This is a genomic window from Micromonospora sp. H61 (genome assembly GCF_018070325.1).
GTDB lineage: Bacteria > Actinomycetota > Actinomycetes > Mycobacteriales > Micromonosporaceae > Micromonospora > Micromonospora salmantinae.
In genome coordinates this window covers 1-57519 of record NZ_JAGPXY010000028.1, presented here as the reverse complement: position 1 = coordinate 57519, position 57519 = coordinate 1, and the positions used below count along the sequence as shown (strand labels likewise).

At 71.0% G+C, this 57519-nt stretch carries 52 protein-coding genes and 1 pseudogene (1 of these 53 only partly in view); 38 read left to right on the top strand and 15 right to left on the bottom strand.

All coding sequences use genetic code 11. From position 1 onward, the window contains the following. Both smc and KBX08_RS16515 read left to right on the top strand, forming a co-directional pair. A protein-coding gene (gene smc, locus KBX08_RS16520) for a chromosome segregation protein SMC (protein WP_210784389.1) crosses the window boundary here: on the top strand, nt 1-3105 show its 3' portion. It extends 510 nt beyond the left edge of the window; 3105 of the gene's 3615 nt are visible here — the last part of the coding sequence; its start codon lies off the left edge, out of view; its stop codon occupies nt 3103-3105. Further along, nucleotides 3105-3725, top strand: a complete 621-nt coding sequence (locus tag KBX08_RS16515; protein ID WP_210784388.1) for an HAD family hydrolase — start codon at nt 3105-3107, stop codon at nt 3723-3725. The genes smc and KBX08_RS16515 overlap by 1 nt, the downstream gene beginning before the upstream one ends. Before the next feature lie 7 nt (nt 3726-3732). Here the strand turns inward: KBX08_RS16515 and KBX08_RS16510 are convergent, their stop codons facing one another. The 5 genes from KBX08_RS16510 to KBX08_RS16490 form a co-directional block, all read right to left on the bottom strand. Further along, on the bottom strand, nt 3733-4254 hold the full coding sequence (locus tag KBX08_RS16510; RefSeq protein WP_210784387.1) for a DinB family protein: 522 nt from the start codon (nt 4252-4254) through the stop codon (nt 3733-3735). Nucleotides 4255-4298: 44 nt separating this feature from the next. Further along, nucleotides 4299-4793, bottom strand: coding sequence for a universal stress protein (locus KBX08_RS16505; protein WP_238684606.1), 495 nt, complete (start codon nt 4791-4793; stop codon nt 4299-4301). A gap of 9 nt (nt 4794-4802) precedes the next feature. Continuing rightward, the gene (locus KBX08_RS16500) at nt 4803-6422 is read right to left on the bottom strand and encodes an MDR family MFS transporter (protein WP_210784386.1); all 1620 of its coding nucleotides are present in this window, start codon (nt 6420-6422) and stop codon (nt 4803-4805) included. Nucleotides 6423-6566: 144 nt separating this feature from the next. Next, on the bottom strand, nt 6567-7007 hold the full coding sequence (locus KBX08_RS16495) for a MarR family winged helix-turn-helix transcriptional regulator (RefSeq protein WP_238681244.1): 441 nt from the start codon (nt 7005-7007) through the stop codon (nt 6567-6569). Nucleotides 7008-7017: 10 nt separating this feature from the next. After that, on the bottom strand, nt 7018-8745 hold the full coding sequence (locus KBX08_RS16490; protein WP_210784385.1) for an alkaline phosphatase D family protein: 1728 nt from the start codon (nt 8743-8745) through the stop codon (nt 7018-7020). A gap of 116 nt (nt 8746-8861) precedes the next feature. Between KBX08_RS16490 and ftsY the strand changes: the two genes are divergently transcribed. The 10 genes from ftsY to KBX08_RS16440 all read left to right on the top strand — a co-directional run bounded on the left by ftsY (nt 8862) and on the right by KBX08_RS16440 (nt 22026). Continuing rightward, nucleotides 8862-10043 (top strand): signal recognition particle-docking protein FtsY, encoded by a 1182-nt coding sequence (gene ftsY / locus KBX08_RS16485; RefSeq protein ID WP_112603473.1) that lies wholly within the window; start codon nt 8862-8864, stop codon nt 10041-10043. Between the two features lie 6 nt (nt 10044-10049). Next, nucleotides 10050-10913 carry an aminoglycoside phosphotransferase family protein gene (locus tag KBX08_RS16480; RefSeq protein ID WP_181518597.1) on the top strand — a complete coding sequence of 288 codons (864 nt, stop codon included), beginning with the start codon at nt 10050-10052 and terminating at the stop codon, nt 10911-10913. 275 nt (nt 10914-11188) lie between these two features. Then, complete coding sequence (locus tag KBX08_RS16475) at nt 11189-12601, top strand: ammonium transporter (RefSeq protein WP_210784384.1); 1413 nt, start codon at nt 11189-11191, stop codon at nt 12599-12601. Nucleotides 12602-12626: 25 nt separating this feature from the next. Continuing rightward, entirely contained in the window at nt 12627-12965 is a 339-nt protein-coding gene (locus tag KBX08_RS16470) for a P-II family nitrogen regulator (protein WP_172862163.1), read from the top strand. Nucleotides 12966-12982: 17 nt separating this feature from the next. Then, nucleotides 12983-15259: a [protein-PII] uridylyltransferase gene (locus KBX08_RS16465; protein WP_210784383.1), complete on the top strand. Its 2277-nt coding sequence runs from the start codon at nt 12983-12985 to the stop codon at nt 15257-15259. A gap of 593 nt (nt 15260-15852) precedes the next feature. After that, nucleotides 15853-18705: a BTAD domain-containing putative transcriptional regulator gene (locus KBX08_RS16460; protein ID WP_210784382.1), complete on the top strand. Its 2853-nt coding sequence runs from the start codon at nt 15853-15855 to the stop codon at nt 18703-18705. Then, nucleotides 18702-19805: a hypothetical protein gene (locus KBX08_RS16455; protein WP_210784381.1), complete on the top strand. Its 1104-nt coding sequence runs from the start codon at nt 18702-18704 to the stop codon at nt 19803-19805. The genes KBX08_RS16460 and KBX08_RS16455 overlap by 4 nt, the downstream gene beginning before the upstream one ends. Continuing rightward, complete coding sequence (locus tag KBX08_RS16450; RefSeq protein ID WP_210784380.1) at nt 19805-20755, top strand: alpha/beta hydrolase; 951 nt, start codon at nt 19805-19807, stop codon at nt 20753-20755. The genes KBX08_RS16455 and KBX08_RS16450 overlap by 1 nt, the downstream gene beginning before the upstream one ends. Further along, on the top strand, nt 20730-21344 hold the full coding sequence (locus KBX08_RS34895; RefSeq protein WP_374101947.1) for a histidine phosphatase family protein: 615 nt from the start codon (nt 20730-20732) through the stop codon (nt 21342-21344). Before KBX08_RS16450 ends, KBX08_RS34895 begins: the two co-directional genes overlap by 26 nt. Next, nucleotides 21310-22026, top strand: coding sequence for a DapH/DapD/GlmU-related protein (locus KBX08_RS16440; protein ID WP_247669497.1), 717 nt, complete (start codon nt 21310-21312; stop codon nt 22024-22026). The genes KBX08_RS34895 and KBX08_RS16440 overlap by 35 nt, the downstream gene beginning before the upstream one ends. 51 nt (nt 22027-22077) lie before the next feature. Here KBX08_RS16440 and KBX08_RS16435 read toward each other — a convergent pair whose 3' ends face one another. Continuing rightward, a complete protein-coding gene (locus KBX08_RS16435; protein WP_210784378.1) occupies nt 22078-22224 on the bottom strand; it encodes a hypothetical protein in 147 nt (48 codons plus the stop codon). A 293-nt stretch (nt 22225-22517) separates the two neighbouring features. On the opposite strand from KBX08_RS16435, the gene KBX08_RS16430 reads away from it, so the two are divergent. From KBX08_RS16430 to KBX08_RS16415, 4 genes are all read left to right on the top strand, one after another. After that, entirely contained in the window at nt 22518-23675 is a 1158-nt protein-coding gene (locus KBX08_RS16430; protein ID WP_238691305.1) for a sensor histidine kinase, read from the top strand. Next, nucleotides 23672-24328, top strand: a complete 657-nt coding sequence (locus tag KBX08_RS16425) for a response regulator transcription factor (protein ID WP_210784376.1) — start codon at nt 23672-23674, stop codon at nt 24326-24328. Before KBX08_RS16430 ends, KBX08_RS16425 begins: the two co-directional genes overlap by 4 nt. Before the next feature lie 114 nt (nt 24329-24442). Then, a complete protein-coding gene (gene ffh / locus KBX08_RS16420; protein WP_210784375.1) occupies nt 24443-26002 on the top strand; it encodes a signal recognition particle protein in 1560 nt (519 codons plus the stop codon). 65 nt (nt 26003-26067) lie between these two features. Next, complete coding sequence (locus KBX08_RS16415) at nt 26068-27147, top strand: amidohydrolase family protein (RefSeq protein ID WP_210784374.1); 1080 nt, start codon at nt 26068-26070, stop codon at nt 27145-27147. A 96-nt stretch (nt 27148-27243) separates the two neighbouring features. On the opposite strand, the gene KBX08_RS16410 is transcribed toward KBX08_RS16415, so the two are convergent. Then, nucleotides 27244-27840 (bottom strand): TetR family transcriptional regulator, encoded by a 597-nt coding sequence (locus KBX08_RS16410; RefSeq protein WP_210784373.1) that lies wholly within the window; start codon nt 27838-27840, stop codon nt 27244-27246. Nucleotides 27841-28077: 237 nt separating this feature from the next. Between KBX08_RS16410 and proS the strand changes: the two genes are divergently transcribed. From proS to KBX08_RS16350, 12 genes are all read left to right on the top strand, one after another. Continuing rightward, the gene (proS, locus tag KBX08_RS16405; RefSeq protein WP_210784372.1) at nt 28078-29484 is read left to right on the top strand and encodes a proline--tRNA ligase; all 1407 of its coding nucleotides are present in this window, start codon (nt 28078-28080) and stop codon (nt 29482-29484) included. A 49-nt stretch (nt 29485-29533) separates the two neighbouring features. Continuing rightward, the gene (locus KBX08_RS16400; protein ID WP_210784371.1) at nt 29534-30154 is read left to right on the top strand and encodes a DUF402 domain-containing protein; all 621 of its coding nucleotides are present in this window, start codon (nt 29534-29536) and stop codon (nt 30152-30154) included. A gap of 229 nt (nt 30155-30383) precedes the next feature. Then, entirely contained in the window at nt 30384-30911 is a 528-nt protein-coding gene (gene rpsP / locus KBX08_RS16395) for a 30S ribosomal protein S16 (protein ID WP_210784370.1), read from the top strand. Next, a complete protein-coding gene (locus tag KBX08_RS16390; protein WP_186718042.1) occupies nt 30886-31146 on the top strand; it encodes an RNA-binding protein in 261 nt (86 codons plus the stop codon). Before rpsP ends, KBX08_RS16390 begins: the two co-directional genes overlap by 26 nt. Continuing rightward, nucleotides 31146-31757: a ribosome maturation factor RimM gene (gene rimM, locus KBX08_RS16385; RefSeq protein ID WP_210784369.1), complete on the top strand. Its 612-nt coding sequence runs from the start codon at nt 31146-31148 to the stop codon at nt 31755-31757. The genes KBX08_RS16390 and rimM overlap by 1 nt, the downstream gene beginning before the upstream one ends. A gap of 11 nt (nt 31758-31768) precedes the next feature. Then, the gene (gene trmD, locus KBX08_RS16380; RefSeq protein WP_112588424.1) at nt 31769-32542 is read left to right on the top strand and encodes a tRNA (guanosine(37)-N1)-methyltransferase TrmD; all 774 of its coding nucleotides are present in this window, start codon (nt 31769-31771) and stop codon (nt 32540-32542) included. A 143-nt stretch (nt 32543-32685) separates the two neighbouring features. After that, nucleotides 32686-33042 carry a 50S ribosomal protein L19 gene (gene rplS, locus KBX08_RS16375; protein ID WP_007456548.1) on the top strand — a complete coding sequence of 119 codons (357 nt, stop codon included), beginning with the start codon at nt 32686-32688 and terminating at the stop codon, nt 33040-33042. Between the two features lie 183 nt (nt 33043-33225). Continuing rightward, nucleotides 33226-34095: a signal peptidase I gene (gene lepB, locus KBX08_RS16370; RefSeq protein WP_210784368.1), complete on the top strand. Its 870-nt coding sequence runs from the start codon at nt 33226-33228 to the stop codon at nt 34093-34095. A 10-nt stretch (nt 34096-34105) separates the two neighbouring features. Continuing rightward, a complete protein-coding gene (lepB, locus tag KBX08_RS16365; protein ID WP_210784367.1) occupies nt 34106-34741 on the top strand; it encodes a signal peptidase I in 636 nt (211 codons plus the stop codon). A 47-nt stretch (nt 34742-34788) separates the two neighbouring features. Beyond that, nucleotides 34789-35274 carry an NUDIX hydrolase gene (locus tag KBX08_RS16360; protein WP_210784366.1) on the top strand — a complete coding sequence of 162 codons (486 nt, stop codon included), beginning with the start codon at nt 34789-34791 and terminating at the stop codon, nt 35272-35274. Beyond that, entirely contained in the window at nt 35268-36080 is an 813-nt protein-coding gene (locus KBX08_RS16355; RefSeq protein ID WP_210784365.1) for a ribonuclease HII, read from the top strand. Before KBX08_RS16360 ends, KBX08_RS16355 begins: the two co-directional genes overlap by 7 nt. Continuing rightward, nucleotides 36077-36400 carry a DUF2469 domain-containing protein gene (locus tag KBX08_RS16350; RefSeq protein ID WP_007075222.1) on the top strand — a complete coding sequence of 108 codons (324 nt, stop codon included), beginning with the start codon at nt 36077-36079 and terminating at the stop codon, nt 36398-36400. The genes KBX08_RS16355 and KBX08_RS16350 overlap by 4 nt, the downstream gene beginning before the upstream one ends. A 63-nt stretch (nt 36401-36463) precedes the next feature. On the opposite strand, the gene KBX08_RS16345 is transcribed toward KBX08_RS16350, so the two are convergent. Further along, nucleotides 36464-37609, bottom strand: coding sequence for a sulfite oxidase (locus tag KBX08_RS16345; protein ID WP_210784364.1), 1146 nt, complete (start codon nt 37607-37609; stop codon nt 36464-36466). 313 nt (nt 37610-37922) lie between these two features. Here KBX08_RS16345 and KBX08_RS16340 point away from each other — a divergent pair, with 313 nt between their 5' ends. Beyond that, nucleotides 37923-38615: a M23 family metallopeptidase gene (locus KBX08_RS16340; RefSeq protein ID WP_247669503.1), complete on the top strand. Its 693-nt coding sequence runs from the start codon at nt 37923-37925 to the stop codon at nt 38613-38615. On the opposite strand, the gene KBX08_RS16335 is transcribed toward KBX08_RS16340, so the two are convergent. The 5 genes from KBX08_RS16335 to KBX08_RS16315 form a co-directional block, all read right to left on the bottom strand. Continuing rightward, nucleotides 38549-39730 carry an aminotransferase class V-fold PLP-dependent enzyme gene (locus KBX08_RS16335; RefSeq protein WP_210784362.1) on the bottom strand — a complete coding sequence of 394 codons (1182 nt, stop codon included), beginning with the start codon at nt 39728-39730 and terminating at the stop codon, nt 38549-38551. The two genes, KBX08_RS16340 and KBX08_RS16335, sit on opposite strands and share 67 nt — an antisense overlap. Before the next feature lie 74 nt (nt 39731-39804). Further along, a complete protein-coding gene (locus tag KBX08_RS16330) occupies nt 39805-40857 on the bottom strand; it encodes a tyrosine recombinase XerC (protein WP_210784361.1) in 1053 nt (350 codons plus the stop codon). A gap of 326 nt (nt 40858-41183) precedes the next feature. Next, nucleotides 41184-42401, bottom strand: a complete 1218-nt coding sequence (locus tag KBX08_RS16325; protein ID WP_210784360.1) for a DNA-processing protein DprA — start codon at nt 42399-42401, stop codon at nt 41184-41186. Further along, nucleotides 42398-43918, bottom strand: coding sequence for a YifB family Mg chelatase-like AAA ATPase (locus tag KBX08_RS16320; RefSeq protein ID WP_210784359.1), 1521 nt, complete (start codon nt 43916-43918; stop codon nt 42398-42400). The genes KBX08_RS16325 and KBX08_RS16320 overlap by 4 nt, the downstream gene beginning before the upstream one ends. Before the next feature lie 30 nt (nt 43919-43948). Further along, nucleotides 43949-44308, bottom strand: coding sequence for a YraN family protein (locus KBX08_RS16315; RefSeq protein WP_210784358.1), 360 nt, complete (start codon nt 44306-44308; stop codon nt 43949-43951). 322 nt (nt 44309-44630) lie between these two features. Here KBX08_RS16315 and KBX08_RS16310 point away from each other — a divergent pair. The 8 genes and pseudogenes from KBX08_RS16310 to KBX08_RS16275 all read left to right on the top strand — a co-directional run bounded on the left by KBX08_RS16310 (nt 44631) and on the right by KBX08_RS16275 (nt 53636). Further along, a pseudogene (locus KBX08_RS16310) lies at nt 44631-45732 on the top strand (hypothetical protein). A 304-nt stretch (nt 45733-46036) separates the two neighbouring features. After that, nucleotides 46037-46945 (top strand): 30S ribosomal protein S2, encoded by a 909-nt coding sequence (gene rpsB, locus KBX08_RS16305; protein WP_210784356.1) that lies wholly within the window; start codon nt 46037-46039, stop codon nt 46943-46945. A gap of 134 nt (nt 46946-47079) precedes the next feature. Then, nucleotides 47080-47907 (top strand): translation elongation factor Ts, encoded by an 828-nt coding sequence (gene tsf, locus KBX08_RS16300; protein ID WP_091400300.1) that lies wholly within the window; start codon nt 47080-47082, stop codon nt 47905-47907. 161 nt (nt 47908-48068) lie between these two features. Next, nucleotides 48069-48836, top strand: coding sequence for a UMP kinase (gene pyrH / locus KBX08_RS16295; protein WP_030487501.1), 768 nt, complete (start codon nt 48069-48071; stop codon nt 48834-48836). An 83-nt stretch (nt 48837-48919) separates the two neighbouring features. Next, complete coding sequence (gene frr, locus KBX08_RS16290) at nt 48920-49477, top strand: ribosome recycling factor (protein ID WP_203149044.1); 558 nt, start codon at nt 48920-48922, stop codon at nt 49475-49477. A gap of 328 nt (nt 49478-49805) precedes the next feature. Further along, nucleotides 49806-51194 (top strand): phosphatidate cytidylyltransferase, encoded by a 1389-nt coding sequence (locus tag KBX08_RS16285; RefSeq protein ID WP_210784355.1) that lies wholly within the window; start codon nt 49806-49808, stop codon nt 51192-51194. 104 nt (nt 51195-51298) lie between these two features. Continuing rightward, nucleotides 51299-52456: a 23S rRNA (adenine(2503)-C(2))-methyltransferase RlmN gene (gene rlmN / locus KBX08_RS16280; RefSeq protein WP_091400305.1), complete on the top strand. Its 1158-nt coding sequence runs from the start codon at nt 51299-51301 to the stop codon at nt 52454-52456. A gap of 31 nt (nt 52457-52487) precedes the next feature. Then, a complete protein-coding gene (locus KBX08_RS16275; protein WP_210784354.1) occupies nt 52488-53636 on the top strand; it encodes a DivIVA domain-containing protein in 1149 nt (382 codons plus the stop codon). Nucleotides 53637-53721: 85 nt separating this feature from the next. Here KBX08_RS16275 and KBX08_RS16270 read toward each other — a convergent pair whose 3' ends face one another. Next, nucleotides 53722-53943, bottom strand: a complete 222-nt coding sequence (locus KBX08_RS16270; protein ID WP_091400308.1) for a DUF2631 domain-containing protein — start codon at nt 53941-53943, stop codon at nt 53722-53724. Between the two features lie 198 nt (nt 53944-54141). Between KBX08_RS16270 and KBX08_RS16265 the strand changes: the two genes are divergently transcribed. Then, the gene (locus tag KBX08_RS16265; protein WP_112731558.1) at nt 54142-55722 is read left to right on the top strand and encodes a Rieske 2Fe-2S domain-containing protein; all 1581 of its coding nucleotides are present in this window, start codon (nt 54142-54144) and stop codon (nt 55720-55722) included. 96 nt (nt 55723-55818) lie between these two features. Here the strand turns inward: KBX08_RS16265 and KBX08_RS16260 are convergent, their stop codons facing one another. Next, nucleotides 55819-57414, bottom strand: coding sequence for an NAD(P)/FAD-dependent oxidoreductase (locus tag KBX08_RS16260; protein ID WP_210784353.1), 1596 nt, complete (start codon nt 57412-57414; stop codon nt 55819-55821). Between the last annotated feature and the right edge of the window lie 105 nt (nt 57415-57519).

Below are 57519 nucleotides of genomic sequence, written 5' to 3'. Positions count from 1 at the left end.
CGCAAGCGCAAGGAAAAGGCGCTGCGCAAGCTCGACGCGATGCAGGTGAATCTCAATCGCCTGACCGACCTGACGGCCGAACTGCGTCGTCAGCTCAAGCCGTTGGGCCGGCAGGCCGAGGTGGCCCGGCGCGCCGCCGCCATCCAGGCCAACCTGCGCGACGCCCGGCTTCGGCTGCTCGCCGACGACCTCGCCACCCTGCGGACCACCCTCGACCGGGAGATCGCCGACGAGACCGCGCTGCGCGAGCGGCGCGAGCAGATCGAGGGTGAGCACGCCGAGGTGCAGGGCCGGCTCGGCGAGTTGGAGGCCGCCCTCGCGGAGGACGCGCCGCTGCTCGCCGCCGCCCAGGACACCTGGTACAAGCTCTCCGCCCTCCAGGAACGCTTCCGCTCGATCGAGCAGTTGGCCCGGGAACGGCTGCGGCACCTCAGCGCCACCGGCGACGACGAGCGGCCCGGCCGCGACCCGGACCAGCTGGAGGCCGAGGCGGAACGCGTCCGCGAGCAGGAGGAGGAGCTACGCGGCGCGCTCACCGACGACCAGATCCGACTCGCCGAGGCGGTCGAGCACCGCCAGGAGTTGGAGCGGCAGTTGGCCGCCGCCGAGCGTGAGCTGGTCGCCGCGGCCAAGGCCATCGCCGACCGGCGCGAGGGGATGGCCCGGCTCACCGGCCAGGTCAACTCCGCCCGGGCCCGGACCACCAGCGCCGGCGAGGAGATCGAACGCCTCGCCATCGCGCACGCCGACGCGCTGGGCCGCGCCGAGCAGGCGCAGGCCGACCTGGACGCGGTCGCCGCCCAGTCCACCGAGGCCGACCGGGACAACGCGGACCTGGACGCCCGGCACGCCGAGGCGGTCGCCGTGCAGGAACGGGCCCAGGCCACCGTCCGATCGCTGTCCGACGCCGAGCGGGCGGCGGAGAAGGACGCGGCCACCTGGAAGGCCCGCGAGGAGGCTCTCGCCCTGGGGCTGCGGCGCAAGGACGGCGCCGGGGCGCTGCTCGCCCGCGCCGGGGACGTGCCCGGTCTGCTCGGCAGCCTCGCCGGGTTGCTCACCGTCGCGCCCGGTCACGAGGCCGCGCTGGCCGCCGCGCTCGGCGGGCTCGCCGACGCGGTCGCCGTCAGCGGGGTGGACGAGGCCGTCGAGGCGATGCGGCTGTTGAAGATCTCCGACGCCGGCCGGGCCGGCCTGCTGGTCGGCAGTCCGGCCGGTCCCGGTATGACCGGCTCCGCCGACGCGCTGCGCCCGAAGCTGCCGGACGACGCCCGGTGGGCGCCCGACCTGGTGGAGTGCAGCGCCGAGCTGCGTCCGGCGGTGCACCGGGCCCTGCGGGACGTGGCGCTCGTCGACGATCTCGCCGCCGCCGCCGAGCTGGTCGCCAGCAACCCCGAGCTGCGGGCGGTCACCCCGGACGGTGACGTGGTCGGGGCGTACGCGGCGGCGGGCGGGTCGGCCAAGGCCCCCAGCTACATCGAGGTGCAGGCAGCCGTCGAGGAGGCCCGCGCCAACCGGGTCACCGCCGAACGCGCTGGCCTGGAGCTGCGTGATCAGTTGGTCGAGGCGCGCGCCGAGGTGGCGGCAGCCAAGGAGGCCGTGCAGCACGCCGCCGCCGAGAAGCGCGAGGCGGAGAGCCACCGCAACGCCGCCGCTCGCCGGCTGGCCGAGCTGGGCGCGGCGGCCCGTTCCGCGAAGGCCGAGACCGACCGGCTCGGCGACTCCCGCTCCCGCGCCGAGGCCGCCCGGCAACGGGACCTCACGGCGCTCGCCGAGCTGGAGGAGCGGCTACGGCTGGCCGAGGAGACCCCGGTCGACGCCGAGCCCTCGACCGAGGAGCGGGATCAGCTGGCGGCCATGGTGCCGCAGGCCCGGCAGAACGAGATGGAGGTCCGGCTCGCCGTGCGTACCGCCGAGGAGCGGGTCTCCTCGATCGCCGGCCGGGCCGACTCGCTCGCGCGGCAGGCCGCCGCGGAGCGGGCCGCCCGGGAACGCGCGGCGGCCCGCCGGGCCGCCCGCGCCCGGGGCGCGGGCATCGCCCGGTCCGTCGCCGGTGGCGCCCGGGAGGCGCTGACCCGGCTGACCACCTCGATCGCGACGGCAGCGGAGCACCGTGACGCGGTCGCCCTCGAGCGCGCCGCACGGGAGGCGGAGCTTCAGGAGGTACGCGGTGCCGCCAAGCGGCTCGGCGCGGAGTTGGAGCGGCTGACCAGCCAGGTGCACCGCGACGAGGTGGCCCGCGCGGAGCAGCGGCTGCGCATCGAGCAGTTGGAGGCGAAGGCCGCCGAGGACTTCGGGCTGGACGTGGAGACGCTGGTCGCCGAGTACGGTCCGACTCAGCCCGTTCCGCCGACCCAGGTGGACGTCGCGGCGGCCGAACGTGACGGTCTGCCGGTGCCCGAACCGGTGCGCTACGAGCGGCCGGTGCAGGAGAAGCGGGCCGCCAAGGCGGAACGCGAACTCGCCCTGCTCGGCAAGGTCAACCCACTCGCGCTGGAGGAGTTCGCCGCGCTGGAGGAGCGTTTCAAGTTCCTCTCCGAGCAGTTGGAGGACCTCAAGGCCACCCGTCGGGACCTGCTCACAGTGGTCAAGGACGTGGACGAGCGGATCCTGGAGGTCTTCGCCAGCGCCTTCGAGGACACCGCCCGGGAGTTCGAGCAGGTGTTCACAGTCCTCTTCCCCGGTGGCGAGGGACGGCTGATCCTCACCGAACCGGACGACCTGCTCACCACCGGCGTCGAGGTGGAGGCCCGCCCGCCGGGCAAGAAGATCAAGCGGCTGTCACTGCTCTCCGGTGGCGAGCGGTCGCTGACCGCGGTGGCCATGTTGGTGGCGATCTTCCGCGCCCGGCCCAGCCCGTTCTACATCATGGACGAGGTGGAGGCGGCCCTGGACGACGTCAACCTGGGCCGGCTGATCACGTTGCTGGCACAGTTGCGCGAGAAGAGTCAGCTGATCGTCATCACGCACCAGAAGCGGACGATGGAGATCGCCGACGCGCTCTACGGCGTGACCATGCGCAGTGGGGTCACTCAGGTGATCAGCCAACGGCTCAACCGGGCCGACGAGGACGACCAGCGGCACGGCCGCGGCGAGGAGAACGGGTAGTGGCTCGGGAACGCGCGACGGCGCTCCTGCTGGACTTCGACGGCGTACTGCGCCGGTGGGACCCGGCGGTGGCTGCCGTTGTCGAGCGGGAGTACGGCCTCTCCGAGGGCGTGCTCGGTGAGATCGCCATGCAGTGGGGGCGGCTCCAGCCGGTGCTCACCGGCCAGGTCAACCACGCCGAGTGGATGAACAGCGTGGCGGACGCCCTCGCCGAGTCGGTGGGCAGCCCGGAACGGGCCCGCGCCGCTGTGGAGCAGTGGCAGAGCTACCGGGGAGAGGTCGACCAGGAGGTGCTGGCGTTCGTTCGGGAGGTCCGTGCGGCGGGCGTCCGGGTCGGGCTGGGCACCAACGCCACCGACCTGCTCGACGCCGACCTGGCCGCGCTCGGCCTGGTCGGCGAGCTGGACGTGGTGGTCAACTCCTCGGTCATCGGCGTGCACAAGCCGGCTCCGGAATACTTCAAGGCCGCCTGCGTGGCCCTGGCCACCCCGCCGGCCCGGGTCCTCTGCGTCGACGACGAGGACTGGGCCGTGCGGGGTGCCCGGGCCGCCGGGCTGTCGGCGCACCGGTGGGGCGGCCACGCCGACCTGCGTTACCTGCGGGCGGCCCTGGACTATTGAGCGTTCGTCACTCGCCGGTGACGCCGTCGATGCGTTCCCGGATCAGGTCGGCGTGGCCGTTGTGCCGGGCGTACTCCTCGATCATGTGCACGTACACCCAGCGCAGGTTGAAGGTGCGCTTCTTCGCGCCGACCTCGGTGAACGTCTGGTCGAGCGAGTGGCCGGCGGCGGCCTCGCGGGCCAGCGCCACCTCGCGGTGGAAGATGGCGAAGTCGGCAGCGGCGTCGGCGGCGCTGACGTCGTGGTCGGCGTCCGGGTTGTCCGGGGTGAAGTACGGGTAGTCGACAGGCTCGCCGGCGAAGTTCTCCCGGAACCACCAGGCCTCCACCTCGGCCAGGTGCCGGACCAGGCCGAGCAGGGTCAGCCCGGACGGTTCCACGCTCGGCGTCCGCAACTGCTCCTCGGTCAGGCCGGCGCACTTGAGTAGCAGCGTCTGTCGGTGGTAGTCGAGCCAGCCGTCGAGCATGGTGCGCTCGTCGCCGACGTACGGTTCGGGGGTCCGGGTGATCTCCGGCGCGATCCAGGTCATGCCGCGCATCCTGCCCGGCACCTCGGACATACCGCGACGGGTTATCAGGGCACCACGACTACCGGCCAGCGGCCGGCGCGGACCAGCCGGGTGGCGACCGAGCCGACCAGCCGGTGTCCGGCCTGCTCGGAGGCGCCGACGACCACCATGTCGGCCTGGAACTCGTCGGCCGCCGCGCACAGCTCGCCGTACGCGTCGCCGCGCCGCACCAGCAGGGTCACCGGAATGCCCCACTGCTCGGCCCCACGCCGGCACTCCCGGCGCAGCTCGTCGGCCAACTCGTCGTGGGTGCGCTGGACCGCGCCGGCGTCCATGCCGGGCACCAGGGCGGTCAGCCCGCTCGGCGAGCTGACGAAGACCACCACCAGCGCGGCGCCCTGCCGACGGGCCAGGCCGGCGGCGTAGGAGCCGGCCCGCTCGGAGGTCCGGGTGCCGTCGATGCCCACCATGATCACCCGAGGGCCGTCCGTCCCGCGCTCGAAGGGCAGCGGTCGGGTCCGGGGCCCGTACTCCTCACGGTCCGGTGCTCCCACGCCCATGGCTCTACCTCACCTCTGCTCGCCGGTACGGATCACGGGTGCGCCAGCGCCGGCGGCGACTGTCGATTCCCGCTCGACCTGGTCGGAAACCGGGTCGCCGTTGTGCTGGCGCAGCGGCACCTCCTTGATGAAGGCCACCGCGATCAGCGCGATCAGCGCGAACGGGGCGGCAGCCAGGAAGATGTCACCGGCACCGTGGCCGTACGCGCTCTCCACCACCGCCCGCAGCGGGCCGGGCAGGGTGTGCACGTCGGGCAGGGCACCGCCGCTGCCCGAGCTGGAGGCGGGGATGCCGAGTTGGGCCAGGCCGTCGGCGGTGTAGTCCTTGACCTTGTGGGCGAGCACCGCGCCGAGGGCGGAGACGCCGATCGCGCCACCCAGGCTGCGGAAGAACGCCACCACCGAGCTGGCCGCGCCGAGTTCGTGCGGGCCGACGGTGTTCTGCACGGCGAGGACCAGGTTCTGCATGGTCATGCCCAGGCCGACGCCGATCAGCAGCATGTAGACGCTGAGCAGTGTGAAGCTGGTGTCGGCGCGCAGGGTGCCCATCAGCGCGAAGCCGACGGTGAGCAACGCCGACCCGATCACCAGGTACCGCTTCCAGCGGCCGGTCTTGCTGATGACCCGCCCGATGACGGTGGAGGCGACCAGCAGGCCGAGGATCATCGGCAGGGTCATCAGGCCGGACATGGTGGGGCTCTGCCCGCGGCTGATCTGGAAGTACTGGCCCAGGAAGATCGACGCGCCGAACATGCCCACACCGACCGCGATGCTGGCGACGACGGCGAGGGTGATGGTGCGGTTGCGGAACAGCCGTGGCGGGATCATCGGCTCGGCGGCCCGGGTCTCGACCCGGATCGCCAACGCGCCGAGGACCAGCGCGCCGACGACCATGACGGCGGTCTGCCAGGAGGCCCAGGCGAACTGGTCGCCGGCGAGCGAGACCCAGATCAGCAGCACCGAGACGGCCGCGGTGATCAGGGTGGCGCCCCACCAGTCGATCTCGGCCTTCCGCTTGACCACCGGCAGGTGCAGGGTCTTCTGGAGCACGATCAGCGCGAGGATGGCGAACGGCACGCCGACGTAGAAGCACCAGCGCCAGCCGAGCCAGGAGGTGTCCACGATCACGCCGCCGATCAGCGGGCCACCGATGGTGCCGACGGCCATCACGGCCCCGAGGTAGCCGCTGTAGCGGCCGCGCTCGCGGGGCGCGATCATCGTGGCCATGATCACCTGGGCCAGCGCGGTGAGACCGCCGGCGCCGACGCCCTGGAGCACCCGGCAGGCGATCAGCTCACCGGTGCCCTGGGCGAGGCCGGCCAGCACCGAGCCCAGCACGTAGATCCCCAGGGCGAGCTGGACCAGTGTCTTCTTACTGGTCAGGTCGGCCATCTTGCCCCAGATGGGGGTGGTCGCTGTGGTCGCGAGCAGGGCCGAGGTCACCACCCAGGTGTACGCGGACTGGCCGCCGTGCAGTTCGGTGATGATCCGCGGCAGCGCGTTCGAGATGACGGTGGAGGACAGGATCGCGACGAACAGGCCCAGCAGTAGGCCGGAGAGTGCTTCCAGGATCTGCCGGTGGGTCATGGTCACGGCGGTCGCCTGGGGAGGCACTGTCGCCTGGCTCATCGTGTGTTGCCTCCGAGCGGAGTCGATGTGGAACGGCGGGGCTGGTACGCACGGGCCGCCTGTGAGTTGCCTGAGGCAACCGTATGCCTTGGTTGCCTGAAGCAACAACTTGTCGGACCGGTGCCCTATTCCCCGCGTTCGGAGCTACTGCCAGGAGTCGTTGAACCGGCCGAGCAGCCGGGCGAACTCCTCGACGTCCCGCTCCGGCCAGCCGTCCAGAGCGCGCAGGAACTCGCCCAGCCGGGCCGCGCGGGCCACGTCGAACCGGCGCTGCCCCTCGTCGGTGAGGCTGATCTGCGCGGCCCGCCGGTCACTCGGATCAGGGTCGCGGTGCACCAGGCCGAGGACTTCCAGGGCGTTGATCTGCCGGCTCAGCGTCCCCTTGCCCACGCCCAGCCGCGCCGCCAACTCGGTCAACCGGATCGACCCGCTACGCCGCAACCAGAGCAGCAACCCGTAGGTGTTCGGCTCCAGGTTCGGGTGCACCTCCCGGGCGATCTCCCAGGAGACCGCCCGGCCGCGGCGCAGCAGAGCGGTCAACTCGTGCTCAACCGCCCGGATCGGCTCCGGCAGGTGCTCGTCCACGGCGTAGAGACTACGGCGCGGCCGGCTCGCCGTCGCCGGAGAGTCGACGCCGCATCACCGGGCGTAGATGCCCGTCCTTGGTGGTGCCCTCGATGACCACGTCGGCCCCGCGCCCGTGATGGGTAAGGGTGGCTACGGCGTTGCCGAAGTACGGGCCGGCCAGCTTGCGCCAGCGCACCCCCGGCCGGCGTACGCCCGCCGAACGGGCCAGCGCCCGGGTGGCCCCGGCCGGACCGGGCGACCAGCCCAGCCGCATCAACGGACGGATGCCCGCCGGGACCTGGTTGTGGATCGGCGAACAGGTGAGCTGGTGCACCGGAGTGACCACCGCCGGATCCGCGAACCGGGCCCGCGCCACGTACGAGTGGTGCACGTCACCGGAGAGCACGCTGATCGACGCCGGTGGGGCGTACGCCGGGCCGGCCCCGATCCGCGCGCCGGACTGTCGCGGCGTGCCGGTGCCGATGCGGGCGAACGTCTCCGCGAGCGCCTCGAAGGACCGCCGGAACGCCGCCCAGTGCTCCAGGTCCAGGGCGCGGCGCAGCTTCTCCGCCCCGCGCGCCACCCACGGTCGGCGTGAGTCCGCCAGTTTCTCGTTCCACGCCTCGATGTGGTGGATGCCCTGCGGCAGCAGCCAGGGCAGCGAGGCGCCCACCACGAGGTGGTCGTAGACCCCGTGCGCCTGGTCCAGGAACCAGGCCCACTCGCCGGGCGGCAGCATCGCCCGGCTGTTGGGCTCGAGCACCCGGCTGCACCGGTTGTCCAGCATGACCAGCCGGGTCCGGCCCAGGTCCAGTACGTAGCTCCACTGATACTGCACCGCGCGCCAGCGCTCGGTGTCGTGCGCCAGGTCGGACTCCTGGTCGACCCGGTGGCCGAACTCGCGCAGCACGCTGGTGGCGTCCTCGGCGGCGGCGACCTTCGCGAAGACCGGATCGGCGACGATCTCGTCGGGGGAGAGGTTGCCCAGGTGCTGGTAGACCCAGTAGGAGGCGAGCCCGCTGCCGATCCGCTCCTGCCACCACGGCTGCTCGCGCACCTCGGCCCGCCACGCCGCCGAGGTGTTCCAGTCGTCGATGATCTCGTGATCGTCGAAGATCATCACGCTGGGCACCGTGGAGAGCAGCCAGCGGATCTCCGGATCACGCCAGGACTCCAGGTAGAGCTTGGTGTACTCGTCGAAGCTCACCACCTGATCGGCCGGAGCGCCCTTCGGCCGCCGCCGCCGTCGCCGCAGCAGCCGGCGCACGGTCGGCGAGGTGACGTCGGCGTAGACCTGGTCACCGAGCAGCACCAGCAGGTCGGGCAGCGGGTTCGACTCCGGGTCGGCCATCAACCGCCGGGCGTACGCGTCCAACGCGTCAGGTGGCAGCTTGCGGGTGGTGGCGTGCTGGGTGGTCTCGCGACACGAGCCGAAGATCAGATTGACCGGCTGGTCCCGATCGTCGGCGGCCCGGGTGCGGATCACGCTCGGCGGGAACCCGCTGCTCGGCACCGGCCAGACGATCTCGTCGTCGACCAGCACCTCGTAGGTGGTCTCGCTGTCCGGGGCAAGACCCTCCACCACCACGAGGGCGTAGTGGTGGTCGTACGCCGAGAAGGTGGGCGCGGTGCCGGTGGCGCCGCTGCCGGTGCGGACGGTGACCACGGCGGGTGCCGCCGTCTCCACCCAGATCGTCGCCCGGGTGTCCACCACTCGCCGCAGAAGTGGGCCGATGAGGAGGTGTGCGGCGGGCATGCGGCCGAGCCTACCGCCGGTCCCCGGCACCGGCCGGGCGCGGTGGCTGAGACTCCGGGCACGGCTCGGGGTGCGGTGGCTGGGACGCCGCCGCCGCCATCTGACAGGATTCCGGCATGGCCGAATATCTCGTCCTCGCTCTGGTCCTGCTCGGTGTGCTGATCGCCGGCACGGTCGGGCTGGTCGTGCCGCGATTGCGGCGGCGGCCTGAGCCCCCGCTGCCACGCACCGAGGTCGACACCAGGGCTGAGGAGGATCTCGCCGGCCCGCCGGTCGAGGCACCGGAGTCCGATCTGTCCACCGGCGTCCTGGTCGAGCCGCCGCCGGTGCTCGAACCGCAGGTCGAGGTCCCCGAGCCGACCGCCGGGCGGCTGGTCCGGCTCCGCTCGCGGCTGTCCCGCTCACAGAACGTGTTCGGCAAGAGCCTGCTCGGCCTGCTCGCCCGTGACCACCTCGACGAGGACGTCTGGGAGGAGATCGAGGACAGCCTGATCACCGCCGACGTCGGCGTCGACGCCACCCGCGACATCGTCGACCGGCTCCGCGAGCGCACCCGGGTGCTCGGCACCCGCTCGGCATCCGAGCTGCGGGCACTGCTCGCCGCCGAGCTGGTCAACGCGCTCGACCCGAGCCTGGACCGCTCCTTGCGGACCGCCCCCAAGGACGGCGTGCCGGCGGTCGTCCTGGTCGTCGGCGTCAACGGCGCCGGCAAGACCACCACCTGCGGCAAGATCGCCCGGGTGCTGGTGGCCGACGGTCGCAGCGTGCTGCTCGGCGCGGCGGACACCTTCCGGGCCGCCGCGGCCGACCAACTGGAGACCTGGGGTTCGCGCGTCGGAGCGGAGACCGTGCGGGGGCCCGAGGCCGCCGACCCGGCCAGCGTCGCGTTCGACGCCGTCAAGCGCGGCATCGACACCGGCGTGGACACAGTTCTCATCGACACCGCCGGCCGCCTGCAGAACAAGGTCGGCCTGATGGACGAGCTGGGCAAGGTCAAGCGCGTGGTGGAGAAGCAGGGCCCGATCGACGAGACACTGCTCATCCTGGACGCCACCACCGGGCAGAACGGCCTGGAGCAGGCCCGGGTCTTCACCGAGGTGGTCAACGTGACAGGGGTGGTGCTGACCAAGCTCGACGGCACCGCCAAGGGCGGCATCGTGATCGCCGTGCAGCGCAAGCTCGGCATCCCCGTGAAGCTGGTCGGCCTCGGCGAAGGCAAGGACGACCTGGCCCCGTTCGACCCGGCGCAGTTCGTCGACGCGTTGCTGGGGACCGAGGCCACCGGCCGGGACGCGTAGTCTCGGGTGACCACTGACGATCGCGCGTACGCGGGCTGGCGCGACCCCGGCCATCCTTCGCAGCGCCTCGGGAGGCCGTACGTGACCTCGCAGGAGATCCCGCTGCACGGCGGCAACGTGAGCACCGTTGTCCGCGTGGGTGACACGGTTCGGCGCAACGCCGGGCCGTGGACCCCGTCCGTGCACGCGCTGCTGCGCCACCTTGAGTACGTGGGGTTCACCGGCGCTCCGCGGGCGCTCGGGATGGACGAGCGCAACCGTGAGGTGCTGTCGTACCTGGAGGGGGAGTGCGGAGAATATCCGCTCGCCCCGCACTGGGTGACCGACGAGGCCCTGGTCACCGTCGCCACCATGCTGCGCATGTTCCACGACGCGCAGTACGGCTTCACTCCTCCGCAGGCGGCGGTCTGGCGCTCGTTCGGGCCCCCACCACCGGACACCGAGGTGATCTGCCACCACGACGCCGCGCCGCACAACGTGATCTGGCGTCCGGACGGCACCCTCGGGCTGATCGACTTCGACCTCGCCTCACCCGGAGCACGGATCTACGACGTGGCGTACGCGGCCTGGACCTGGGTGCCGATCTTCGCGGACCGGGACTCGATCACGCTGGGCTGGAAGCACCCGGACCGGCCCCGCCGCCTCCGGCTCTTCGCCGACGCGTACGGGCTGATCCCCCGGGACCGGCACCGGCTGATCCGGACCATCCGCAAACGGATCGTGGACCACGTCGAGGGGATCCGGCGGATGGCCGCCGCCGGCGAGCCGGCGTTCGTCCGGATCGTGCACAAGGGCCACCTGCGTCGACCGATGCGCGATCTGCGGCTGCTCGACTACGAGCGGCACACCCTGGAGAACGCCCTCCGCTGAGCGCCGGTCGGGCGATGCTCGGCCGGGCCCGTCAAGCGCACCGGTCGATGGCGTTGACCGGTCAGCCATCGACGATCGCCGTCCGGCCGATCCACAGTCGTCCATGCTGATGACTGTGCGGAGTTCGTGACACGTCCGAAACAACCCGTCACGAAACGGAAACCCGCACGGGACCCAAAGTGAAACAGCCGGCCGCGAAGCTTCCGCGCAACCGGCCTACGGGCGACGCTGCCCCGGAAAGCCGCGAAGGAGGACTTCACCTTTAGGAGGCCAGCGTGCCTGAAGCACCGACGATCGACGGCGCCAATACCACGTGGCTGCTGGTTTCGACCGCGCTCGTGCTGCTCATGACCCCCGGACTGGCGCTGTTCTACGGCGGCCTCAACCGGGCCAAGGGCGTACTCAACATGATGATGATGAGCTTCTCGGCTATCGGGCTCATCTCTATTCTGTGGTGGTTCTACGGATTCAGCGTCGCCTTCGGGACCGACGTGAACGGCTTCTGGGGCGACCCGGGCGCGTACCTCGGCACCAAGACCTTCCTCGCCGAAACCGACCTGTGGGGTGCCACGGCGGAGAACCCCAGCGGCATCGGCGTCCCGCTCTACGTGTTCATGGCCTTCCAGATGGTCTTCGCGGTGATCACCGTCGCGCTGATCAGCGGTGCCATCGCCGACCGGGCCAAGTTCGCCGGCTGGCTGCTGTTCGCCTTCGGCTGGGCCACCCTGGTCTACTTCCCGGTCGCCCACTGGGTGTGGGGCGGCGGCATCATCGGCGGCGACATCCACGCACTGGACTTCGCCGGTGGCACCGCGGTGCACATCAACGCCGGTGCGGCGGCCCTGGCCGTGGTCCTGGTCCTCGGTAAGCGGCTCGGTTGGCCGCGTGAGGGCATGAAGCCGCACAACATCCCGCTTGTCGCGCTCGGTGCCGGACTGCTGTGGTTCGGCTGGTTCGGGTTCAACGCCGGCTCCGAGCTGACCGTCGACTCGGTCGCCGGCCTCGCCTTCATCAACACCCAGCTCGCCACGGCGGCGGCGGTGCTCGGCTGGATCGCTGTCGAGTGGGTCAAGACCCGGAAGCCGACGATGGTCGGTGCCTCGTCCGGTGCCATCGCCGGCCTGGTCGCCATCACCCCGGCCTGTGGCTTCATCGCACCGTGGGCGTCCGTGCTGCTCGGCATCGTCGCCGGCGCGGTGTGTGCGCTCGCCGTCAGCCTCAAGTACAAGCTGGGCTACGACGACTCGCTCGACGTGGTCGGCGTGCACTTCGTCGGTGGTTGGATCGGGTCGCTCTGGCTCGGCCTCTTCGCCACCAACTCGGTCAACGCCGCGATCACCGACGTGGTGGGCGCCTCCGACGGCCTCTTCTACGGCGGCGGCGCGACCCAGCTCGGGCGGCAGGCCCTCGCCGGCCTGATCGTCACCGCCTGGTCGTTCGGCATCGCCTGGGTGCTCGCCTTCGTCATCGAGAAGACGATCGGCTTCCGCGTCACTGGCGAGGCGGAGGTCGAGGGCATCGACATCGCCGAGCACGCCGAGAGCAGCTACGACCTGTCCCCGGCCGGCGGCGGCACGGGCAGCGCGTTCGCGATGGCCGGCATCGGCACCCCCGGTGGCGGCGCGACGAGTGGTGCCAAGCCGGAGGCGGAGCCCGCCGAGCCGGTCAGCGAAAAGGTCGCCGGTTAACGTTCCTGGGATGGAGGGGTTGGACATGAAGCTGGTGACCGCAGTCATCAAGCCGTACCAGCTGGACGCGGTGAAGGAGGCCCTGCACGCCCTCGGGGTGGCCGGGCTGACCGTCAGCGAGGTTCAGGGGTACGGGCGGCAGAAGGGGCACACCGAGGTCTACCGGGGTGCCGAGTACACGGTCGAGTTCCTGCCCAAGATCAGGGTCGAGGTGCTCACCGACGAGATCGACGTCGACAAGGTGGTGGACGCCATCGTCGGAGCGGCCCGCACGGGCAAGATCGGTGACGGCAAGGTCTGGGTCACCGGTGTCGAAGAGGTCGTCCGGGTACGTACCGGCGAACGCGGCCTCGACGCACTCTGACCTCGGCCTCGACTGACATGACCTCGTTGATCAAGAAGAACGCGTCAGGACCCGCCGACGACGGCGACGCGAACCTCTTGATCAACGAGGTCGTCGGCGTTCCCGGGGGGATCGGGGAAGCGGCCCGGCGGGGGCGGGCTGCCGTGTACGACTCGTTCTTGCGGGGGTTGCTGCCTGCGCGGGACGGGGTGGCGCTGCTGGCCGTCGGGGGCTTGGGTCGGCGGCAGTGTGCTCCGTACAGCGACCTCGACCTGGTGCTGCTGCACGCCGGGGTGCCCGGCACTGACGAGTTGGCCGCCTCGGTCTGGTACCCGATCTGGGACGCGGGCCTGCGGCTCGACCATTCGGTACGCACCGTCGCCGAGGCGCTCTCGGTGGCCCAGGACGACGTCAAGGTCGCCCTCGGGCTGCTCGACGCCCGGCTGGTCGTGGGGGACCAGGCGCTGGCCGACGGGCTGATCCGCACCGCCGCCGATCACTGGCGGCGTACCGCCGTCCGGCACCTGCCCGGCCTGCGGGAGGTCACCGAAGCCCGTTGGCAGGCCCACGGCGAGCTGGCGTTCCTGCTGGAGGGTGACCTCAAGGAGGCCGCCGGTGGTCTGCGTGACGTGGGGCTGCTGGGGGCGATCGCCGCCGCCGGCATCACCGACGCGCTGCGCCCTGCCGTACGCGCCGCCCACCTGCGCCTGTTGGACACCCGCGACGCGCTGCACCAGCAGGTCGGCCGACGGGTCGACCGGCTGGTCGCCCAGGAGCGCGACGGAGTGGCCACCCTGCTCAATCTGGAAGACGGCGACGCGTTGCTGCGTCGGGTCGCCGGTGACGCCCGCACGGTCAGCCACGCCCTGGACGACGCCTTCCGGGCCGCCGACCGGCTGCGCTCCGGCCGCTCCCGCGGCGGCAACGGCCGCCCGGCCCGCCGCCCGGTCGCCCGCGACGTCGTCGAACACGACGGCGAGTTGGTGCTCGCCCGCACGGCGATCGGGGCACGCCCCGACCCGAGCCTCTCGCTGCGGGTGGCCGCCGCGTCGGCCACGACCCGAATCCCCATCGCGCGGGCCACCTGCGAGTGGCTGGCGGCGTACTGCCCGCCCCTTCCGGCCCCCTGGCCGGCCGAGGCCCGGGCCGCGCTGATCACCCTGCTCGGCGCCGGTGCCGGCCTGGTGCCGGCCTGGGAGACCTGCGACCGGTACGGGCTCGTCGACGGCTGGCTGCCCGAGTGGACCCGGCTGCGCAGCCTGCCCCAGCACAACCCGGTGCACCGCTTCACCCTCGACCGGCACCTCGTGCAGACCGCGCACGAGGCCAGCCGGCACGCCCGCGAGGTGGAGCGCCCCGACCTGCTGCTCCTCGGCGCTCTCCTGCATGACATCGGCAAGGGCCTCCCCGGTGACCACAGCACCGTCGGTGTGCCGGTTGCCCAGGCGGTGGCCACCAGGGTCGGCCTGCCCACCGCAGAGGTCGAGCTGATCGGCAAGCTGGTCAGGTTGCACCTGCTGCTGCCCGACGTGGCCACCCGCCGGGACCTGAGCGACCCGGTCACCATCGCCTCGGTGGCCGAGGCGGTCGGCGATACCGGCACCCTCGACGTGCTGCACGCGTTGGTCCGCGCCGACGCGGCGGCGACCGGGCCGGCGGCCTGGTCGGACTGGAAGGGCCGGCTCGTCGCCGAGCTGGTGGCCCGGGTTCGCACCGCGCTGGACACCGGCGTACTCCCCGAGCCACCCGCACCGGACCCGGAGCTGCTGGCCGGTCCACTGCCGGTCGTCCACCTGACCGGCGACCGGGTGTCGGTCGCGGCGGCCGACCGGCGGGGTCTGCTCGCCACGGTGGCCGGCTGCCTGGCGCTGCACCGGCTGGAGGTGATCTCCGCGGACGCCTCCGCCGTCGACGGCCGGGCCCTGGTCGAGTGCCGGGTGCAGCCTCGCTACGGCCTCCCGCCGGACCCGGTCCCGCTCCGCGCCGACCTGCGCCGGGCGGTCGCCGGCGACGTGTCGGTCACCCAACGGCTGCGCGGCCGTGCGCTCGCCAGCCGTGGCGGTGGCGCGGCTCCACGAGTGGTCTGGCACCGCGAGGCGGCCACCGACGCCGTACTGCTGGAACTGCGCGCCGCCGACGCCGCCGGGCTGCTCTACCGGGTCGCCTGCGCGCTCGACGAGGCCGGCGCCCTGGTTCGCGCGGCCCGCATCTCCACCCTCGGCGCCGACGTGGTCGACGCCTTCTATCTGGTGGGCGGTTGGCCGGACGACGCGACCCGAGCCCGACTGGAGGCTGCGGTCCTGGCCGCCGTCTGATCTCGCCTCATGCTCCGCATCTCCCAGTGCCGCAGGCGTCAACCCCGCTTCAGCCGCAGCCAATCGGTTCCAGGCCGCGAGCAGCCACCGGTGCGCGGCTGCCAAGCGAACGTCCGCAATCCGACTGAAGCCGATGCTGATCAGTCGTCTATAGGAGCATCAACGCAAACTCGGCCGTCAACACGAGGTATGTCCCGGTGACTGTCTGTCCTGGCTGGGCGAAGTGCCCGGCGGGGTGCCTCAGCGAGCCTCTGCCGGCGCACGTGGGCGCCATCGGCGCTGGCCAGGTCGCCTGGCTGGTAGTCAGCACGAACGAAGAGTTGAACGAGTCGTCCACCGGCAATCTGAGTAATAGACCTGTGTCGAATCACGCACCATGCTGGTGCGCTCGACGCGTGTCTCTGTTTCAACGGCGGAGCCGACCCTCAAGAATCTAGCCGTCGTCTCCTCTGAGGCGCCTTCCCGAAGGGCACGTCAGCCAGATGTCAGCAGAAGCTCAGCGTGGGGCGTTAAGAACATCGGCAAGCACCGAGCCATCAGCGGCAGGGCAGCCAGGGGTCGCAAGACCTGGGGAGGGCCGGATCCAACCCGAGGTGCTCTTCTCGGTGCTCGGTCCCGTGGAGGTACACGTCAGCTCGGACAAGGTGGTCCACCTGACCGGCAAGGCCGCAGCCGTGACGGCGGCCCTTGCGTTGGCCGCGCCTCGTCCTTTGGAGAAGGGGCTCCTTCTCGCATTGGCCTGGGGGGAGCGCCCTACTGATGTCAACGTCGTTGAGTCGACGGTCCGAACGATCCGTAAGAAGGTGGAGCTGAGTCCGGGCCAGGGAATTGTTACGCAGGGGGCGAGGTACCGGCTCGATGCGCCGACAGATCTTGCGCAGTTCAACGCGCGCGACAAGCAGGGCGACATGTGGGTCAACGAGGGCCAGGTTGAAGAGGCTGCCGAGGAGTACGCCGCAGCCCTTCGACTGTGGCGCGCCAAGTTCCCGAAAGAGCTGTATGAGTCCGAGGACCTGAGGCCGTACGTCGACGCGTTCGAGCACACGAGGAGGGGGGTCCAGCTGAAGCACCTGCGGGCGCTTCTGGACACCGACCGCTTTGGTGAGCTGCTCGGTCATGCCGAGCAGTTGCTCGCCGAGGATCCCTTCTGGGAGGAGGCCTTGGAGGTGAGGATTGAGGCGCTGTACCACCAACAGGGTGCACGAACCGCCGGCGAGGCATGCCGTGGCGCGATCGAAATGCTCCGTAATGAGGGCATAGAGCCTTCGGCGCATCTCCAGGAGCTCCATCGCCTCGTCCTCAACAACGAGTGGTTGAGGTCTCCCCAGCGCGTGGAGCGGCGTCGCATCGCGGGCAAGCCGACGACGGGGGAAATTCCTCGGCAGGCGAGGTCAGCTCTCAGCGCTGAGCTGGAGGTGGTGGCTGAGCCTGAGGAGGTGGCCGGACCGAACACGCTCGACGCCGCGGCGTACAACTCCCTTCGGCCGGATAGCGTCGCCTTCACTGACAACTTGCCTCCCGCGACCTACTCGCACTTCATCATGCGGCACGGACTGTGGAAGCAGTTGGCGGAAGCCACCGCGCAACGACTGCCGATCATCGCGTTGATCGGGATCGGCGGCACCGGAAAGTCGTCACTCGCTCGTGAATTCGCGGCAGCACAACGGTTCGCCCAGGAGTCGACGTTCGTCGCGGTGGTCTGGGTCTCTGACCGGGAACGGCCGGGCACCACGACTCTGGGCAGAGTGCTGGATCTCATCGCGTACGTCACCGACCATCGTGGAATCGCGGGCCTCGAGCCGCAGCTCAAGGTCTTCGAGGTGACTCGGATGCTGCGGAACATCCGGACGCTCGTCGTCATCGACAACTATGAAACGATCGAAGACCAGGATCTCGCCAGCTGGCTGCGAACCGTCCCGGAGCCGAGCAAAGTGATCATAACGACGATCGCTCGGCCAAAGAATCTCGGATCCTATTGCGAAGACATTGAGGTGCGCGGCCTCACTGCCGTCGAAGCAGCAACGTTCTACACAGAAGCGGTGCGCCGACTCGGTTTGACGGACATGGCTGAGGATGCTGGAGCGCGAGACACGCTCGTGTCGGCGGCGAACAGCAATCCCCGCCTGATCGAGTGGGCGCTGGGGCAGGTGAAGCGCCGTGGACGCAGCGTGCAGAGTTTGGTCGAGCAGATCTCGGGTCTTGACGACGTCGACCACGTGGGGGAGCGGCGACGCGTTGACGTCGTCCTGCAAGATCTGCTTCGCGGCAGTTGGTCCTCCATGTCCGAGTCCGCTCGGCTGGTACTCGCCACCGCAACCTGTTTCCCGTACGGAGTCGATGCGGACACCATCGATGAGATATGTGCTAGGCCGCCCAATTTCGAGGACGCGCTTGAGGAGTTGTGTGACCTCTATTTCCTGTCACGCCTCACCTATCCGGGCCGCAGCGGTTCGTGGTATCGGGTTGAGCCGCTGGCGGCCAGCCGGTCCGATCCCGAGGGTATGTTTCAGCAGGTCCGCGTCGCCTGGCTCGACTGGTGCGAGCGCTTCACGGAGCGGATTGGATTCTGCCCGGGCGAGATCGAGCGGCTGGCTCTGCTAGATACCCCCGGAATGCGCCTGAACATCGAATATGCACTTGCCTGGGCGATGCACCACGGTCGCTTCGACAGTGTGATCGCCATTGCCAGGAACGTTCGCTATTACTACTACGTTCGGGGGTTCTGGTCGAGTAGTCCGAACGTGCATCTGCTTCGGGCGGAGGCGGCCCGTCACGCGAATGACGCGGAGGCAGAGTTTGACGCTCTGGTGTACCAACTCAACATCGCGTCCAAGCAGGAGAATGCCGCTGCCGTTGAGCAGGCGATGCCTCGGTTGCAGGAACTGCTCGCTCAGGCCGAACGGTTCGACGTGAGGGTGTTGGCCGAATATCGGCACGCGTACTCGCTGTACCTGCTCGCAGAGGGGCGGTTGCAAGAGGCGGAAAGCGGCTGGCGGGCGAACTTGCAGGAGTCGGACGTCCTTGGGCCGGAAAATCACAATGCGAACGTGCGTTGGCTGGCGGTCTGTCTGGCCCGGCAGGGCTCGCACCGGTACGACGAGGCGATGGAGTTGTTCGAATGGGCCAGGGAGCACGCCCGGGAGAAGTCCTATCAGCGGGCAGAGATCCTGATAGATCTGCAGATAGCCGAGCTGCGTCTGAATGATGCCGCAACGAAGAATGACCTCGATAGCGTCAGAGCGAGCCTGGACCGGCTGAGGTGGACGGTGGAGAAAGTTTCGGACCGGCGGTACGAGGCTGACCTTCACCGACTCTGTGGACAGTGCGCGCGCCTCCTGGGGGACACTGCGACGGCCACGGCCGAGTTTTCCCTGGCCGCCGACCTTTATGAGCGCCTCGGACTTGGGCGACGCGCCATCACTCTTCGCGCGGAGGTGGACGCATGAGGTCGCTCGGCCCTCTGGACAGCACCCAGCTGCAGTTGCTGCCCGAACTGAAGCGGACCGAGGAGTTGCTGGGCTGGGCATCGAGTGAGGCCTCGGGCCGTTCGTGCGATGCGGAAATCGTGACGATGCCCGATCTGGGTGTGCCCCATAATGTGCGACGTATTCACGGGGGCTTTCTGACTGGCGCGCTCTACCGCTGGGAGTCCTCGGTTCCGTTCGTGCCGGTCGACACCACCGTCAACCTGTGTGGCGTGAGCATGTTTCGCACGAATGCGGAGTTCGCTGACCGGCAAAGCTTCGCCAACGCCGTCGAACGTGCCAAGGCAATTGTTGAACGTGATTCAAGTTTTAGTTGGAACTTTGACACGGGAAACCATTTCGTCATCCTGGCGGAGGTGCGAGAGGATGGTGCGCTGCCGCGCGGCAGATACCTTGTTCTGCATGCTTCCGCAGCCGAGTTCAAGAAACAGTACAACGGGCTGTACCCTGCGCCGGGAAACTGGTACTCGGACAACATCCGTACTTTTCAGGCGAAGGGCGGGCGATACCTGCGATACATCTCTGGCAAATCAGCCGAGAACTTCGGGCGAATCGTCAACATGCTCGAAAGCTACCAGCGGCAGCGACAGCGCATGTGTGCGGAGCTCGTCGTCGGCGGAGCAGGGCTCGGCGAAGAGATACTTTCCGTCCTTCACTACGGCATGCCCGACTCCAACAGCGTGGCGATCGGTTGTCAGTGGTTGCCAGCGATCCAGCCCATCTATCTCCTGCTGACGCGTCCATCCGAGCCAATTTACCTCATTGAGGCATCGAGCGGGGGCGACAATGAGGTCGCTACGCAGCATGGGGCACGGATGCTGACCCCGCATGGTCTCGGCGTGGAAGCCACCGCGCCACTGTCAATTCAGCGAGGTAGGGCCCACCTTGAGATAGCCGGTCGTCGGTACCCCCTCTCGGCCTCTCTTGCGGGTCAGCCATTTTTGTCCATCCGGCAGTTCAACGAAGACCTGACGCTACGCAATGTTCTGCGCGATTGTCCGGGCAGGGTCATCGCGAAGTTGGAGCAAGTGTTCTCGCACCACCGAACAGGAGACATGTGATGGCCGAACTGGATCCGCAGGCCCAAGCCCTGGTTGCTGCCGCCGCATCGAGCGGTCTACCTCCCGTCTACACGCTACCCCCGCAGGAAGCGAGGGAAAGGATGCGGTCCGCCTTCATCAATGGTGAGCCGGAGCCGATCAAACAGATAGTCGATCTGGTGATCCCAGGCCCTCTGGGTGGTCTGCCGGTTCGCGTCTACCGCCCCGACGACCGCGATGACATTCCGGTGGTGCTGTTCTTTCACGGTGGCGGGTGGACGGTCAACGACTTGGACACCCACGATCGGCTCTGTTCCCTCCTCAGCAGGGGCGCCGGAGCCGTCGTCATCTCCGTAGACCACCGTCGCTCGCCGGAGCACAAGTACCCGGCGCCGGTTGAGGACGCCTACGCGGCATTACTCTGGGTCGTTTCCAATTCTGATGAGCTAGGTGTGGATGTAGGAGCGTTGGCAGTCGCGGGGGACAGTTCGGGTGGCACAATTGCGACGGTGCTCGCGATGTTGTCGCGGGATCGTCGTGGACCTGCGATCGCCTGCCAGTTGCTGATGTATCCGGTGACGGATTATCCCGACCCGCTACCTCCCTCGTACATCGAGCGTGGCACCGGCTACTCGCTCAATCACGATTTCATGGACTGGTCCTGGCGGAACTACCTGCCGGCCGAGTGGTCCCGCGACGACGTGTACCTGTGCCCGCTCCGCGGAAACTTGGCCGGCCTGCCGAGAACCTTGCTGCTGACTGCTGAATTTGACCCCTTGCGAGACGAAGGCGCCGCCTACGGTGCGCGCCTTGCCACGTCGGGCGTCAGTGTGGATCACTGGCATTTGGAGGATCAAATGCACGGTTTCGCCATGCAGACTCGCGCTATCACTCGTGCGGCGGCGGTGGTTGGCGAGGCTTCCAGATGGCTGGGTAGAGCACTTGATGGCGCCAAGGCGAAGGTGGTCTGAGGTGGCTGAGTCACGGCAACTCGTATTCTTGAGGCACGCCCCCACGATCAGTAACCATAAACAGGTCTACATGGGCAGTCTGGACGTACCCGCATCGCCGGAAGGGCTACAGCTCGCTGCGGCCAGTGCCGAAGACTGGGATTCGTTCAATTTTACGGTGTGTTACTGCTCGCCTCTGTCCCGGGCCAGTGCGACGGCCGAGATGCTATTTCCGCAGCTGATCCCGGTCCCCGATGTGCGACTGTCGGAGCGCCACCTAGGTGAGTGGCAAGGGATGCCAAAGGGTGAGGTCCGGAGCCGATTCCCGCAGGCTTTCCTCGCGAGTGGTCACCTTGATCCCGGTTTCACACCGCCCGGGGGTGAGAGCCTGGAGGCCTTCTCGGCTCGCATCGAGGGATTCCTTGCCGATGCAGGTTCGCGGGGCGAGTCCGAGGTCCCCGCCGTGGTTTGTCACAATGGCTGGATACGGACCGCGCTTCACCTGATCGGCCAGATTCCCCTGCACGAGATCTACGCTGCCGACGTCGAGTTCCTAGTTCCCACGGTTGTAGACATTGTCAGCCCTCGTGGGGCAGGGGCGACGCGGTGAGCTGGGTGCTTCAAAGGCGGCGTGTGCGGCCGTAATGCGAAAGGAAATTCTGCTCTTCGAGGCGGCGTGGGGGCGTGGGGGTCAGCCGTTCTACGTCCTTCATGAGCTCGTCAATCGAATCCGGTTCCTCTGCCTGCGTGTCCTGACGCGCCGGATGCAGGCCGGATCGCACACGTGGCAGATCATCCAGGCGAAACTAGCCAGGACGTCGTCGGTCGGATCGGACCTGCAGATGCGATCGTGGTTCTATGCCAAGACACTCGGGGCCTGCCAAGGGGACCTGTGCGTGTTTCCGGACGTCACAATCTATTATCCGGCGAACGTGTTGGTGGGTCACAATGTCTTCATTAATCGAGGTGTGTTCATCACCGCGCCCACTACGGTCACTATTGGCAGCGCCGTGCTGATCGGTCCCTACTGCGTGATTAACAGCGGTAACCACCGGTACGCGAGGCCTGACGTTCGGATCCGAAATCAGGGCCATGATCTGGCTCCGATCTCGATCGGCGACGACGTGTGGCTGGGTGCGCACTGCTGTGTCTTGGCGGGGGTGAATATTGGCGCTGGCGCGGTCGTCGGTGCGGGGGCCGTCGTGACCCGGGATGTCGAACCGTTCACAGTGGTGGCCGGCGTCCCGGCGCGAGTGATCGGGAGGCGATCGTCAACGGTGCCAGAACAATAGAGTGGGCGCCGACTGGCCAAGCCGGCGCCCACTGGTCAGTTGGCTCCTCGGCTACCCGAAGATCCGGGAGAGAAGGAACCAGTCAAACATGATGACGGTGATGAGCATCGAGGCGCGAAACGCCTTCGGCCAGCTCTGCAGCGCCTGGGTCAGCACCCGCGCGGTGGTCGTGGACGGGGTGCCCGAATTGTTGGCCATTGGTGTCACCTCCTCTCCTTTGCTCGAGGCCGTAATCAACGTCCACAGTGTTGCGGGCAGCGCTGACGTCGGACCTGCTCGTCGATGGTGCCCCTCTGACGTCTGACTGATCGGCTCGCTGACGTCGGTGGCCACAGGGCAGGACGCTGACCACACGCTGACCGTCCCGGAGCGTGGCAGGCAGGAGTGGTGCTGGGCGGTGAACTGGCCGCGGCGGGTACGTACGAGGACGTAGTGGTGACGCCGCTCGCGAGCGCACGACGGTCCGGCTCGGCGCGGGCAGAATGACGACCATGCGACTCGGCGGGCAGGGGCGGCAGACGGTGAGCGATGCCGCGCTCGCCCTGGTGCTGCTCGGGTTCGGGTTGCTCGCTACCGGTCTGGCCGGGGACAACCAGCCGGGGTCGAGGCCGGTGGACGCCGCCAGTCGGGTGCTGATCGCCGTCGCCGCGCTCGCCCTGCTGGTCCGGCGGCGTGCTCCGGTCGCCGCCCTCGCCGTGGTCACCGTGGCCACCTCGACGTACCTGCTGATCGGCTACCCGTACGGGCCGATTCTGGTCACGTTCCTGGTCGCGGTCTACACCGTGGCCGTGTGGCTGCCGGTGCGACCGGCGGCGCTCGCCACCGGTGGCGCGTTCGCTCTGTTGTTGGCGCACGTCTTCTTCGGGCGGGGGCCGGCACCGGGTTGGACGGGAGTGCTGCCCGCGTCGGCCTGGGTGGTCGTACCGTTCGCGGTGGGGGTGGTGGTGCGGGTGAGCCGTGAGGCGACCGCGCGTACCCGTGCCGAAGAGGCCCGCGGCCGAGTTGAGCAGGCGCGACGGCAGGCCGACGAGGAGCGGCTGCGCATCGCGCAGGAGGTGCACGACGTGGTGGGGCACGGGTTGGCCGCGATCAGCATGCAGGCGGAGATCGCCCTGCACCTGCTGCCGAAGCGGCCGGAACAGGCGGAGGTGGCGCTGACCGCGATCAGCCGGACCAGCCGCGAGGCGCTGGACGAGCTGCGGGTCACCCTGGGCGCGGTGCGGCGGGGTGCCGAGCGCGAACCGGTACCCGGCCTGGCCCGGCTCCCCGCGCTGCGCGACCGGCTTGCCGGGGCGGGGCTCGCCGTCGAGGTGCGCGTGGTCGGCGACCCCCGGGAGGTGCCGGCCGCTGTCGACCTGGCCGCGTACCGGGTGGTGCAGGAGGCGTTGACAAACGTGCTGCGTCACGCGGGGGTGGCGAGCGCGGAGGTGACAGTGGACTACCGCGTCGACGAGGTGACCGTCGAGGTCACCGACCGGGGGGCGGGTGCCGGCCGCGCCGGGACGGCTCCGGCCGACGATCAGGGTGGCCACGGTCTGGCCGGGATGCGCGAGCGGGTCGCGGCGCTGGGCGGGCGGTTGACCACCGGGCCGCGCGCCGGGGGCGGGTTCCGGGTGTACGCCGGGCTGCCCGTGGAGCCGACGACGTGATCCGGGTGCTGATCGCCGACGACCAGGACCTGGTCCGGCTCGGGCTGCGCGCGCTGGTGGAGAGCGAGGACGACCTGGCGCTGGCCGGCGAGGCGTCCGACGGGCTGCGGGCGGTCGAGTTGGCCCGCCGGGAACGGCCGGACGTGGTGCTGATGGACATCCGGATGCCCGGCATCGACGGCATCGAGGCGACCCGCCGTATCGTCGCCGACCCCGATCTGACCGGCACGCGGGTGGTGGTGCTCACCACCTTCGAGCTGGACGAGTACGTCTTCGACGCGCTGCGGCACGGTGCGAGCGGTTTCCTCACCAAGGACACCAGGCCGGCTGAGCTGCTGCGCGCGATCCGGCTCGTCGCCGAGGGGGAGGCGCTGCTGTCGCCGTCGGTGACCCGTCGGGTGGTGCGGGAGTTCGCCATTCGGCCGTCCCGGGTGCTTCGTCCGCATCCTCGGCTGGAGGCGCTGACCGATCGGGAGCGTCAGGTCGTCGGTCTGGTCGGTGAGGGCCTGAACAACGAGGAGATCGCCGCACAGTTGGTGGTCAGCCCGGCGACCGCGCGGACCCACGTCAGCCGGGCGATGGGCAAGCTGGGAGCCCGGGACCGGGCCCAGCTCGTCGTGTTCGCGTACCAGTCGGGGTTGGTGTCGGGGTGAGGCCCAGGCCGGGCGACAGCGGCCCTACGGTCGGGCGGTTACCCTAGCGGTGGCCGGACTCCGCAGTGCCGGCCGCGTTGTGCCCGCCGGAACACTGACAAACGGGATGTTCGCGTGTTTGACACCTTGAGTGACCGCCTGTCCGGGATCTTCACCAAGCTCCGCGGCAAGGGGCGGCTCACCGACGCCGACATCGACGCCACCGCGCGCGAGATCCGCCTCGCGCTGCTGGAGGCGGACGTCGCGCTGCCGGTGGTCAAGGGGTTCATCGCGGCCGTCAAGGAGCGGGCCCGCAGCTCCGAGGTCTCCCAGGCGCTGAACCCGGCCCAGCAGATCATCAAGATCGTCAACGAAGAGCTGATCAAGGTGCTCGGCGGCGAGGGGCGACGGCTCCAGTTCGCCAAGCAGCCGCCGACGGTGATCATGTTGGCCGGCCTGCAGGGTTCCGGTAAGACGACCCTCGCCGGCAAGCTGGCCCGCTGGCTCAAGGGGCAGGGGCACCAGCCGCTGCTCGTCGCCGCCGACCTCCAGCGCCCCAACGCCGTCGGGCAGCTCCAGGTGCTCGGTGGCCGGGCCGGCGTCGAGGTGTACGCCCCGGAGCCCGGCAACGGCACCGGTGACCCGGTGCAGGTGGCCCGCGCGTCGATCGAGCACGCGAAGCGCGCCGCACGCGACATCGTCATCGTCGACACCGCCGGCCGGCTCGGCATCGACGCCGAGATGATGCAGCAGGCCGCCGACATCCGCGACGCCGTCTCGCCGGACGAGGTCATCTTCGTCATCGACGCGATGGTCGGTCAGGACGCCGTCCGCACCGCCGAGGCGTTCCGCGACGGCGTCGGCATCACCGGTGTGGTGCTCTCCAAGCTCGACGGCGACGCCCGTGGTGGTGCCGCGCTGTCGGTCCGCGAGGTCACCGGGCAGCCGATCCTGTTCGCCTCCACCGGTGAGAAGCTGGAGGACTTCGACGTCTTCCACCCCGACCGGATGGCCAGCCGGATCCTCGGCATGGGCGACGTCCTCACTCTGATCGAGCAGGCCGAGCAGGCCTTCGACTCCGATCAGAAGGAGAAGATGACCGCCAAGCTGATGGGCGGTGAACAGTTCACCCTGGACGACTTCCTCGACCAGCTCATCGCGGTGCGGCGGATGGGCCCGATCGCCAACGTGCTGGCCATGATGCCCGGCATGGGGCAGATGAAGGACCAGCTCGCCGACCTGGACGACAGTCACTTCGACCGGGTCACCGCGATCATCCGGTCGATGACCCCGGGCGAGCGGACCAACCCGAAGATCATCAACGGTTCCCGCCGGGCGCGCATCGCCAACGGCTCCGGGGTCACCGTGATGGACGTCAACCAGCTGCTGAACCGCTTCGCCGACGCGCAGAAGATGATGAAGCAGATGGGCGGCATGATGGGCCTGCCCGGCGGTGGCCGCCGTAAGGCGACCAAGTCGCCGAAGAACAAGCGCAAGGGCACCAAGGGCGGCGGTCGTCCGCGTACCGGCGCCGGTGCCGGGCTCCCGGGCGGTTTCCCGGGTGGCATGCCGCAGCTCCCGCCGGGAATGGACCCGAACGACCTTGCTGGCGGCCAGGGTCTGCCGCCCGGCTTCAAGCTCCCGAAGATCGACTTCAACAAGCTCGGCAAGGGTGGCGACAACCGCCCTCGCTGACCTCTGTGCTCGTCGAGGACCACCTGCTCGCCCCCGACGGGGAGTGATCGGGTAGGACTGTGCGCATGGCTCAACATGTGCGCGGCGTGCTGCTCCCCGACGACGAGGTGCGGGATCTCTGGCTGGTCGGCGACCGGGTGACCTTCACCCCGGTGCCCGGTGCGGAGACCGTCGTCGACGGCGGTTTCGTGCTGCCGGGGCTTGTCGACGCGCACTGCCACATCGGCATCGCCCGAGGTGGCGCCCCGATCACCTCGCTCGACCAGGCCCGCGCGTTGGCCCACGTCGACCGGGACGCCGGGGTGCTGGCGATCCGGGACGCCGGCTCGCCGTACCCGTACCCCGAACTCGACGACGAGCCGGGCCTGCCGCGACTGGCCCGCGCGGGCCAGCATGTCGCGCCGCCGAAGCGCTACCTGCGCGACATCGGCGTGGAGGTCGACGCGACCGAGGTGGCCGCCACTGTGGCCGCGCAGGCGCGGGCCGGCAACGGCTGGGTCAAGCTGGTCGGCGACTGGATCGACCGGGGCGTCGGTGACCTGGCGCCGGCCTGGGACGCGGACACCCTGACCGCCGCCGTGCGGGCGGCGCACGACGCCGGGGTACGCGCCGCGGTGCACACCTTTTCCGAGTCGGCCGTCGAGATCATGGTGCGCGCCGGGGTGGACTCGGTGGAGCACGGCACCGGGCTCAGCCTCGACCTGATCGACGAGATGGCCCGCCAGGGCACCGCCCTGGTCCCCACAATGATCAACATCGCCACCTTCGGGGGCATCGCCGAGCAGGCACGGGGCAAGTTCCCCGGGTACGCCGACCACATGCTCGCGCTGCGCGACGGCTTCCCCGAGGTGGTGCGTGCCGCGTACGAGGCTGGGGTGCCCATCTACGTGGGCACCGACGCCGGTGGCGGCATCGATCACGGGCTGGCCGCCGAGGAGATGCTGCTGCTGCACGAACGGGCCGGAATGGCGCCCATCGACGTCCTCGCCGCCGCCTCCTGGGGCGCCCGCGCGTGGCTCGGCTTTTCCGGCCTGGTCGAAGGCGGCCTCGCCGACCTGACCGTCTACCCCGAAGACCCCCGTACTGACCTGCGCGTCGTCCGTGCCCCGTCCCGCACGATCCTCCGCGGCCGCGTCGTCCGCTAACCCCGAGAGCGTCGCCCCGGCCACGCCGCGCCGCACCGCCGCGCCGGGCTGTTCCGGGCCGTGCGCGTCGTCGGCGGGTGGGCGGGTGCGCGGGGGTCAGGGGGCTGGGCGGGCGGCGGCGCTGAAGAGGCGTACGGCGAGGTCGGCGAGGGCCGTGGCGGTCTGCTGGATCGGTTCACGGGGGAGCACGATGTGGCTGACCACCAGGCGGACGATGGTGTCGGCGGCGAAGGTCAGCGCGGCGTGATTCGCTCCCGGCAGGTGGTCGCCGGCCCAGTCGATCAGAGCGCCGGACGCCTCGGTGAGCACCACCTCGGCGCGGGTGGTGAGGTACGGCAGCAGCTCGTCCGAGCCGCCCCGGGCACTGGTCAGGATCGCCTTGATCAGCGGATTCTCCGCAGCCGTGGCGAGGGTGTGCGCGATGGCCGCGTACGCGCCGGCCCGTACGTCGGTGCCGTGGGCGAGCAGAGCGGCCCGGACGGCGCCGACGAACCGGTCCACCTCGGCGCGGGCGAGCGCCTCGGCCAGCCCTGCCTTGCTGCCGAACTCGTTGTAGACGGTCTGTCGGCTCACGCCGGCGGCGTTCGCGACGGCACCCATCCGGACGCCGTCCCATCCGGTCGCGACTGTCAACGCCCGGGCGGCGTCGACGATGCCGGCCCGTACCGGGGTGGGGCCCCTCTGCTCAATCATGGTGGTCGAAGTGTAGGCCGGCGTGTCGGCCGGACCGGTCGACGATCGGGCTGGTCGGCTGGCGGTGTCGGGTCACCCAGCGCACCCGGTTCGCGGCCGGGTGCGCCAGATCGGGGGTTCGGGGTCGGGGGTGGGAGCCGCTCCGGCGTGCCGATCGAGGAAGGTCTTGACGGCGGACGCCAACGATGCCGCGCCCGAGCGCACCGCCCTGACGGGCGGCGCATAGGATGTGCGGTCATGGCACGCGTGCTCACTCCCCGTGCGGAGGATTTCCCCCGCTGGTACCAGGACCTGATCGCCAAGGCGAAGCTGGCCGACAACGGCCCGGTTCGCGGCACCATGGTCATCCGACCGGCCGCCTACGCGATCTGGGAGCGTATGCAGGCTGAGATGGACGTTCGGATCAAGGCGGCGGGTGCGGAGAACGCGTACTTCCCGCTGTTCATCCCCGAGAGCTACCTCAAGCGCGAGGCGCAGCACGTCGAGGGCTTCTCGCCGGAGTTGGCGGTCGTCACTCACGGTGGTGGCAAGCCCCTGGCCGAGCCGGTGGTGGTGCGCCCGACGAGCGAGACGGTCATCGGCGAGTTCATGGCCAAGTGGATCGACTCGTACCGGGACCTGCCGCTGCTGCTCAACCAGTGGGCGAACGTGGTCCGGTGGGAGCTCCGTCCGCGGATCTTCCTGCGTACCAGCGAGTTCCTCTGGCAGGAGGGGCACACCGCGCACGCCACCCGTGAGGACGCCCGGGCGTACGCGCGGCGGATCCTGCACGAGGCGTACGAGGACCTGATGGTCAACGTGATCGGCATTCCGGTCGTGGTCGGCCTGAAGACGACGCGCGAGCGCTTCGCCGGCGCGACGGCCACGTACACCTGCGAAGGCATGATGGGCGACGGCAAGGCGTTGCAGCTGGGCACCAGCCACGAGCTGGGCCAGAACTTCGCCAAGGCGTTCGACATCAGCTACTCCTCCAAGGAGGGCGGCCGGGAGCACGCCTGGACCACCTCCTGGGGCACGTCCACCCGGATGCTCGGCGGCCTGATCATGGCGCACGGCGACGACAACGGCCTGCGCGTGCCGCCGAGGCTCGCGCCGATCCAGGCGTACGTCATGATCGTGAAGGACGGCGACGGCGTCGGCGAGGCGGCGGCCAAGCTGCGCGACGGCCTGCGCGACGCCGGTGTCCGGGTCGCGCTCGACGACCGGACCGACACCCCGTTCGGCCGCCGGGCCGTCGACGCCGAGCTGCGTGGCTATCCGGTACGCGTCGAGGTCGGCCCCCGTGACCTGGCCGTGGGCAACGCGACGGTGGTGCGTCGGACCGACGGCTCCAAGACCCCGACGCCGGTGGCGGACGTGGTCACCGCGGTGGTGGCCGCCCTCGAGACCGACCAGCAGGTGCTGCACGACCAGGCGCTGGCCAACCGCGAGTCGCGCACCGTGGAGGTGGCCACCCTGGCCGAGGCGATCGAGGCCGCCGCGACCGGCTGGGCGCGGGTGCCGTGGTCGGCGGTCGGCGTGGCCGGCGAGGCGGAGGCGAACGGTCAGGGCGTCACGGTGCGCTGCCTGCTGCGCGCCGACGGCTCGGTACCGGACTCGGAGGACGAGCCGGATCTGGTCGCCATCCTCGCCCGCGCCTACTGAGGTGCGGCCGGGCAACCCCGTCGACCGGTTCGAGCCGGGTCGGCTGATCATGCATCGGAACGTGCGGCACGGCCGGATCGGGTGGGTCCGGCCGGCCCGCGTGGTCAGCGACGACGATCGAGGGTTGTTGGTCTGGATCGCCCGGGACTCGCCGGTGGCCCACGAGGTGACCGAGGCCGGGCTGGGGATGCGGGCGATGCCGTTCGCCGAGTGGATCTCGTCGACGTACCGGTTGGCGGAGGGTCGCTGGGACGGCCCGCCGCTGTTGAAGTTCCTGCCCACGGGGGCGGCGCACTCCGTCTGGTGGTTCCGGGACGCCCGGGGCCGGTTCGCCCACTGGTACGTCAACCTCGAGGAGGCCGGTGTCCGCTGGGACGACGGCCTGGCGGCCGGCGTCGACGTGGTGGACCAGGACCTGGACGTGGTGGTGTGGCCGGAGCGCAGCTGGGAGTGGAAGGACGAGGGCGAGTTCGTCGAGCGGCTCGCCTTCGGCGCCGACTACTGGGTGACCGACGAGAAGGCGGTCCGCGCCGAGGGGGAGCGGGTGATCGCGCTCGCCGAGGCCGGCGAGTTCCCCTTCGATGGCACCTGGTGTGACTTCACACCCCCACCAGAGTGGGGCATACCGAACAAATTGCCGCCTGGATGGGATCGTCCACCGGTGCGCTGAGCGGTATCCCCGGTCACCGACAACGCGGTGTACGGGTCCGGTGCGGGAGATCGGCAGCGGATCTGGCAGAATAGGTCGCTGGTATCCGGCGCGCGTCCGGCGCCCTCTAACCCGGGCACGTCGCCAGTCCACCGAGTAGTCTCCGGCCCAACCCCACGGGTCCGGTCGGCGCTCACCCATGCACACCGCCCGCCTGGGCCGGTGAGATCGCAACAGGAGCGAAACAACTGTGGCCGTAAAGATCCGGCTCCTGCGGATGGGCAAGATCCGCAACCCGCAGTACCGCATCGTCATCGCCGACTCGCGCACCAAGCGCGACGGTCGGGCGATCGAGTTCGTCGGGGTTTACCAGCCCAAGGAAGACCCCTCGATCATCGAGGTCAAGTCGGAGCGGGTCCAGTACTGGCTGTCCGTCGGCGCTCAGCCGAGCGAGGCGGTGCAGCGGCTGCTGGAGCTGACCGGTGACTGGCAGAAGTACAAGGGCCTGCCGGCCCCGCCGCCGCTCCTGGTCGCCCCCGAGCGGGCCGACCGCAAGGCGGCGTACGAGGCTGAGGCGAAGGCCGCCGCCGGGCTCGCCCCGGAGACCCCGGCCAAGCCGGCCAAGAAGGCCGCCAAGGCTGCCGAGGCTCCGAAGACCGAGGCTCCGAAGACCGAGGCTCCGGCTGAGGCTCCGGCTGAGGCTCCGGCCGCCGAGGCGCCGAAGACCGAGGCTCCGGCCGAGGCCCCGGCCGCTGCCGACGCCGGTGAGCAGGCCTGACATGCCACTGCGTCCGGCGTTGGAGCACCTGGTCAAGGGCATCGTCGACCACCCGGACGACGTCCGGGTGAGGCTTGTCGATTCCCGTCGGGGCAAGCGGCTCGAAGTCCGCGTGCACCCCGAGGACCTCGGCACTGTGATCGGGCGGTCCGGCCGGACCGCCAAGGCGCTGCGCCAGGTGATCGGCTCCATCGGCGGCCGCGGGGTTCGCGTCGACATCGTCGACTCGTACTGATGCAGCTCGTCGTCGGCAGGATCGGCAAGCCGCACGGTGTCCGCGGTGAGGTCACCGTGGAAGTGCGGACCGACGAGCCCGAGGCACGGTTCGCCCCCGGCACGGTGCTGCGCACCGAGCCGGGGGCGACGCCCCCGACTGCGTCCCCGCGCAGCAGCGGTGTGCTGCGCACCGAGCCGGGGGCGACGCCCCCGACAGCCAGCGATGAGCCCGGGGTGCCGTTCCGGGTTCCCGCCGAGCTGACCATCGAGGAATCCCGCTTCCACCAGGGTCGGGTGCTGATCGCGTTCGAGGGCATCCCGGACCGCAACACCGCCGAGGCGCTGCGCGGAACGCTGCTCGTGGTGGACAGCGCCGACGTGACCCCACCGGACGACCCGGAGGAGTTCCACGACCACCAGCTGGTCGGGTTGGCCGTGGTGACCCCGGCCGGCGAACGCCTGGGCGAGGTCGCCCGCATCGACCACGCGCCCACGTCGGTCCTGCTGGTGCTGCGACGCCCCGAGGGGCGTACCGCGTTGATCCCGTTCGTCCGGGCGATCGTTCCGGAGGTCGACCTGGCCGGCGGACGTGTGATCGTCGACCCGCCAGCCGGACTGCTCGACCTTTAGGACCAGCCCGCATGCGCGTCGACGTCGTGTCGATCTTTCCGGAGTACTTCGCCCCGCTGGACCTGTCGCTGATCGGACGGGCGCGGGCCAACGGCGTACTCCAACTCGCCGTGCACGACCTGCGGACCTGGACCCACGACGTGCACCGCACCGTCGACGACACCCCCTACGGTGGCGGGCCGGGAATGGTGATGCGCCCCGAGCCGTGGGGGGAGGCACTGGACGCCCTCGCGCCGCTCGACGCCCCGCCGCCACGGCTGCTGGTGCCGTCGCCGGCCGGTGCCCCCTTCACCCAGGCCATGGCGTACGAGCTCGCGGCCGAGTCGCATCTGCTCTTCGCCTGCGGCCGTTACGAGGGGATCGACCAGCGGGTCCTGGCGCACGCCGCCACCCGGATGCCGGTCACCGAGGTGTCGCTCGGTGACTACGTGCTCTTCGGCGGCGAGGTCGCGGTCCTGGTGATGCTGGAGGCGGTCACCCGGCTGCTGCCGGGGGTGCTGGGCAACGCGGGCTCGTTGGACGAGGAGTCGCACGCGCACGGGCTGCTGGAGGCGCCGATCTACACGAAGCCGCCGAGTTGGCGAGGGCACGACGTGCCGGAGGTGCTCCGCTCCGGTGACCACGGCAAGATCGCCCGCTGGCGGCGCGAGGAGGGTCTGCTGCGCACTGCCGCCCGCCGGCCGGACCTGCTGGCCGCGTTGCCCGCCGACCGGCTCGACAAACGGGACATCGCGGCCCTGGACCAGGCCGGATTTCAACCTCCACCGGGGGATGTGGCAAAGTAGGGGGGTTGCCGCATCCGTCCGCGCCCGCGGTCGGCTGCGAGGATCCCCGACCGGGGTCGGTCCGCCGATCACCACCCGGGAATCAGAATCACCCACCCGCGCACCGAGTGACGGTGCGCCGTGAGCCTTACGAGGACGCAGCGATGAACATCCTGGACGCCCTTGACGCCCAGTCGAAGCGGACCGACCTTCCCGACTTCCGGGCCGGTGACACCGTCAAGGTGCACGCCCGCGTCGTCGAGGGCAACCGGTCCCGTGTCCAGATCTTCCAGGGCGTCGTGATCCGCCGCCAGGGTGACGGTCTGCGCGAGACCTTCTCGGTCCGCAAGGTCAGCTTCGGTGTCGGCGTCGAGCGGACCTACCCGCTCAACGGCCCGGGCATCGACCGGATCGAGATCGTGACCCGCGGTGACGTGCGTCGCGCCAAGCTCTACTACCTGCGCGAGCTGCGCGGCAAGAAGGCCAAGATCAAGGAGAAGCGGGAGAAGCAGCCCAGCTGACTTCCCGCTCGCCACGCCGCCCGAGCTGCGCGTATGCCGTACCGACCAGAGCGCACTACCCTGGTCGATACGGGCGCAGCGAGGCAGCGGTCCCGCCCAGGTGGCGGGTAGTTGTCCACTACCGCCCGTGGAGCCTCGACGAGGCTCCCGGGCGGTGGTGTTTTCTGCGGACCGGGGAGTGGCGTGGTGCAGACGCTTGACGAGGACGGCACCGTCGATCCGTGGCGCCGACGGGCTCGCCGCACCCGCCGGCAGATGCCTCTCTGGCAGGAGTTGCCGCTGCTGCTGGTGGTCGCGTTCTGCCTCGCGGTGCTGATCCGTACCTTCCTGCTCCAGGCGTTCTTCATTCCGTCCGGCTCGATGGAGGACACCCTCCTCGTCGGTGACCGGGTGCTGGTCAACAAGGTCGTCTACGACGTTCGTGACCCGCTGCGCGGCGAGGTGGTGGTCTTCCGGGGCACCGACCGCTGGGCGCCGCAGGTCGACGAGCAGCCGAAGCCCGGCGTCGGCGGCCGGCTCGCCCGCACCGTCGGCGACCTGGTCGGGGTGAGCCGCCCCGGCGAGAAGGACTTCATCAAGCGGGTGATCGGTCTCCCCGGTGACCGGGTCGAGTGCTGCGACAGTCAGGGTCGGGTGACAGTCAACGGCACGCCGCTCAACGAGTCGTACGTCCTGCGGGACTCACCCCTGGACCTGCCACCCAACCCGGCGGAGTGTCGCTCCCGGCGCTTCGACGAGATCGTCGTGCCACCCGGTCAGCTCTTCGTGATGGGTGACCACCGCGAGGTCTCCCAGGACGCGCGTTGCCAGGGGCCGGTGCCGATCGACAACGTGGTCGGCCGGGCCTTCATGGTGGTCTGGCCGTCGTCGCGGTGGAGCGCGCTGTCGGTGCCGTCGACGTTCGAGGACGTCTCCGGGCCAGCCACGGCGTCCCCCGGTGCGACTCCGGCGCGACCGACTCCGCAGGGCGGTGTGCTGCTGATGCTTCCGTTGGCAGTTGCACTAGGCGGTTCCCGCGCGTTCCGGACGGTGCCGTCCAGCCGGGCAACGTAGGCTCCTTGGCGTGATTGACGAGCAGACCGACAAGCCGCGCAGCTCCTTCTGGAAGGAGCTGCCGATCCTGCTGGGTGTGGCGATCCTGGTCGCGGTGCTGGTCCGCGCCTTCGTGCTGCAGACCTTCTTCATCCCCTCCCCGTCCATGGAGAACACTCTCAAGATCGATGACCGGGTGCTGGTCAACAAGCTGGTCTACGACTTCCGGTCACCGCACCGCGGCGAGGTGATCGTGTTCAAGGCTCCGACCGCGTGGAGCGGTAACCCCGACGGTGAGGACTTCATCAAGCGGGTGATCGGCATCCCCGGCGACCACGTGGTCTGCTGCGACCCCGAGGAACGGCTGATGATCAACGGCAAGTCGCTGGACGAGCCGTACATCTTCTCCATGGACGGGATTCGTGACAAGGCCGCCGACCAGGAGTTCGACATCACCGTGCCGGAGGGCCGGCTGTGGGTGATGGGCGACCACCGGTCGGCCTCCGGCGACTCACTGGAGCACTGGCAGCAGTCCCAGCAGAACATCACCGAGGCCACCATCCCCGAGGACGACGTGGTCGGGCGGGCGTTCACAGTCTTCTGGCCGGTCAACCGGGCCACCTGGCTGACGGTGCCCGACGGGTTCGACGGCATTCCCAAACCGTAGGCCGACGGGGCGTGGGCGATCCGTCCTCGGTCTGGCAGGCTGGTGCGGTGACCGTCTACACCCCTCGACGCGCGGCCCGCGTGCTGCTCGTCGACGCGGCCGGCCGGGTCCTGCTGTTCGAGGGCTTCGACCCGGCCCGACCCGGGCACCGATACTGGTTCACCCCCGGCGGTGGGCTCGATCCGTCGGAGTCCCCGGCGGCGGGCGCGGCCCGGGAGTTGGCCGAGGAGACCGGCCTGCGGCTCGACCCGGCCCAGTTGGGCGAGCCGGTCTGGTCCGACGCGACCGAGTTCTCCTTCGACGGCATCTGGTACCGCCAGGAGCAGGATTTCTTCCTCTTCCAGGTGGACTCCTGGCGGGTGGACACCACGGGCTTCAACGACATCGAGCGACGCAGCATCGCCGACCACCGCTGGTGGGTTCCGGACGAGTTGGCGGCCAGCGGTGACCGGTTCTACCCGCCCGAACTGCCCGCCCTGCTGACCCGGCTGGGGCAGTCGACCGCCGCCGGCCAGGGCGAGGCGTCGTGCTGACCCCGCCGCGCACCGTGGTGCGCCGCGAGGCCGGCCTGTACGCCCTGGAGCGGGCGTTGCAGCGGCGTGGCTTCCGGCACGTCGCCGGCGCCGACGAGGCGGGCCGGGGGGCGTGTGCCGGTCCGCTGGTCGCCGCCGCGGCGGTGCTGCCCGAGGGGCGACGCGGCGAGATCGAGGGGCTGGCCGACTCGAAGCTGCTCACCCCGGCCAGCCGGGAACGGGTGTACGCGGAGGTCGTGGACCGGGCGCTCGCGTACGCCGTGGTGGTCATCCCGGCCGAGGAGGTCGACGCCCGGGGTCTGCACGTGTGCAACCTGGCCGCGATGCGCCGGGCGCTCGCCTCGCTCACCACCCGCCCGGAGTACGTGCTGACCGACGGGTTCGGCGTGGACGGCCTGGGTGTGCCCGGGCTGGCGGTGTGGAAGGGCGACCGGGTGGCCGCGTGTGTGGCGGCGGCCAGTGTGCTGGCCAAGGTCACCCGGGACCGGCTCATGGTGGAGTTGGACGGGGTGTTCCCGGCGTACGGCTTCGCCGAGCACAAGGGCTACATCACCCCGGAGCACTCGGCGGCGCTGCGGGAGCACGGGCCGTGCCGGGAGCACCGGTTCTCGTACGTCAATGTCGCAGCGGTCTCCGGCCGCGACGGCCGGCCGCCGCGCGCCCGACGGCCCGGCGGCCACGGCTCGGATGAGCCGATGGAGCGCTCGTGGGCGTCAGGGGGTACCGTCGGCGTGGCGTTGGGCGAGCAGCCTCGGCCTCCGACGCCGGTGGGGGAAGATGTGGCCATGGAAGGCGGAGTGCGATGAGCGCGGAAGATCTCGAGAAGTACGAGACCGAGATGGAGCTGCAGCTCTACCGGGAGTACCGCGACATTGTCCGCCAATTCTCCTACGTGGTGGAGACGGAGCGTCGGTTCTACCTGGCCAACCAGGTCGACCTGCACGTGCGTAACTCCGACGGCGAGGTCTACTTCGAGGTCGAGATGCACGACGCCTGGGTGTGGGACATGTACCGTCCCGCCCGCTTCGTGAAGAACGTCCGGGTGATGACCTTCAAGGACGTCAACGTCGAGGAGCTGGAGAAGCCCGACATCTCACTGCCCGCCGACTCCGGCTTCGGCGGCTGAGCGCACCCGAGCCGCCGGGCCGTGCCACGGGTCCCCCATCCGTGGCGTGACCCCCGCCGCCGATCACTCGGCCGGCACCACGACCTCGACCCGCTGCACCATGTTGTTGGCGAAGCCACCACGGTTCCACTGTTGCTCGACCGGCTGGGTCCGCCCGGACGCGTCGGTCGCCCGCGCGCCGAGCACGTACCGGCAGCCGGGGGTAGCCACCCACTCGTGCCGCCAGCGCCGCCAGGCGAAGTCCCCCGCGTTCGCCGGGTCCAGCTCGGCCGGCGCCCAGCTCTGCCCGCCGTCGGTGGTCACCTCCACAGCGACCACCGGGGCGTGCCCCGACCAGGCCCGACCATCCAGCGTGCACGGGCCGGGTCGCAGCACCCGACGGCGGGACATGAAGTCCGGGAAGCCGGGCGGGCGGACCAGCGCCCGCGGCTCGATGCGGGTGACCGGCACACCCGGGTCGGCGGCGTCGCGGCGTACCCGGTAGGCCACCGCGTTCTGGTACCCCTCGAACGGCTCGGTCCGCAGCTCGATCGAGTGGACCCACTTCACGTGCGCCATGCCGTACCAGCCCGGCACGATCAGCCGCAGCGGCGCACCGTGCTGCGGCAGCAGGGGAGCGCCGTTCATCTCGTACGCCAGCAGCACCTCCTCGCGCAGCGCGTCGGCGACCGGAAGCGCCCGCTGGTAGTCCTGCTCGATCCCACGTTCCACACCGTGATCGGCCCCGGTGAAGACCACGTCCACCGCGTCCGGGTCGACGCCCGCCTCCCGCAGCAGCGGAGCGAGGGGAGTGCCGGTCCACTCCGCGTTGCCGACCGCCTCGACAAGCCAGGGCTGGCTGACCGGCCGGGGGTGCAGCAGGGCCCGCCCGTTGCCGGCGCACTCCAGTGTCACCTGCCGGGTGACGCGGGGCCGTTCGCGCAGGTCGGCGAGGGTGACCGTCAACGGACGGTCCACCGCGCCGCCGATGGTCAACGTGTGCGCCGCCGGGTCGAGCTCCGGGATGTCGTAGTGGATGAGCAGGTAGTGCAGCCCGGCCGGGGTGACGTCGTAGCGCAGCGCCTCCAGCGGGATGCCGTGGTTGCGGGCCGCGAGCTGCAACTCCTCGGCGCTGATCGTCTCCTCCGGCTCCGCGAGCCGGGACGGGCCGCTCACCTCGGCCACCGTGGGCCCGGTGGGGGACGACGTCCGGTCATCGAGAGTGGTCATGCGGCCTCCCCGGTACAGACGGCGGCACCCGCCGTACGCGGCCCAGCCTAGGCCCTCGGTGGCGGCCCGAAAACGGCACCGAAGGTACGGCCAGTGCTCGCGCGGCGGGCCGTGGACAGCGTCCCGCCGTCCCGGGGGCATAGCAGATCATCGAGGGCGTCGGGTGGTCGTCCACAGCACCTCCGGTTGTCCACAGCCCCGTCGGCCGGGCCGGCGGAGAACCCCGCGTCGGCGGGAGGCTGCCGTCATGCGACAGCCATCCGTCCGTTCGATCCGCCGCACGGTGTTGCTCTGCGCCGCGCTCCCCCTCGCACTGACCGTCCAGCTCTGCGGGCTGGCGGTGCTGCTAGCGGCGGTGCCCGGCCAACCCCCGACCTCGACCGTGCCGGTCGCGGCCCTGGGGGAGCCGGTCGCCGACCCGACCGTGCCGGGCGCGGCCTTGGCCGTGCCGGTCGCCGACCCGCCGCCCGCCGGGCGGTTCCGCTGGCCGGTCGACGGGCCACCCCGTCCGATGCGCCGGTTCGACAGGCCGCCGCGACCGTGGCTGCCCGGCCATCGCGGCGTCGACCTGGCCGCCCCGGCCGGAGCGGTGATCCGCAGCGCCGGGCCGGGCACAGTGCTCTTCGCCGGCCTGGTGGCCGGTCGACCGGTGGTCACCGTGGGGCACGCCGACGGGCTGCGGACCACCCACGAACCGGTCCAACCCGCCGTGCGCCCCGGTCAGCCGGTCACCGCCGGCGCGCCGCTGGGCGAACTGCTGCCCGGGCATCCGGGGTGCCCGGCCGAGGCGTGCCTGCACTGGGGCCTACGTCGGGGTGATGAGTATCTCGACCCGCTGGCCCTGCTCGGCCTCGGCCCGGTGCGCCTACTCCCGGTCGCTCCGGTCTCGGTGTCCGCTCGCGGCCGGTCCGGTCCCGACGTCCGCTCCCACGCGGCGAGTCAGCGCTGGGCGAGCAGTGCCGGCAGCCGGGCGGCCAGCCGTTCGTACTCGTCGGCGGCGTTGTAGACCTGGCCGGTGAGCCGCAGCCACCCCCGGCCGCTCCAACTCATCACCGCCACCTCGGCGGCGAGCCGCTCACCGATCCGCGCCTGCAACGCCCGCGCCGCGTCGATAGTGGTGCCCGTGCCGGCCGGCAGCGGGATGAGGCGCAACGCCACCCCCGGTCCGCCGGGGTCGGGCAGATCGGCGGGAGCCACCCCCAGGGCGTCCCCCACCACCCGCTGGCCGTACGCGGCGAGCGCCGCGTTGTGCGCCCGCACCCGGTCGACGCCGAGACTGCGCATCGTGAACAGGCCCGCCGGGGCGGCCAGCCAGGGCGTGTAGTCGAGCGTCGCCTGCCACTCGAGCCGGGCCGGGAAACCCGACTCCTGCTCCCAGGACACCACCAACGGCTCGATCCGGTCCCGCCACTGCGGTGCCACCGCCAGCAGGGCGGTCCCGCGCGGGGCGTACGCCCATTTGTGCAGGTTGCCCACCCAGAAGTCCGCGCCGATGCTGCCCACCGGGGTAGGCAGCATGCCCGGGGCGTGCGCGGCGTCCACCAGGACCGGCACGCCGTGCTCGTGGGCCACGCCGACGACGGCGGCGGTCGGAAAGAGCTTGGCGGTGGCCGAGGTGAGCTGGTCGACGACGAGCAGCCGGGTCCGCCCGGGGCGCAGGCCGGCGCGGACGCTCTGCACGATCTGCTCGTCGGTGGCGGCCAGGGGGATCGGCAGGACCCGGCTGACCGCTCCGGTGCGGCGGCACTCGCGCTGGATGGCCAGGCTCACCGCCCCGTACCCGTGGTCGGTGCTCAGCACCTCGTCGCCGGCCTGAAGGCCCACCGACTGGAGCACCACGGCGACGCCGGTGGTGGTGTTGCCCACCAGGGCGCTGCCGTCCGGGTCGGCGCCCAGGAACCCGGCGAGGTGCCGGCGGGTGTGCGCGATCCGGTCGACCAGCCCCTGGGTGAAGAAGCGCAGCGGGTTCGCCTCCATCTCGTCGCGCAGCCGCTGCTGGGCGCGCTGCACGCCGATCGGCACCGCGCCGAACGAGCCGTGGTTGAGGTGGCTGACCGCCGGGTCCAGGGAGAAGAGCAGCCGGGCGCCCGGGATCGGCTCAGGAGGATTCGGGACGCTCACTTGATGATCGTAACCGCCACGCTCGCGCCCTCCGGCCCTTGATCAGGCCCGCGGGTGCGCCTCGCGGTCCTTCATCAGGCGCGCGGGTGCGCCTGCCGGTACGCGGCACGTAGCCGCTCGACCGAGACGTGGGTGTAGATCTGCGTACTCGCCAGCGACGAGTGGCCGAGCAACTCCTGCACGGCGCGCAGGTCGGCGCCACCCTCCAGGAGGTGGGTGGCCGCGGAGTGGCGCAGATCGTGCGGGCTGGTCCGGGGCAGCCCGGCGGTCTCGGCGTACGCACCGACGATCTGACGTGCGGTCGTCGGGTTGAGCCGACCACCCCGGGCACCCAGCAACAGCGCGTCGCCGGAGCGGGCGCCCACCATCACCGGGCGGCCCCGGCGCAGCCAGTCGTCCAACGCCCGCTGGGCGGGCACCCCGTACGGCACCGAGCGCTCCCGCCCGCCCTTGCCGAACACCCGGATCACCCGCCGGCCGTGGTCGACATCCCCGACGTCCAACCCGCACGCCTCGCTGACCCGTACGCCGGTGGCGTAGAGCAGCTCCAGCAGCACCCGGTCCCGCAGCGGCACCGCCTCGGCCCCGTCCGTTGCACCCGACGCCGGCCCGGCCGCCGCGTCCGTCCGCTCTGCGTCGGCGCCTGCCTGGTTGGTGAGCGTGGGGTCCGTGCGCCCCAGGTTGGTGGGCGGTGCCTGCCGGGACGGTGCCTCGACCAGAGCGGCGGCCTGGTCGGCGCGCAGCACGCTGGGCAGCTCCCGGTGCGCGCGAGGGCTGGCCAGCGCGGCGCCCACGTCGGCGGGGAGCAGACCGGCCCGGTGTGCCCACGCGCTGAATGCCCGCGCCGACGCGGCCCGCCGGGCCAACGATGTGCGGGCCGCACCGGTGGTGCGCTGCTTCGCCAGCCAACTGCGCAGCACCGACAGGTCCAGCTCGGCGAGGTCGACGCAGCCCATCCGGACGGCGTGGTCGAGCAGCGAGACCAGATCGGTGACGTACGCGCGGACGGTGTGCGCCGACCGGTTACGGACCCGGGACAGGTGCTCGGCGAAGTCGTCGACAGCGTCGCGCAACGCTGGCGGGAGTGCCTGGTGCATGGCCCGGGTGCCCCGGTCCGGTCGGCTCATCGTGGCCGCGCCGACGTACCGGCCGGTTCCTCGGCCCCGGCACCCTCACTGACGGCTGACACGGCACCAGCCTACGGCCGGGCCGCCGCCGTCACCGGACACGACGGTGCCGGCGTCCCCCCGACTACCGGCGGTTGTTCCTCTTGCTCAGGAACACGACCAGGCCGACAACGAGCACGACGGTCACGACGAGACAGCAGAGCACGCTGATGTGCCACGGCTTGATTGCACCCATGACCGGGCACGGTACCGGCAGTTTCGGATGGCCGGGCTCCCGACCGCGAGAGGACACGGGCATCCTGACCGGGCGGCGGTGACGCATCCGCTCAGGTGACAGGTCGACCGGGCGTCTCCGCCGCCGCACGCTTCTGTTTGGCGGGCGGGGCGAGGGCGTAGCCGTCGTCGCGACGCACCACCATGGACAGCTCCTCCAGCAGCGACAGCTTGCGCAACGCGGTCCGCAGGTCGACGCCGGCGCGGGCGGAGAGCCGGTCCACGCCCATCGCGCCTCGGCGGGGCAGCGCCTCCAGCAGCGACCACGTGTCGTCGTCCAGCGCGTCGGTGGCCCGCTGCGGTCCACGCGCCAGCGGGGCCAGGTCCGCGCCGATCCGACCCACCTCCTCCAGTACGTGCGCCACCCCGGTGACCAGCCGGGCCCTGTCGGGGAACTCGCGCAGGAACTCGTGGGCGCCGACGGACATCGCCGAGGTCACCGGCCCCGGCACCACCATGGCCACCCGATTGGCGTGGATGGCCCGCCGCGCGGTCTGCGTCGCGCCACTGCGCGCCGACGCCTCCACCACGACGGTGCCCCGGGTGCCTACGGCGATCACCCGGTTGCGGATCAGGAACCGGGGCCGCAGCGGCTCGGCACCGGGCGCCCACTCGCTGACCAGCAGCCCCGTCTCGGCGATCCGGTCGAAGAGCGCGGCGTTGCCCATCGGGTACGGGCGGTCCAGCCCGCAGGCAAGCACCGCGACGGTCAGACCGCCAGCGGTCAGGGCGCCCCGGTGGGCGGCGGCGTCGATGCCGAACGCCCCACCGGACACGACCGTCCAGTCCCGCTCGGCCAACCCGTACCCGAGCTCGGTCGCGACGTGCTGCCCATAGCCGGTGGCCGCCCGCGCCCCCACCACGGCAACCGAACGATCCAGCGCCTCGCCGAGCGGCCAGCTCCCGCGTACCCAGAAGCAGAGCGGCGGGGCGGTCTCACCGTCCACCCGGCGGCTGACGTCCGGCAGTCGCAACGTGGCCAGGCTGGCGACCTGGACCGGCCACTCCTCGTCGTCCGGCGTGACCAGCCGGGCACCCAGTCGGTCCGCCCGGTCCAGGGCCTCCGCGGCCACCGCTCGCGCGTCGCCGGCCGCCGAGCGTGCGGCGACAGTGGTGTGCAGCCAGCCGTTCGGGCTGCCGCCGTCGAGCAGCAGATCCAGGGTCTCCACCGGGCCGTGCCGTTCGACCAGGTGATGCACCGCGCGCGTGCCCGGCTCCGCCAACCAGGTCAGGGCGACCCGGGCCAGCCTTCGTTCCTCCTCGGCGCTCATGTCGCCTCTCCCGTCCGTAGTTGAAGCGCCTCCCGGACGTCGTCCTGGTCAGGTCGGTCGCGACCGTCCAGATCAGCGATGGTCCAGGCCATCCGGATCACCCGGTCGAAGCCGCGCGCCGACAGCGAGCCGGAGTCGAGTCGGCCCCGCAACTCCACTGTGACCCCGGCCGGCAGTCGCCACGGCGGTCGGCGCAGGTGCGGCCCTTCCACCTCGGCGTTGAGCCGTCGGCCGAGGTCGGCCCAGCGGGCGGCCGCCGCCTGCCGGGCCGCCGCCACCCGGGCGGCGACCGTCGCCGAGGTCTCGACATTGCCGTCGGTCGCCATCAGCTCGGCCGCCCGCACCGGCATCAGCCGCACCTGGACGTCGATCCGGTCGAGCAGCGGCCCAGAGAGCCTTCCCAGGTAGCGGCGGCGAACCAGCGGCGAACACTCGCAGTGCGCATCGCCGGCCGGTTTTGCGCACGGACACGGATTGGCCGCCAGCACCAACTGGGTGCGAGCCGGGTACACGGTGCCGCCCCCGCTGCGGCTCAGCTGGATGCGGCCGTGCTCCAGCGGCTGGCGCAGCGCCTCCAGCGCACCCTTGCTGAATTCGGGAGCCTCATCCAGGAAGAGCACCCCGCGATGCGCCAGCGACACCGCGCCGGGTCGGGCCAGCCCTGAGCCGCCCCCGACCAGCGACGGCACGGTCGCGGTGTGGTGCGGCGCCTGGAACGGCGGGCGACGCAGCAGCCGACCACCCGGCGGCAGCAGCCCGGCGACCGAGTGCAGCGCGGTGACCTCAAGCGCCGCGTCGTCGTCCAGCTCCGGCAGGATCGACGGCAGCCGTTCGGCGAGCATCGTCTTGCCGGCGCCCGGTGGGCCGAGCAGTGCCACGTGGTGCCCGCCAGCCGCGGCGACCTCCAGGGCGCGGCGACCCAGCTGCTGCCCGGCGACGTCGGCGAGATCCGGCCCACCGGCCAGCGGCTCCGGGATGTCCGCCGGTGGTTCGATCAGCGGGGTCCCGTCCCGAACGAAGGCGACGAGCCGGTGCAGGTTGTCCACGGCTCGCACCCGTACCCCGGGGATGACGGCGGCCTCGGCGGCGTTGCCGACCGGGACGATCACCCGTGCGACGCCGGCCTGGGCTGCGGCGGCGACCATCGGGAGTACGCCGCGCACCGGCCGGACCGTCCCGTCGAGCCCCAGCTCGCCGAGGACCACCACCCCCTCCAGCGGGAGCAGCGGCAACTCACCCGAGCCGCCCAGCAGCGCTGCGGCGATCGCCAGATCGAAGGCCGACCCGAACTTCGGCAGCGTGGCGGGCAGCAGGTTGAGGGTGATCCGCCGGTTGGGCCAGCGCTGGCCGGAGTTGACCACGGCGGCGCGAACCCGGTCGCGGGCCTCGTGCAGGGCGGTGTCCGGCAGGCCGGAGATCACCACCGCCGGCAGGCCGGCGGCCAGGTCGGCCTCCACCTCGACGAGGTGGCCGGTCACCCCGACCAGCCCCACGCAGAGCACCTTCGCGTAGCTCACGGCGCGTCACCGATCCTCCGGGTACGCATGTCAGAACGCGCCCTTGAGGTGGTCGACCTGCGCCGGACCGGCGTCGGGCAGCCGCACCGACAGCACGTCGAAGCGCACCTCCTCGGCGGTCGTACCGGTCTCGCTCAGCCACCGCGCGGCGAGCCCTCGCAGCCGGCGGGCCTTGGCCGGTACGACCGCTTCGGCTGGGGTGCCGAAGGCCTCACCCCGGCGGGTCTTCACCTCGCAGAAGGCGAGCACGGGCCCGTCCCACGCGATGATGTCGATCTCCCCGGCCGGGCAGCGCCAGTTTCGGGCGATCGGGCGCAGCCCCGCCTCGGTCAGGTGCCGGGCCGCACATTGCTCGCCGTACGCGCCAACCGCCTGGTTCCGCTTCGTCATGGCCGGCACGGTGCCCGCCGGAGGGTGATCGCCGCGACCCGGCGGGGGCCCAGCTGTGGACGACGGGGGTGCTGTGGACAGTCGGACGATCATGCCCCCGGTGTGCTAGCGGCGTTGGGCCTCCGACCGAGGCCGGTAGCGCGGCCGGCTGCGCTCCACCGACGGGCCACCATGATCAGGTGATGAGAAGTAGGTGTCAGGACCGCCGCTGACCTACTTTCCATCACTTGATCACGGTGCAGGGGCCGGCACCGGCGCCACCTCGGCGCGACTCGTGCCCCGCGCTCCCGGGGACCGGTGGCGCGTGGCCGACCGGGCTGAAATGGCGCGGGAGTGGCCGGTCGCATACGGTGCCTGACGTGGACGGACGACGGAGTTTTCCGGAAGATCAGGAGTCGCGCTGGTACCCCGACGAGCGGGGTCGCGGTTACGGCGAGTCGGAGTGGCGCGGCGCGGGCGAACCGCGGTACGGGGACGGTGAGATCCCCGAGCAGCGTGGTGCGGAAGACAGCCGCTCCGTCGAGGACACCGGAGTCGGCCGCCGCCGCGAGCCGGACTCGGGACGCTTCGGCGCCGTCGACGCGGGTCGCTTCGGTTCGCCCGAGTCGGACTCGGGTCGCCTGAGCGCGGTCGACGCGGGTCGCTTCGGTTCGCCCGAGTCGGACTCGGGTCGCTTCGGCGCCCTGGACGATCAGGCCGGTCGGTTCGGGGCGAGCGAGGCTGATTCGGGGCGTTTCGGCGCGGTCGACCCGCTGGGTGCCGCGCGGCCGGAGACGGACGGTTACCGGGCCACCCGATCGCGGCGGGCGGACCGGGACCCCTCGGAGACCTCCGGTGAGCTGCCCGGACGCCGGGCCGCCCGGGAGACGACCACTGCGGGATCTCCGGTGACCAGCGCGGCGCCGGAGACGTCCCGCGACAGCACGTCGACAGCGCCGGCCGGTGTGCTCGCCGACCAGGTGCGTCCTGCTCCGCTCGGTGGGTACCCGATCATCGAGCCGACCCGGAGCGGCGGCGACACGCCGCACCCGCTGGAGATGCCGACCGGCCCGATGCCCGGGATCGGCCCGCGACCCGACCTGCCCGCAGGTGAGCCGCCGGTGTATCCGCCGGCCGCCGACGGCGTCTATCGGACCCGTCGACCGGTGCTGGCCGTACTTTTCGCTCTGCTGGTGTTGGTCTTCGAGGTTCCCGCGTCGCGGGTGCTGCTGGCGGGCGTGACCGGCGACCCGGTGGACGCCGGGAACGTGGTGGCGGGTATCGCCCTGGTCGCCGGGCTGCCGATCTTCGCGACCGGGCTGTACGGGCTACGAACCGGGGGTCTGGCGCTCGCCGACAACGGCCGGGGCTGGTTGCGCCCACCGACGGCCTACCTGACCGTCGGCCTGGTGCTCTTCGTGGCCGCCGCGCTCGCCGCCGGCTGACCCGGCCCGCCGCCAGCCTGACCCGCCGCCAGCGGCCGGGTCAGGCTGGCGGTTCGGACAAGAGCCGGCGGAGCAGCACGCCACGCGCACCCCGGGGCGGCTGAACGGGTGAGGGGCGTACACTGGCCAACTGGCGACCGCCTCGTGCGGTCGACCTCGCGCGCCCTCTTCACGAATCGTCGTGGAGCGACGGCCTCCCTGGTCCCGATCTTGATCGGGTCCACCATGGGTCGGCGACCAGGCGCCAGGACGCCCGGCCACCGGCCGGGCGTGACAACCAGGGACCTTGAGGAGTACCCCAACCATGGCCGTCGTGACCATGCGTCAGCTGCTGGAGAGCGGTGTCCACTTCGGGCACCAGACCCGGCGCTGGAACCCGAAGATGAAGCGCTTCATCATGACCGAGCGCAACGGCATCTACATCATCGACCTGCGCCAGACCCTCGAGTACATCGAGAAGGCGTACGAGTTCGTGCGTGGGACCGTCGCCGAGGGTGGCAGCATCCTGTTCGTCGGCACCAAGAAGCAGGCCCAGGAGGCGATTGCCGAGCAGGCGACCCGGGTCGGCCAGCCGTACGTCAACCACCGCTGGCTCGGTGGCATGCTGACCAACTTCCAGACCGTTTACAAGCGGCTCCAGCGGATGAAGGAGCTGGAGGGCCTGGGTGACCTCAGCGGCACCGCCGCCGGTTACACCAAGAAGGAGACGCTGCAGCTCTCCCGCGAGAAGATCAAGCTGACCCGCACCCTCGGTGGCCTGCGGGACATGCAGAAGCTTCCCGCCGCGGTCTGGATCGTCGACACCAAGAAGGAGCACATCGCCGTCGACGAGGCCCGCAAGCTGGGCATCCCGGTGATCGCGGTGCTGGACACCAACTGTGACCCGGACGAGGTCGACTTCCCGATCCCGGGTAACGACGACGCGATCCGCTCGGCGGAGCTGCTGACCAAGGTCGTCGCCGCCGCCGTCGCGGATGGTCTGATCGCGCGTTCCGGCCGTCGCCGGGGCAACGACGAGAAGCCCGAGGGTGTCGCGAGCGACGAGCCGCTGACCGAGTGGGAGCGCGAGCTGCTCGAGCCGAAGAAGGCCGATGAGTCGGCCGCTCCGGCCGCCACGGCCGAGCAGCCCGCCGCTGCCGCCGAGCAGCCCGCCACCCCGGAGCAGCCGGCGCAGGCCGACACCGAGCAGCCGGCGGCCGCCACCGCGGAGTGATCGCACCGTCGCTGCCCCGCCGTCCGTTTTTGCGAACGGCGGGCAGCGACGGTACTCCGGGCACGATCCGCCCGGATCCGGGTAACCGGCACCTCTGACCATCCACACGCCGTCTCAACACCGAAGAGAGAGCCATGTCCCAAATCACCGCCGCGGACGTCAAGAAGCTCCGCGACCTCACCGGCGCCGGCATGATGGACAGCAAGAAGGCGCTGACCGAGGCCGAGGGCGACTTCGACAAGGCCGTCGAGATCCTGCGCGTCAAGGGCGCCAAGGATGTCGGCAAGCGGGCCGGCCGTACGGCCGCGAACGGCCTGGTCGCCCACTCCGGCAAGGCGCTGCTCGAGCTCAACTGCGAGACCGACTTCGTCGCCAAGACCGAGTCGTTCATCGCGCTGGGCCAGCAGCTGGTCGAGCACGGTGAGCGCGCCGGCGTGAACTCCGCCGAGGAGCTGCTCGCCTCCGAGCTCGACGGCAAGGTCATCGCGGACCTGATCCAGGAGCAGTCCGCCAAGATCGGCGAGAAGCTGGTGCTCAACCGGTTCGCTCGGGTCGAGGGCACCACCGCCGTCTACCTGCACCGCAAGGCCCAGGACCTGCCGCCGGCCGTTGGCGTGCTGGTGTCGTACACCGGCAAGACCGACGAGGCCGGCGACGCCGACGCCCGTGGTGTGGCCATGCAGATCGCCGCGATGCGGCCGAAGTACCTCACCCGGGACGAGGTTCCGGCTGAGGTCGTCGAGTCCGAGCGGCGCATCGCCGAGCAGACCGCCCGCGAGGAGAACAAGCCCGAGGCGGCTCTGCCGAAGATCATCGAGGGTCGGGTCAACTCCTTCTTCAAGGACTTCGTCCTGATCGAGCAGTCGTCCGTCTCTGACAACAAGAAGTCGGTGAAGCAGCTGCTGGCCGAGGCCGGCATCGAGGTCACCCGCTTCGTGCGGTTCGAGGTCGGCCAGGCCTGAGCCGCCACCGGGCGCCGCTGGCGCCCGTGAGCAGGAGACATCAACGAGGAGGCCGCCGGTGTACGTGACAGGCACCGCGGCCTCCTCGTCACATAGGGTCGGCAGCGGCAGGTTCGCGGTACGCGCCGCACGGGGCGTGCGCGTGGGGAAGGGCGGGGCGGATGACGCAGGTTGTGAGTGACCGGACGCTGGAGCTGGACGATCCGACGGCACCGCCGCCGGGACGTGCCCGCCGGGTGGTGCTGAAGCTCTCCGGTGAGGTCTTCGGTGGCGGCGCGATCGGCGTCGACCCGGACGTCGTCCAGGCCATCGCCCGGCAGATCGCCACAGTGGTCCGCCGCGGCGTGCAGGTCTCCGTGGTGGTCGGCGGAGGCAACTTCTTCCGCGGCGCGGAGCTGCAGAAGCGTGGGATGGACCGGGCCCGCGCCGACTACATGGGCATGCTCGGCACGGTGATGAACTGCCTCGCGCTCCAGGACTTCCTGGAGAAGGAGGGCATCGAGACCCGGGTGCAGAGCGCCATCACGATGGCCCAGGTCGCCGAGCCGTACATCCCGCTGCGGGCCATCCGGCACCTGGAGAAGGGCCGCGTGGTCATCTTCGGCGCCGGTGCCGGAATGCCGTACTTCTCCACGGACACGGTGGCCGCCCAGCGGGCGCTGGAGATCCGGGCCGACGTGGTGCTGATGAGCAAGAACGGCGTGGACGGCGTCTACACGGCCGACCCGCGGATCGACCCCACCGCCAGCAAGCTCGACTCGATCACCTTCTCCGAGGCGCTGCGCCGCAACCTGCGGGTGGCCGACGCGGCGGCGTTCAGCCTCTGCATGGAGAACGGCCTGCCGATGCTGGTCTTTGGCGCGCAGGGTGACGACACCATCATCCGCGCGGTGGGTGGCGACAAGATCGGCACCCTGATCACCGCCTGAGTCCCGCCGACCGGCGACGACGACAGCGGTCTGACGACTTTCAGCAGAGCCCACCACGAGCACAGAAGGAGGCGAGGAGACCGGTGATCGACGACACCCTCCTCGAGGCCGAGGAGAAGATGGAGCGTGCGGTTGAGCACGCCAAGGAGGAGTTCGGCGCCATCCGTACCGGTCGCGCCAACGCCGCCATGTTCTCCAAGGTCATCATCGACTACTACGGCACGCCCACGCCGCTGACGCAGATGGCGTCCATCGCGGTCCCCGAGCCGCGGATGGCCATCATCAAGCCGTACGACAACTCGCAGATCAATGCCATGGAGAAGGCGATCCGCGACTCGGACCTCGGGGTGAACCCGAACAACGAGGGCAACCAGCTGCGCATCCTGCTCCCGCAGATGACCGAGGAACGCCGCCGCGACATGATCAAGGTGGCTCGGCACAAGGGCGAGGAGGCCAAGGTGGCGATCCGCAACGTCCGCCGCCGTGGCAAGGAAGAGCTGGACCGGATCGTCAAGGACGGCGAGGCCGGCGAGGACGACGGTCGCCGCGCCGAGAAGGAACTCGACGACCTGACCCAGCGGTACGTGGCCAGCGTCGACGACCTGGTGAAGCACAAGGAAACCGAGCTGCTCGAGGTGTGACCCATGCTTCGAGGCCCGTTCCCGACGTCGGGAACGGGCCTCGTTCCATAGGTCAGCAGGCGATCCAGACGGTCCTGGTGCTGCTGTCTGCCGTACCGGATGGGTGTGCGTCGCTGGCCGGCGGGACCGGGTGGCGTCCGTGGGCGTGCCTCGTCCGCCGTGCCGATCCGGCGTGTGCAGTAGGCTCGGCAGGATTCCCGGCCACCGGGTGGTGAACACCGGGGATCGACCGACCGTCGGGGCGGTCAATCGGAGGAACATCGCACGTGTAGGGGATGCTTGTGGTCTTGCGTCATGTGGTGGTTCTCGTGCCGCTTCGCGGTGCGTGATGTCCCACCCCGACCCCTACGGCAGCGAGCCTCGCGGCTGGGACCGCCCGGAGCGCCCGGTGGCGCTGCCCTGGCCGGACCAGGATCTGGAGGCCGGCCAGTGGAGCCGCCGTCCGGCCGCCGGCCCTGAGCTGCACGCCGACCCGCACGCTCGGCCGTACGCCGACCCGCATCCCGCGGACCCGTACGACGAGCGTGGCCGCCCGGTCCGTCCGGACGACCGTTTCGACGACCGGGACCGGCGCGATCGTTTCGACGACCGCGACCGGCACGTCGACGACCGCAACCAACCCGACCGGTACGACGACCGCGGTCGCGGTGACCGCTACCCGGACCGACCTCCCGCGGGGGAGGGGCCGCCCCGGTACGACGGCCCGGACCGTGGGCGCTTCGACGAGCCGAGCCGTCTCGACGGCCCTCCCGTCCGCTTCGACGACCCGGGGTACCCGACCGAGCAGCTCGCGCCCGTCCGGGCCGACGTGGTGCCGGACGAGGCGCCGACGACCGGTCGACGGTCGAAGGGGCGACGTCGGGCCAGCCTCGACCGTCCGGCCACCCAGCAGGTGGGCACCGGGCGGGCGGGGCGCAACCTTCCCGCGGCGATCGGGGTCGGGCTCGGCCTCGGCGCGCTGATCGTGGTGCCGCTGCTCTTCTATCCGTTGGCCTTCCTGCCGGTGATCGCCGCCGCGGTCGCCGTCGGCATCTGGGAGATGGCCCGCGCGGTACGGCGCAGCGGCGCGCACCCGCCGCTGGTGCCACTGATCGCCGGCGGCGTGTTGACAGTGGGTCTGGCCTGGTACGCCGGTCCGGACGCGCTCAGCCTGGGGCTGCTGGTCACCGTGCTGGGCACCATGATCTGGCGGTTGGGTGACGGGCCGGCGGGCTTCCAGAGGGATCTCACAGCGGCCACCCTGATCGCCGTCTACGTGCCGTTCCTCGCCGGTTTCGCGGCGCTGCTGGCGGCGGCCCCCGGCGATGGCCATCTGCGCATCCTGGCCACTCTGATCGGGGTGGTCCTCTCCGACACCGGTGGGTACGCGGCCGGGGTCTCCTTCGGCCGTCACCCGATGGCCCCGTCGATCAGCCCGAAGAAGTCCTGGGAGGGCTTCGCCGGCTCGGTCACCGCGGCGGCCCTGGGTGGAGCGTTGCTGCTGTGGCTGATGTTCGAGGTTGCCCCCTGGTGGGGCGCGCTGTTCGGGGTGGCGGTCTCCTGCACGGCCGTCCTCGGCGACCTGGCCGAGTCGATGATCAAGCGGGATCTCGGCGTGAAGGACATGAGCAACCTGCTGCCCGGCCACGGCGGTCTGATGGACCGGCTGGACTCGATCCTGTTCGCGGTGCCGACGGCATACCTGCTGTTGGCGGTCCTCGTGCCGGTGGTGAGCTGAGGTATGAATCACGGCGACCTGGTCATCCGGCTCCGGCGGTCGCGGCCCGTTCGACACCTCCGGACCGGCAGCCGCCGCCGACGGCGTGACACACTGGACCAGCCATGACGAGCCTGCCCCTGATCCCCGCCATCTCGGTCGCCCCCGCTGCGCGCCGGGCCTCCATGCCCCCTCAGCACCTCGCTGACCTGGACCTGGCCGGCCGCCAGGCGTTGGTCACCGGGCTGGGTGAGCCGGCCTTCCGCGCCAAGCAGGTCTCCAACCACTACTTCGGGCGGTTGGTCCGCGACCCGCAGGCGATGACCGATCTGCCCGCTGCGACCCGGGAGCGGCTGGCCGACCAGTTGCTGCCGACGTTGCTCAACCCGGTGCGCGAGCTGGCCTGCGACGACGGCGCGACCCGCAAGGCGCTCTGGCGGCTGCACGACGGTGCGCTGGTGGAGAGCGTGCTGATGGGTTACCCGGACCGGGTGACCGTCTGCATCTCCAGCCAGGCGGGCTGCGGCATGGCCTGTCCGTTCTGCGCGACCGGCCAGGCCGGGTTGACCCGCAACCTGTCGACGGCGGAGATCGTCGACCAGGCGGTCTACATGGCCGGGGTGGCGGCCTCCGGCGTGGTGGCGGGTTCCCCGCCGAGGCTGTCGCGCGTCGTCTTCATGGGCATGGGCGAGCCGCTGGCCAACTACAACCGGGTGATCGCGGCGATCCGTCGGCTGGTCAGCCCGGCCCCGGAGGGGCTCGGCCTGTCCCAGCGGCACATCACCGTTTCCACGGTCGGCCTGGTTCCGGCCATCCACCGACTGGCCAGCGAAGACCTCTCAGTGACCCTTGCGTTGTCGTTGCACGCGCCCGATGATGATCTGCGCGACGAACTCGTGCCGGTAAACCAGCGCTGGAAGGTAGCCGAGGTGCTGGACGCAGCGTGGGACTACGCCGCCCGGACGGGCCGCCGCGTGTCGATCGAGTACGCGATGATCAAGGACGTGAACGACCAGCCGTGGCGAGCCGACCTGCTCGGGCGGCTGCTGGCCGGCAAATTGGCCCACGTGAACCTCATTCCGCTCAATCCGACGCCGGGCAGCCGCTGGGACGCGAGCCCGAAGCCGGTCGAGCGGGAGTTCGTCCGGCGGTTGCGCGACGCCGGGGTGTCCACCACAGTTCGGGACACCCGAGGTCGCGAGATCGACGGCGCGTGTGGCCAGCTTGCCGCCGCCGAAGACAACGACACCAACACCGACCGCGCCGGAGAGGCACCGGCGTGACCGGGCGTGGCGAACGAGACCAGGAGACATAGTGGCGAGTCAGGGTCAGCGTTTCCGGCGCAAGGCGCTCCGCCGGGGATACAAGGTCGACGAGGTGGATGCCTTCCTCGACCGGGTCGAGGCGACGCTCGACGGCCGACAGGTCGGTGCCCCGGTGGCCTCCCAGGAGGTTCATGACGTCGTCTTCCGGGTCCGCTTCAACGGCTACGACGAGTGGCAGGTGGACCTGCACCTGGACCGGGTCGAGCGGCAGCTGGCCGAGCTGGAGGAGCGCAACAGCGCCGGGCGCGGTGGCGACCCCCGGATGGGTGACCGGATGGGCCCACCGGACCGGATGGGTCCGCCGATGCGTGATGACCGGGGCATGGTCCCGCAGCCGATGCCGCCCCGGCCGATGCCCGCTCAGGCCGGCCCGCCCTACGGCCGCTACGACGAGCCGACCGGTGCCTTCGCCGGTGGGTACGACGCCCCCCGCGGCGGTGGTTACGACGCGCCACGTGGCCCGGCCGGCCCGCCGATGGGTCCCGGTGGCCCGATGGGCCCCGGCCCGATGGGTGGCCACGGCATGCCGCAGCGCGGCCTGCCCGCCGGTCCCAGCGGGTACGGCCCCCCGGACGACCAGCGCTCACCCGGCGGCTACGGCCAGGATGACCAACGCGGTGGGTACGGCCCCGACGACCAGCGCGCGCCCGGCGGTTATCCGCCGCCGCCGGAGGAGCCGCGCTTCGACGGCTTCGAGGCCGGGCGGCACGGTCGCGCCGACATGACGGCCGAGATCCGGATGCCGGAGCGGGATCTGCGCGACATGCGCCGTGGTCCGGCCGGTCCGCCTCCGCTGCCGCAGCAGGGCATGGGTGGTCCGCCGATGGCCGGTCCGCCGGCGGTGGCCGGCCCGCCGATGGGTGGTCCGCCGATGGCCGGTCCGCCCGGCAGCGACCTGTACCGGGTCGACCAGATCCGCCGTAGCTTCCAGGTGCGCCGGTTCGGCAGCGGGTACGACCCCGACCAGGTGGACCGGTTCTTCGACACCCTGCTCGGTGGCATGCAGCGCCGCAACCCGATGCCGGTCGACCCGAAGGACCTGGACACGCTCCGGTTCGGCCTGGTGCCGGGTGGCTACTTCGAGGCCGAGGTCGACGCTGCGCTCAAGGACGTGCAGGACATCCTCTTCGGGCGCTGACCCGACGCGATACGGACGAGGGCCCGTCCCCCGGGTGGGGGCGGGCCCTCGGCGTACGTCGGCCGGTCGTCCGGCGGTGGGTCGGTCAGGAGCGCAGACCGCTGCGCCGCAACACGACGTCGCCGATCACGATGATCAGCAGCAGCGCGGCCAGGCCGATCAGCCAGATGTCCTCGACCCTGCCCTCGTGGTTGCCGCAGATCATCGCCAGCAGCGCCAGTGCGGACAGCACGGCGCCGATCTGCCCGGCTTTGCGGTGCCCGGGCTTGTGCTGGTCTGGCGACGTTACCGGCTCGCTTCCTGCCACTGTCGGTCCTTCCCTCGCGATCGGATCTTTGGTTAGTCTGGCACGCCTCGTACGCGGTGCGGTGGGGTGGGGGTTTCCTGGCCATCGGCCCTGCCCCACCTGGGCTGGACGGCACTACCGGCGTCGCGGGGCGGCGGTCAGACTCGCTCCGGTAGCGTTTGGCGTACACCTGATTGTCTGTTTGAGGGGGACTGTGCGGTGCGAGTGACCGGAACCGGGCACGCCAGCATGCGGATCGACACGACCGCGGGCAGCATCCTGTGCGACCCGTGGGTCAACCCGGCCTACTTCGCGTCGTGGTTCCCGTTCCCGGACAATTCACTGCTGGACTGGGAGAGCCTGGGCCAGGTCGACTACCTGTACGTCTCCCACCTGCACCGGGACCACTTCGACGCGAAGCACCTGCGCGACTTCGTCTCCAAGGACGCAACGGTCCTGCTCCCCGAGTTCCCGACCTCGGAGATGGAGGACGAGTTCCGGGCGCTGGGCTTCACCAAGTTCCTGAAGGCGCCCAACGAGCAGGTGGTGGAGCTGCCCGGCGGCCTGAAGATCATGATTCAGGCGTTGACCAGCCCGACCGACGGGCCGATCGGCGACTCCTCGCTCTGGGTCGAGTACGAGGGTGTGCGGCTGCTCAACCAGAACGACGCCCGCCCCACCGACCTGAGCGTCTTCGCCGAGTTGGGGCACGTGCACGCGCACCTGCTCCAGTTCTCCGGTGCGATCTGGTACCCGATGGTCTACGAGTTGCCGCAGGCGGCGAAGACCGCGTTCGGCAAGCAGAAGCGTGACCGGCAGTTCGACCGGACCTGGCGGTACATCGACGACCTGAAGGCGTCGCACGTCTTCCCGATCGCCGGCCCGCCGTGCTTCCTCGACGACGCCCTGTGGCAGTTCAACGACATCCACGGCGACGAGGGCAACATCTTCCCCGACCAGTCCGTCTTCCTGTCGGAGTACGCCAAGGTCGGCGGCACCAACGGGATCGTGCTGCTGCCGGGCAGCGTCGCCGAGGTCACCACCGAGGGCGCGAGCACCACCCACCCGGTGCCGGTGCAGGAGTTCTTCGCGAACAAGGTCGCGCACCTGGAGGAGATGCGGGAGCGCAAGCGCCCGATCATCGAGGCGGAGAAGGCGTCCTGGCGGCACCCCGAGGTGGACGTCCTGGGGGAGATGAAGCGTCGGATCGAGCCGCTGCTCGACGAGTCGATCTACCTGGCCAAGGGGGTCGGCGGCCCGGTCCGTTTCGACCTGGTGGGGTACGACGGCGAGAGCGTCGAGTCGATCGTGGTGGACTTCCCCGGCAAGGAGGTCCGGCCGTACGCGGACGAGAAGGTGCGCTACCGGTTCCGGACCGAGCGGTCGTTGATCGAGCACCTGCTCTTCATCGACGAGGTGGACTGGGTCAACTCGCTCTTCCTGTCCTGCCGGTTCTCGGCGGCCCGGATCGGCCAGTACAACGAGTTCGTCTACGCGTTCTTCAAGTGCCTCTCCGAGGAGCGGCTCCAGTACGCCGAGGGCTGGTACGACGAGCACGAACGCAGCACCGACGCCGAGGACATCACGTTGGGCGACTGGGTGGTGCAGCGGCGGTGCCCGCACCTGAAGGCGGACCTGACCCGCTTCGGCATTGTCGACGGTGACCAGCTCACCTGCCAGTTGCACGGCTGGCGCTTCGACCTGCCCTCTGGCCGCTGCCTGACCAGCGTCGGCCACAAGGTGAGAGCCCACCGAGTAGACGCGGAAACCCCCGCCCCCGCTGGCGAGGCCGTGATCTGACCCTCTCACCACCGCGATCTTGCACATGCTGCTGCGGCAAAGTGGGGCATATGGCCGACAGCGACGTCCGAAAGTGCAAGATCGCGGGAGTCTGGGTTAGCGGCCCAGGTCGGTGAGGATGCGGCGGGCGGCGTTGTGGCCGGCCGCGCCGATGACGCTGCCGGCCGGGTGGCAGCCGGCGCTGCCGGCGTACACACCGTCGACGCCGGTGGCGTAGGGCATCCGGTCGGTGAACGAGACGGTGTTGTCGACGTGGTGGATGTGCCCGCCGGTGATGCCGAAGTGCTCCTCGATGCCCGGCGGCGGCAGCGGCACCGCGTCGGCGATCAGGTCGGCGGTGCCGGGGGCGTACCGCTCGACGATCCCGAGCAGCCGGTCGACGTAGCCGGGCAGCTCCGCGTCCCAGGTGGTGCCGGCCAACTCGTAGGGGACGGACTGGACGAAGAGCGCCGACGAGTGGTGCCCGGCGGCGTCGGAGAGCGACGGGTCGACTGTGGTGTGCAGGTACCACTCGATGGTGGGCTCCGCCGGCAGCAGCCCGGCCTGCACGTCCGCCCACATGGCGCGCAGCGCGGTCATCGGCGAGGTCTCCGCCCCGCCGACCAGCGACGCCGACCCGGGCAGCAGGTGGATGGTCGAGCCGAACGGGCTCGGCGTGCCGTCCGGCAGGCAGGAGAACCGCGGCAGCCCGGTGAGCGCCAGGTTGAGCTTGAGGGTGGTGCCGGGCCGGCGGACCGCCGCCATCCGTTCGCCGAGCCGCGCCGGGAGCGCGCCGTCGGGCAACAGGTCCATCAGCCGGTACGGGTCACACGCGCCGAGCACCACCCGGGCGGCGACCTCCCGACCGTCGGCCAGCACCACTCCGCTCGCCGCGCCGCCGTCCAGTGTCACCGCGTGCACCGGCGTACCGGTCAGGATTGTCGCTCCGGCGGCGCGCGCGGCCTCGGCGAACGTGCGCGAGACCGTGCCCATGCCGCCCTCGGCGATCATCCAGGTGCCGCCGGAGCCGGGCAGCCGACACATGTTGTGCACGAGGAAGTTGTGACCGGTGCCGGGGTCGTCCGGGCCGGCGTTGAGCCCGGACAGGCCGTCGGTGACCGCGTACATGCTGACCAGCAGCTCGGAGCGGAACTCGAACCGGGCCAGGTAGTCGGCGACCGAGCCCTGCACGAGGTCGACGAAGACCTGGCGCAGCGCCGGGCGGACGTGCCGTTCGGCGGTCTCCTGGACGCTCAGCGGCTCGGCCAGCCAGGCCGGGGCGAGGTCTTCCCGCAGCGCGGCCAGCTCGGCCTGCATGGCGTCGTCGGCGGCCACGTCGGCTGGGGAGAAGAACTCGGCGAGCTGCGCCCGGGTGGCGGTGGTGTCACTGCCGAACAGCAGGTACGGCGAGCCGAGGCCGCCCGGGGTGGGCAGGAAGTAGTGCGGGTCGCGGCGCAGCACCGGGATCCGTACGTCGAGCGTGGCGAGCAGCTCCGGGGGCATCAGCCCGAGCAGGTACGACCCGGTGGAGTGGCGCAGCCCCGGCACCTTCGGGAACGGGTTCTCGGTGCGGGTCGCGCCGCCGATGACGTCGGCGGCCTCCAGGACGAGAACGTCCAGGCCGGCCCGGGCCAGCAGGACCGCGGAGACCAGACCGTTGTGCCCGGCACCGACGATCACGACGTCGGCGCGGGCCGGAATCTCACTGCTCATGCCGCGGCAGCCTAGTCCGCCCCACCAGCCCAGGTAACCCCTTCCACGACCACCCACCCCACCCCTGCCCGACCCCTCCCGGTGATCAAGAGCTTTGCGTCAAGG

Coding starts and splice junctions, on each gene's coding strand:
- KBX08_RS16455 (WP_210784381.1), top strand. CDS start 18,702: ATGAGGTCGCTCGGCCCTCTGGACAGCACCCAGCTGCAGTTGCTGCCC.
- rlmN (WP_091400305.1), top strand. CDS start 51,299: ATGACGAGCCTGCCCCTGATCCCCGCCATCTCGGTCGCCCCCGCTGCG.
- KBX08_RS16260 (WP_210784353.1), bottom strand. CDS start 57,414: ATGAGCAGTGAGATTCCGGCCCGCGCCGACGTCGTGATCGTCGGTGCC.
- KBX08_RS16330 (WP_210784361.1), bottom strand. CDS start 40,857: ATGAGCCGACCGGACCGGGGCACCCGGGCCATGCACCAGGCACTCCCG.
- KBX08_RS16465 (WP_210784383.1), top strand. CDS start 12,983: ATGACCTCGTTGATCAAGAAGAACGCGTCAGGACCCGCCGACGACGGC.
- KBX08_RS16490 (WP_210784385.1), bottom strand. CDS start 8,745: ATGCCCGCCGCACACCTCCTCATCGGCCCACTTCTGCGGCGAGTGGTG.
- KBX08_RS16410 (WP_210784373.1), bottom strand. CDS start 27,840: ATGATTGAGCAGAGGGGCCCCACCCCGGTACGGGCCGGCATCGTCGAC.
- KBX08_RS16400 (WP_210784371.1), top strand. CDS start 29,534: ATGCATCGGAACGTGCGGCACGGCCGGATCGGGTGGGTCCGGCCGGCC.
- KBX08_RS16500 (WP_210784386.1), bottom strand. CDS start 6,422: ATGAGCCAGGCGACAGTGCCTCCCCAGGCGACCGCCGTGACCATGACC.
- KBX08_RS16315 (WP_210784358.1), bottom strand. CDS start 44,308: ATGACGAAGCGGAACCAGGCGGTTGGCGCGTACGGCGAGCAATGTGCG.
- KBX08_RS34895 (WP_374101947.1), top strand. CDS start 20,730: ATGGCGCCAAGGCGAAGGTGGTCTGAGGTGGCTGAGTCACGGCAACTC.
- KBX08_RS16325 (WP_210784360.1), bottom strand. CDS start 42,401: ATGAGCGCCGAGGAGGAACGAAGGCTGGCCCGGGTCGCCCTGACCTGG.
- tsf (WP_091400300.1), top strand. CDS start 47,080: ATGTCCCAAATCACCGCCGCGGACGTCAAGAAGCTCCGCGACCTCACC.
- KBX08_RS16430 (WP_238691305.1), top strand. CDS start 22,518: ATGCGACTCGGCGGGCAGGGGCGGCAGACGGTGAGCGATGCCGCGCTC.
- ftsY (WP_112603473.1), top strand. CDS start 8,862: ATGGCCGAATATCTCGTCCTCGCTCTGGTCCTGCTCGGTGTGCTGATC.
- proS (WP_210784372.1), top strand. CDS start 28,078: ATGGCACGCGTGCTCACTCCCCGTGCGGAGGATTTCCCCCGCTGGTAC.
- KBX08_RS16470 (WP_172862163.1), top strand. CDS start 12,627: ATGAAGCTGGTGACCGCAGTCATCAAGCCGTACCAGCTGGACGCGGTG.
- pyrH (WP_030487501.1), top strand. CDS start 48,069: ATGACGCAGGTTGTGAGTGACCGGACGCTGGAGCTGGACGATCCGACG.
- KBX08_RS16345 (WP_210784364.1), bottom strand. CDS start 37,609: ATGACCACTCTCGATGACCGGACGTCGTCCCCCACCGGGCCCACGGTG.
- rplS (WP_007456548.1), top strand. CDS start 32,686: ATGAACATCCTGGACGCCCTTGACGCCCAGTCGAAGCGGACCGACCTT.
- KBX08_RS16415 (WP_210784374.1), top strand. CDS start 26,068: ATGGCTCAACATGTGCGCGGCGTGCTGCTCCCCGACGACGAGGTGCGG.
- KBX08_RS16510 (WP_210784387.1), bottom strand. CDS start 4,254: ATGACCTGGATCGCGCCGGAGATCACCCGGACCCCCGAACCGTACGTC.
- trmD (WP_112588424.1), top strand. CDS start 31,769: ATGCGCGTCGACGTCGTGTCGATCTTTCCGGAGTACTTCGCCCCGCTG.
- rimM (WP_210784369.1), top strand. CDS start 31,146: ATGCAGCTCGTCGTCGGCAGGATCGGCAAGCCGCACGGTGTCCGCGGT.
- KBX08_RS16505 (WP_238684606.1), bottom strand. CDS start 4,793: ATGGGCGTGGGAGCACCGGACCGTGAGGAGTACGGGCCCCGGACCCGA.
- KBX08_RS16350 (WP_007075222.1), top strand. CDS start 36,077: ATGAGCGCGGAAGATCTCGAGAAGTACGAGACCGAGATGGAGCTGCAG.
- KBX08_RS16435 (WP_210784378.1), bottom strand. CDS start 22,224: ATGGCCAACAATTCGGGCACCCCGTCCACGACCACCGCGCGGGTGCTG.
- KBX08_RS16450 (WP_210784380.1), top strand. CDS start 19,805: ATGGCCGAACTGGATCCGCAGGCCCAAGCCCTGGTTGCTGCCGCCGCA.
- KBX08_RS16285 (WP_210784355.1), top strand. CDS start 49,806: ATGTCCCACCCCGACCCCTACGGCAGCGAGCCTCGCGGCTGGGACCGC.
- rpsB (WP_210784356.1), top strand. CDS start 46,037: ATGGCCGTCGTGACCATGCGTCAGCTGCTGGAGAGCGGTGTCCACTTC.